The sequence below is a fragment of the Microbacterium hibisci genome (genome assembly GCF_015278255.1).
In the GTDB taxonomy this organism is placed as follows: Bacteria; Actinomycetota; Actinomycetes; order Actinomycetales; family Microbacteriaceae; genus Microbacterium; species Microbacterium hibisci.
In genome coordinates, this window is sequence record NZ_JADIJC010000002.1 from 540,907 (window position 1) to 595,536 (window position 54,630).

Sequence of the window (54,630 nt, forward strand, 5' to 3'; positions counted from 1 at the left end):
GTCATCGAGGGCGGCTTCGAGGACTTCGCCGCCCGCTGGAACCCGATCCTCGATGTCTTCGACGGTGAGGGCGTGCGCTTCGCGCACGAGGTGCACCCGGGCGAGATCGCCTACGACTACTGGTCGAGCGTGCGTGCGCTGGAGGCGATCGGGCACCGCGAGGCGTTCGGGTTCAACTGGGACCCGTCGCACATGATGTGGCAGAACATCGACCCGGTCGGCTTCATCTGGGACTTCCAGGACCGCATCTACCACGTCGACTGCAAAGACACGCGGCTCCGGCCGCGCAACGGACGCGCCGGGGTGCTCGGCTCGCACCTGCCGTGGGGCGACCCGCGGCGCGGGTGGGACTTCGTCTCCACCGGCCACGGCGACGTGCCCTGGGAGGACTCGTTCCGGGCGCTCGATGCCATCGGCTACACCGGCCCGATCTCGATCGAGTGGGAGGACGCCGGCATGGACCGCCTCCACGGCGCCGCCGAGGCGGTGAGCTTCGTCCGCTCGCTGCTGTGGCCGCCGCCGACGGCCTCGTTCGACGCCGCCTTCAGCAACCAGTGATGCGGAAGACTCGCAGCATGCCGATTCAGCACACCGTCGTCTTCCGTCTCTCGCACGCACCGGGTTCGCCGGAGGAGGCGGCGTTCCTGACCGATGCGCGCGCCGCCCTCACCTCGATCCCCGGCGTCGAGGACTTCCGGGTCAACCGGCAGGTGAGCCCGAAGAGCGACCTCGCGCACCAGTTCTCGATGGTGTTCGCCGACGATGCCGCTTACCAGGCCTACAACGACCACCCGACGCACGTGGCGTTCGTGGCGGAGCGGTGGGTTCCCGAGGTGGCGTCGTTCCAGGAGTACGACTTCGTCGAGGCCTGAGTCGCGAGGCTCGAGCTCTGGCCCCGTCCGCGGGGCGCCGGGCGGGCGCTCAGTCGGCCGGGCGCTCAGTCGGCCGGGCGCTCGCCGAGCGTGAGCGCGTGCAGCAGCCGGGTCAGGTTGAGGATGTCGTCGACCGGCCACTCCTCGAGCGCGTCGACGAGCAGGCTCTCCTGCGGCGCGCGCGCCTCGGCGAGTCGCTCGAGCCCGAACGGCGTGGGGGAGAGCAGGCTCGACCGGCCGTCGTCGGGGTCGGGCGTGCGCTGGATCAGGCCCAGCTGCTCGAGCTCGCGCACCGTGCGGCTGATCTGGCCCTTGTCGGACATGAGCGACTCGGCGAGGGCCGAGAGCGTGATGCCCTCGCGCCGCACGATGGTGGTGAACACCTTGTACGCCCCCGGCAGCATCCCCGGGCTCACGCGGTTGGCGTTCTCGGTGATGATCCGCCGGAAGCGGTTGATCAGCTCCCCGAACTCCGCCTCGAGGGCGCGCACCGCCTCGGTGCGCGCCGCTCGAGTGTCGTGGGAGGTCATCGTGTTCGACATTATCGCCGGGTGACGGATGCCTCGTCCGCCGCGTCGTCCGACGATGCGGCGGCACCGGGGGTCGAGCCGCGGGTCGTGGCATCCGTGTCCACCGTGGCGGTGGCCGTCAGCGTCTCCATGCCCTCGGCGACCGAGACCGTCGCCAGGTCGGCCTCGCTCGCCTGCACGCGCTCGCTCGTGGTCATGCGGGTGAGCGGCTTGTTGGGCAGGAAGATGATCGCGATGAGGCTGATCACGGCCAGCGGCACCGCGATGAGGAACGAGTGGGCGATGGCCTGGGCGTAGATGTCCTCGACGATCACGCGGATCGACTCGGGCAGCGCCGAGACCTGCGGGATGGTGCCCGACGCGAGCTGCTGGCCGATCGCGGCGCCCTTCTCGCCGAGCGCCATGAGGGCCGCGCCGATGTCGTCCTTGCGGTCGGCGAACAGGTCGGTCGCCGAGGTCGCGAGGGCCGCGCCCATCACCGAGACGCCGATCGTGCCGCCGAGGCTGCGGAAGAACGTGACGCCCGAGCTCGCGACGCCGATCTCGCTGGGCTTCGCGGTGTTCTGCACGATGAGCACGAGGTTCTGCATGGTCATGCCGACGCCCGCGCCGAGCAGGAACATGTAGAGCGAGACGAGCACGAAGTTCGTGTCGTAGTGGATGGTCGACAGCAGGTACGAACCCGCGATCAGCAGGACGCCGCCCACGATCAGGTACGGCTTCCAGTGGCCGTGGCGGGTGACGAGACCGCCGATCACGATCGACGAGAGCAGCAGGCCGGCGATCATCGGGATGGTCATGAGACCCGCCTCGGTCGGCGTCGCGCCGCGCGCCAGCTGCATGTACTGGCTGAGGAAGACCGAGGTGCCGAACATCGCGATGCCGATCGAGATCGACGCGACGACAGCGAGGGTGAAGGTGCGGTTGCGGAACATCGTGAGGGGCACGAGCGGCTCCTTCGAGCGCAGTTCGACGATCACGAACAGCACGGCCGCGAGGAGCGCGCCGCCGACCATGAGGATGGTCTCGGTGCTCCACCAGTCGTAGTCCTTGCCGGCGTTGGTCACCCAGATGAGCAGCAGCGACACGGCGGTCGACAGCAGAACGATGCCGAAGTAGTCGATGCGCGCCTTGGTCTTCGGGCGCGGCGGCAGGTGGAGCGTCCGCTGCATCATCACGAGCGCGGCGACCGCGAACGGCAGCGCGATGAAGAAGTTCCAGCGCCAGTCGATCGTGTCGGTGATGAAGCCGCCGAGGAGCGGACCGCCGACGGTCGCGACCGCCATCACGGCGCCGAAGAGGCCCATGTACCGGCCGCGCTCGCGCGGGCTGATGATGTCGGCCATGATCACCTGGCTGAGCGCGGCGAGACCGCCGGCGCCGATGCCCTGCACCGCGCGGAAGGCGATGAGCGTGCCGGGATCCTGCGAGAACCCGGCCGCCGCGGTGGCGAGCACGAAGATCACGATCGCGATCTGGATGAGCAGCTTGCGGTTGAACAGGTCGGCGAGCTTGCCCCAGATCGGGGTCGAGATCGCGGTGGTCAGCAGGGTCGCGGTCACGACCCACGTGAACGCCGCCTGGTCGCCGCCCAGGTCGTGGACGATCACGGGAAGCGAGGTGGAGACGACGGTCGACGCGAGCATCGACACGAACATGCCGAGCAGCAGGCCGGTGAGCGCCTGCAGCACCTGGCGGTGCCGGCGCTTGTCGGCGGCGGTGCCCTCGGCGGTGGCGACCGACCCGGTCGCGGGGGTGGACGTGGCCATAGAAGTCCTTTGAACGAGGAGTGGGAGGTGGGTTCGCGGCGACAGCGGCGCGGAAGAAGGTTGACATGAGTCAACAGTTGATTCAGGTCAACGATACGCCGATGGTTGATGTGTGTCAACTATCGGCGTATCGGGTGGTGGTGTCGCGATGAGGAGGCGGACGACGACGGCGTTGACGGATGCCGCGGCCTGCGGCATCCGTCACCCTCTCGCGAGAGCGCAAGATGGAGGGGTGTTCAGTGTCGAACTGCTTCCGGATCCCGAGCTCGACCGCGCGGTGCGCGAGGACTGGGACCGCCTGCTCGGAGCCGACCTGCCGAGCTCAGGGCGCAACCCTGCGCCGAGCAATCGGCCGCACCTCACCCTCGCGGTGCGAGACGGACTCGAGCCCTCCGCCTTCGCCGGCATCACCGACATGCTCCCCATCGCGGTCGAGCTCGGGGGAGTCGTGATCCTCGGCCACAGGAATCGCTACGTGCTCGCACGTCACGTCGTCGTGACCGCACCGCTCCTGGCGGTCCACCGCACGGTCGCCGAGCTGGCCGGCACCCCGCAGCCGCACTATTCGAACACCGGAATCGATCGCTGGACCCCGCACATGACGCTGGCGCGCGGGCTCACCGCCGAACGGCTGGCGAAGGCGATGCGACTGATCCGCGCTCCGAACCTCATCGGACAGGCGATCGGCGCACGAGTCTGGGATGCCGACGCCAGAACGGTCACGATGCTCGACTGAGCGGCCTCAGTCCGCGAGTGCGAGTGCGCGGAACGGCTCGCGCGGCAGAGCGGGCGGCTGCGGCATCCGTGTCGGCTGCTGCCGTGCTCTCATCGTTCGCAGATACAGCTCGTCGATGAGTGCGGTCGCCAGGCGCACGAGCTTGGCGATCTCGGCCTCGTCGCGGTCGACCCAGGCGCAGCGTGGTTCGTCGTCCACCGGCACGAAGCCGTCGTGCTGCTCCCACGCCACGAGCGTGCGCTCCGCGCCGAGGACGTGCTGCTGCCACCACACCTGCCGCAGATAGGACCGGGGGATGCTGCGCCACTCCTTGTTGGTGGTCTTGATCTCGGCGAGCGTGATGCGGCCCCCGGAGTCGACCGTGATGCCGTCGGGGGTGGCGAGATGCCGCTTCTCGACGACGGCATGGAACAGCGCCGAAGAGGGGAGGATGCCGTGCGTCGCCGCGACCCACGATGCGATCTCGGGCTCGCGCGCGCGGCCGTGGGCGGTATAGGCGTTTCCCGAGAACCCCGAGCCGAGGAGCTTGGCGTCGGCCGCGCGGGCGATCGCCTTCTCGGAGGTCAGGGTCGCGACGTCCGTCGCCGTGATGCCGCGCGATCGCGCGCGCACCCAGGCCACGCGGTCGCGCGAGTCCGCGACGATGCGGGCGGCGACCTCCGGTGCCTGCGCCGCAAGCCCGGAGGGGCGCGCGGCGGAGTGCTCGGGGTTCACTCCTCGAGGCTACGCCGCCGAGACGACATCCGCCGACTGCGACGCGCGCTCGGCGGTCGGCCCCGGCGGCGGTGCCCGCCGTTTCGCCGGGGCGTTCGCGGACGGGGTTGCGCTGAACCGGGGCGGTGGCATCCTCGGGTTCATGGACACCATCACCTCCCGCGAGTTCCGCGCGTTCCCCGGTGTCGAGGACTGGCGTCCCCGGGTCACCGGCGCGTTCGCGCTCTTCCGCACCGGCACCTTCGCCGCCGGCGCTCAGCTGTTCGCCGCGATCGCCGAACTGGCCGAGGCGGCCGATCACCACCCCGACGTCGACGTGCGCTACTCCACCGTGCGCGTGCGGCTGCTCACCCACTCCGCCGGCGGGCTGACGGCCAAGGATGCGGCGCTCGCTGCGCAGATCTCCGACGCTGCCCGGGAACTCGACATCCCGGCGGTCACCGATCGCATGCAGGAGCTCATGCTCGCCGTCGCCACGACCGACGCGAGCGCCGTCCTGCCGTTCTGGAAGGCGGCGACCGGGTTCAAGGAGCTCCGCGACGGCGTGCTCTACGACGCCGGCGGGCGGGGGCCCCTGATCTGGTTCCAGCCCCTCGACAAGCCGTTGCGCGGGAAGTCCCACCTCGACGTGAATGCGCCGCGCGACGTGATCGAGAAGCGCCTCCAGGCCGCGCTCGACGCCGGCGGAGTGCTGGTCGACGACTCCCACGCCCCGGCGTGGTGGACCCTCGCCGACGCCGACGGCCACAAGCTTGACCTCAGCCCCTGGCGCTGATCCGACCGCCTCTCTGGTGCACTCCCGCGGCGTCCCTCCCTCTGCTGTCGACATCGCGGTTTCTCGGCGAGCAACCACATCGTCGGCGCCGACGCCATGGTTACTCGCCGAGATCGAGCGATCTCGGCGGAGTCCGGAAACGGATGCGGCCGCCTGGGGGAACGGGATGCCGCGCCTCTCGCCATTCGGCGTGGCGATCCACTCCTCCCCAATCGACTTGTATTGCAGGGGTGCGCGATCGCCACCACAGAAGTGCGCAGGAAGAACCCAGGGGTCCTCGGGGCGTGCCATCGTGCACGGATGCCTCGCCACATCAGCTTCGAGGACGCGCGTCGTGCCGTCCTTACCCGAGAGCGGCTGGAACGCAATCGGTGGAGCGACAGGGACATACGACGTGCGTTGGCGGGTGGCAGCCTTTTGCGACTCCAGCGGAACCGGTACGTTCTCGACGCGGACTGGACGGACCTGTGGCCAGAGTCCCGGCATCGCCTCGAGGTGGCAGCAGCTTTCGGCGAGATGCGTGGCGGCGGCGCGGTCGCTTGCCACGAGTCCGCCGCGGTGCTGTGGGATATCCCGCTGCTTCGTCACGTCCCCGGCGCCGTCCATATGACCATCCCCGGCGAGAAGCATGTGTCCAGCCGCAGGGGTCTTCGCCGCCACCTGGACGGACTGCCCGAGGATGACGTGACGACGCGCCACGGCATCCGCACGACGACGCTCGACAGGACCCTGTTCGATCTCGCACGCACGCTCAGCTTCGAAGCGGCGGTCGCCGCGGTGGACGCCGGTATACGGCAGGTGGCGTTTCATGGCCGTGACTACCGCGAGGGCGTCGCAGAGGATTGGCGCGAGCGCATGTTGGTCCGCGTAGCGCGACACAAGGGAGTACGCGGAATCCGGCAGGCGCGGGCGGTGGTCGAGTTCGCCGATGGTCGCGCCCAGTCACCCGACGAGAGCCTCGCCCGAGTCCATCTGCGCACGCTCGGATTTCAGCGACTGAGGCTCCAAGTGCCGGTTCGTGGTCCAGAAGGCCAGACTTTCCGCGTCGACATCGAGATCGAAGACGTGCGGAGCTTCCTCGAGGTCGACGGCCTGGGCAAGTACGAAGATGTGGCGCTGAGATCGGGTCGGACGCTCGAGCAGGTGCTCCTCGACGAGAAGCGCCGCGAGGACTGGATCCGCGGCCGCACACAGCAGAGGTTCGTCCGGGCTGAGCACAGTCATCTGCGTTCCGCCGCGTCACTCGCTGCACGCCTCAGCGCGTTCGGCATCCGCACCCCGTAGCGGCCGCGTGTCCACGCGCCGCAGCGCCGCCGGCTCGTCGATTACGCGGTTCCTCGGCGAGCAACCACCCTCTGAGCGGCGATGACGTGGTTGCTCGCCGAGAGAGTGCGATGTCGGCGGGCGTAGTGGCGCGACATCGGGCACGCAGCACCGGGGCGGAGGCGATTTGGCGGAAGCGGGGGCTTCGCGTACCCTTGAGGGAGCCGAAGACCGCCGGTCATCGACGTGCGTGCGAACGCATGGAGATCGAAGCTCTGCAACGCAGGGGCCCGCGCAGGTGTCACGAACGATTCTCCTGGATTCAGGAATCCCGCTCCGTGCGCTTGCGCCGGAGCTTTTTTGTTGCCGTGAAGAGATGAGATGACCGGATGCCTCCGGCCGGCGCCCCGCCACCGCGGAGCGTCTCATTCACACAAGGAGTGGCCATGGCGCAGAAGGAAGCATCGGTCGCCGAGCTCACGAAGAACTTCGAGGACTCGACCGCCGTTCTGCTGACCGAGTACCGCGGTCTGACGGTTGCCCAGCTCAAGGAGCTGCGCAACAGCATCCGTCAGGACGCGGAATACGCCGTGGTGAAGAACACGCTGACCAAGATCGCCGCGAACAACGCGGGGATCACGTCGCTGGACGACGACCTCAAGGGTCCGTCTGCCATCGCGTTCGTGCACGGTGACCCGGTCTCCGTCGCGAAGGGTCTCCGTGCCTTCGCCAAGGCACACCCTCTTCTCGTGATCAAGGGCGGTTTCTTCGACGGAAACCCCCTGAGCGCTGACGAGGTCAACAAGCTCGCCGACCTCGAGAGCCGTGAAGTCCTGCTGGCGAAGCTCGCCGGCGCGATGAAGGCCTCGATGACCAAGGCGGCATACGTCTTCAATGCGCTTCCGTCGAAGGCCGTCCGCACGGTCGACGCGCTGCGCGAGAAGCAGGAGTCCGCGGCCTGACAAGGGCCCGGCTAGGCAAAACCACAATCAAGGAGAAACATCATGGCAAAGCTCAGCACTGAGGAGCTGCTCGACGCGTTCAAGGAGCTCACGCTCATCGAGCTCAGCGAGTTCGTCAAGGCGTTCGAGGAGACCTTCGACGTCACCGCCGCCGCCCCGGTCGCGGTTGCCGCTGCGGGTGCCCCCGCCGGTGCCGCTCCGGAAGAGGCCGAGGAGAAGGACTCGTTCGACGTCGTCCTCGAGGCCGCCGGCGACAAGAAGATCCAGGTCATCAAGGTCGTGCGCGAGCTCACCTCGCTCGGCCTCGGTGAGGCGAAGGCCGTCGTCGACGGTGCTCCGAAGGCCGTCCTCGAGGGCGCCAACAAGGAGACCGCCGACAAGGCGAAGGCCGCCCTCGAAGAGGCCGGCGCGACGGTTACCCTCAAGTAATCTCGTTCCTTCACGAAGGCCCCGGGTGCTCCGCATCCGGGGCCTTCGTCGTGCCCGGGGCCCGTTTCTCCGGGATTTCATCAGGTGAGACTGCGTATTCCGCGAAATCCCTTTCTCACGGTTTGATCTCGGTCGAGGCCTGATTTCACTGGGGACTTGCGCTCCGGCATCCGTTCTGGCAACAATGAGAATGCGCATTCCAGAAAGCGCATTCTCATCACTCGAAGACGAGACCGGAGGATACGGTGACGACGACGCACCGCCCCAGGACACGGCCGGACGGCCGTGGCAGCGGAGCAGCCGCATGAGCGCCATCAGCGAGCTCGGGAAGCTCAAGACCGCGAAGGCCGACGGCAAGAAGCAGAACAAGGCCGCCTACCTGTTCCTCGCGCCGTGGTTCGTCGGATTGGCGCTGATCACGATCGGCCCCATGGTCGCGTCGTTCGGTCTTTCGTTCACGCGCTACAACCTGCTGAGCCCGCCGAAGTGGATCGGCTTCCAGAACTACGTGCGGATGTGGGAGGACGAGCGGCTTCACACGGCACTGCAGGTCACCTTCACCTACGTCTTCGTCTCCCTGCCGCTGCAGCTGGCCGTGGCGCTGTTCCTCGCGATCGTGCTCGACCGCGGCATGCGTGGCCTCGCGTTCTACCGGTCGGCGTTCTACCTTCCGTCGCTGCTCGGTGCGAGCGTCGCCATCGCGATCCTGTGGCGCCAGATCTTCGGCATCGACGGCCTGGTCAACCAGGTGCTCGCCGTATTCGGCATCGAAGGCCAGGGCTGGATCTCGAACCCCGATACGGCGCTGGGCACGCTGATGATCCTCAACGTCTGGACGTTCGGTTCGCCGATGGTGATCTTCCTCGCGGGCCTGCGCCAGATCCCCTCCATGTACTACGAGGCGGCCGACGTCGACGGTGCCAGCAGGCGGCAGCAGCTGTTCCGGATCACGATCCCGCTGCTCACGCCGATCATCTTCTTCAATGCCGTGCTCCAGCTCATCGGCACGTTCCAGTCGTTCACCCAGGCGTACATCGTCTCGGGCGGCACGGGCGGTCCGGTCGACGCCACCCTCTTCTACACGCTGTACCTGTACCAGCAGGGCTTCACGAACTACAACATGGGCTACGCGTCGGCCATGGCGTGGCTGCTGCTGGTCATCATCGGCATTCTGACCGTCCTGATGTTCTGGACCTCGAGGTTTTGGGTTTTCTACGATGACCAAGATTGACGACGCCGCCATGACGGCCCCGCTCGCGACCGAGACCATCGTCACCGGTCACGCCCCGCGCACCCGCCGGCGCAGTCCGTTCCGCCGGCCGGTGACGAGCATCGTGCGCCACGCGCTCCTCATCGCTCTGGCCCTCGGCATGCTCTATCCGGTGATCTGGATGGTCGTCAGTTCGCTGCGGCCCAACGACGAGATCTTCCGGGATCCGTCGATCATCCCGGACAGCTTCGAGATCTCGAACTACACCGACGGATGGAACGCGCTGGCGTATCCCTTCAACGTCTACATGTGGAACTCGGCGCTGATCGTGCTGGGCTGCATCATCGGCAATCTGGTGTCGTGCTCGATGGCCGCGTACGCCTTCGCCCGCCTGCACTTCACGGCCAAGCGGTTCTGGTTTGCGGTGATGCTGCTGAGCATCATGCTCCCCATCCACGTGATCATCGTCCCGCAGTACGTGCTGTTCTCGCAGCTCGGCTGGGTGAACACGTTCCTGCCGCTGATCGTGCCGAGGCTGCTGGCCACCGACGCGTTCTTCATCTTCCTGATGGTGCAGTTCATCCGCGGCATCCCGAAGGAGCTCGATGAGGCGGCGCGCATCGACGGCGCCGGCCACCCGCGCATCTTCCTGCAGATCATCCTGCCGCTGATGGTGCCGGCTCTGGCGACCACCGCGATCTTCACCTTCATCTGGACGTGGAACGACTTCTTCTCCCAGCTCATCTTCCTCACCAAGCCCGAGCTGTACACGGTGCCCCTGGCGCTCCGTTCGTTCGAGGACGCGCAGAGCACGACCAACTACGCCCAGATGTTCGCGATGAGCGTCGTCTCGCTCATCCCGATCTTCCTGATCTTCCTGTTCGGCCAGAAGTTCCTCATCAAGGGGATCGCGACGACCGGGATCAAGTGACGCACGCGTCACGCACTCCTTCGCGGGCCGCGAGGCCCACCCTCATCACACGCACCAACACCACTCACCGACTTCGGTCGAAAGGATGCAAGACATGCGACGCACCACAACCGCATCGCGCTGGTTGCTGCTGACCTCCGTCGGCGCAGCGACGATGCTGACGCTGACGGCCTGCGGAGGCGCGGCGGAAGAGCCCGCCGCCACCGGCCCGACCCTGTCCGACGAGCCTGTGACGCTCAGCTTCACCTGGTGGGGCAACGACGTCCGCCACGGGATCACCGAGGAGCTCATCGCGGCCTTCGAGGCCGAGCACGAGAACATCACGATCGAGCCGCAGTACACCGACTGGGCGGGGTACTGGGACAAGCTCGCCACGACCGTCGCGGCCGGCGACGCGCCCGACATCATCCAGATGGACGAGAAGCAGCTGTCGACGTACGCCGCCAACGGGGTGCTGCTCGACCTCGGGACCCTCGGCGACCAGCTGCCGACCGGCGACTTCCCCGAGGCGGTCCTGGGGACCGGCGCGCTCGACGGCACGCAGTACGGCATCCCGGTCGGCATCAACACCTACACCTACATGGCGAACGTCGACCTGCTCGACAGCCTGGGGATCGAGCTGCCGGACGAAGAGACCTGGTCGTGGGAGGACCTCAACGAGATCGCCGAGGAGGTCACGACCGCCAGCGGCGGCGCGGTCATCGGCTCCCAGTCGTGGGGCTTCGAGGACGGCGGCCTCAACAACTGGCTGCGCCAGCACGGCGAGTCCCTCTACGCCGAGGACGGCTCACCCGAGGTGACGGCCAGCGCTGACACGCTCGCGGCGTGGTGGCAGAACCTGCTCGACGTCACCGAGGCGGGCGGCACGCCCGACCCGTCGGCGACGATCGAGCGCGAGTCGGCCGGCCTCGCCGAGTCGTTCACCGCGACCAACCAGTCCGCGTTCGGTCCGTGGTGGTCGAACCAGGTCGCGGCGCTGCGCGACGCCAGCGGCCAGAACCTGGTGCCGCTGATGGTGCCGACGCCCGACGAAGGCGAGAGCAGCGCGGCGTACTACAAGCCGTCGATGTTCTGGTCGGCTTCGGCCAAGACCGAGCACCCGGCCGAGGTGGCGCTGTTCCTCGACTTCCTCGCCAACAGCGAGGAGGCGGCCGACCTGCTCCTCGCCGAGCGCGGTGTGCCGGCGAACGACAAGATCCGCGAGTACATCACCCCGAAGCTCGACGAGGTCAACCAGGAGGTCGTGGACTTCCTCGACAAGATCGCCCCGCGTGTGGGCGACGCTCCGCCGGCGACCCCTCCGGGCGGTGGCGCGATCGAGACCATCATCGACCAGCACACCCAGCGCGTGCTGTTCGGCGAGGTCACTCCCGAGGATGCCGCCGAGAGCTTCATCGCGGAGCTGCAGCAGGCGCTCGACGACGCCGCCATCTAGCCGACGATCGGGCCGCGCCCGCCCGAGGCGCGGCCCGTCGTCCCCAGACCGCACGGGGCCGGACCGAAGTGATGAGGGGTCCGGCCCCGGGCGGGCCAACCACCGCACCGCGGCGGAGCAGCCCGCCGACGAGACCAGAACCCCGCGGCGCACGCCCCGGGCGAACCGCAGCTGGCCACCGCGGGCGAACCTGCGGCGGACTGCCGCGGGGGCGAACCCGGCGGACCCGCCGGGACCACCCCGGCGGATCGCACCGGGAACCGCACCCCGGCGACCACCGCCGCGGGTCGGACCGTGGACATCAGACTCGCGCGAATGCGCCGCACCGGGCCCGTTCGCGCCCAAGATTGAGAGAGGAGGGGGATCGCAGTGAGCGAGGTCACGTCGCGCCCGATCACGATGGCGCAGGTCGCACAGCACGCCGGGGTTTCGCAGGCGTCGGTGTCGCGCGTCCTCAACGGGGTCGCCACCGTCGACCCGGCCATCGTCGCGAAGGTGAATCGCGCCGTCGCCGCGCTGAACTACTCGCCCAGCGAGGCGGCACGCAGCCTGGTCCGGGGGAGCAGCCACACGATCGCGCTCCTCGTTCCCGACCTCGAGAACCCGATGTTCCAGGGCGTGCTGAAGGGGCTCACCGTCGCCGCCGCGCGCGACGGCTACCGGGTGCTCGTCGCCGACAGCGCGGAAGCAGTCGGCGTGGAGGCCGACATCGCGAGCGAGGCCCGCAGCAAGTGCGACGCGCTCGTGCTGGTGTCGCCGCGCATGCCCGACGCCGAGCTGCGGGACCTGATCCAGCGCACCACGCCGGTCGTGGTGGTGAACCGCCGCGTCGACGACACCGCCGCGGCCCAGCTGTCGGTCGACTACGCCACCGCGGTCAAGGAGCTGGGCGTGCACCTGCGCGGCTTCGGCCATCGCCGCATCGCGTACGTGGCCGGCCCGCCGCTCAGCTTCGCCAACGACCAGCGGGCACAAGGACTCGGCGAACTCGGCCGCGAGTACCCCGACCTCGAGTTCCTCACCATTCCGGCCGGATCGAGCATGGAGGCCGGCTACGACGCCGCAGACGCCGTGCTCGAGACCGGGGCCACGGCCGCGATCGCCTTCAACGACCTCGTCGCCCTCGGCCTGATGTCGCGCCTGCGCGAAGTCGGCGTCGAGGTGCCCGAACAACTCTCCATCGTCGGGATCGACGACATCCCGCAGTCTCGTTTCGCCGCCCCTCCGCTGACGACCATGTCGGTCCCGCGGATCGAGATCGGGCGGCAGGCTTGGAATCGCATGCGTCAAGCGCTGGACGGCGAGAGCGCCGACCACCCCCTCTTCTATCGTCCCGTCCTCGTCCCGCGCCGCAGCTCGGGACCGGCCTCGCACGCGAGTGGCTGGGTGGGTCCGGCCCGTCCCGTGCTCCGGCTGGGCTCGACCGTGGTGGCCCAGTACGAGGAGGGTGCGAACGTCGACTCGGTGCTGTCGCCACGGCCGTACCTCGACGCCGTGATCTCGCGGACCGGCACGCCGCTCACCGTCACCGAGCCGACCGACCACCCCCACCACCTCGGCGTCAGCCTCGCCATCGCCGACGTCAACGGCACCTCGTACTGGGGTGGTCGCACGTACGTGCGCGGCGAGGGCTCGATCATGGTCCCCAATCACGGCCGGCAGCGGCGGGATCGCCTCCACATCGACGGCCACTCCCTCGACGAGCGGCTCAGCTGGGTCGACGAACGCGGCACGACGCAGCTGGTCGAGGTGCGCGAACTGCGCTCCGCGGAGCTCGCGAACGGGTGGGCGCTGCGGTGGCGCAGCCACCTCAAGGCCACGCTCGACGCCATCACCTTCGGCTCGCCCGCGACCAACGGTCGCGAGGGCGCCGGCTACGGCGGCATCTTCTGGCGGTTCGCGCCCGAGATCGCGCGGGTGTTCAGCCCGGCGGGCGACACCGAGCGCGAGGTGCACGGCGCGGTGACGCCGTGGTTGGCGTTCACCTTCCCCGAGCGCGGCACGTCGGTCATCCTGACGCAGGGCGACGACGCGCTGCCGTGGTTCGTCCGCTTCGCGGAGTATCTCGGCGCGGGACCGTCGGTGGCGTGGGATGAACCGCGCACCATCCCGGAGGGCGGCGAGCTCGGTCTCGAGCTGACGGCCTTCGTCCTCGACGAAGAGCTTCCCGACGCCGCTGCCGTCGAAGCGGCGCTCCCGTCGCTGCGCGCCGAGGCGAGCCTGTGACCCACGGCTCCGCGTCGGCGTGGCCGGCGTCACGGCCGCAGCCATTCGATGCGTTGCTCCGGCGCGCCGCCGATCTCGAACTCGTCGCCGTCGCCGACCCCCCGGGGCGGCGGCGACGTTCCCTCCTCCACGCACGTCTTCGCCGACGCGGCCGCCATGTCGACGCGGGCGGTCCCGGCATCGTGGTGCTGAGCACGCCCATCCCGACCCACACCGGTCTCACGCGGCTCGCGCCGGCGCGGGGCGTCGAGCGCGTCGCCTGGGATGCCCGGACGGTCCGAGACCTCGGCGCGCTCTGACACGCAGCGTCAGGGCGAGCCCAGCCTGCCGACCCCGATGACCGCGGACGCGTCGTCGTCCACCGGCGCGGTGGAGTTGCGCACCACGAGCGGCGACGACTCGTAGAGCCGGTGCGTCGACGCGCCGGGATCGTCGAGCTGCCACATGAGCAGCTGCACCGCCGCGCGCCCCTGCTGGTGCGGGCGCTGCTGCAGCGTCGTCAGCGAGAACATGTCGGCATAGGAGTGGTCGTCGATGCCGACGACGCTCAGCCGTTCGGGCACGCGGATCCCGAGACGCCGCGCCGCGATGATGGCGCCGACCGCCACCTCGTCGCATACGCCGATGATCCCGGTGGGGCGGGTGCGGCGGTCGCCGAGAAGGTCCACGGCTGCGGCGTACCCTCCCGGCAGCGTCACCTCGGAGGGGAGATGCCGAGCGGATGCCTCGATCCCGGCCTCGCGCATCGCCGCGAGGTATCCGTCCAGCCGGCGACCGTCGCTGAAGCTCGTGTGGCGGCCGTCGGGATCGCCGCCCAGGAAGACGATCTCGCGATGCCCGAGTCCGATCAGGTGGTCGGTCGCGATCCGGGCGGCCGCTCCGTCGTCGATCGAGACGGCGTTGGTGCCGATGTCGTAGCCGCCCACCGCCACGACGGGCTTCCCGAACGCGACCAGTCGCTCCAGCTCGCGGGCGTTGGGTTCGATCCCCACCGCGATGAGCCCGTCGAATCTCTTCCGCGCGAGGAAGTGCTCGAACATCTCGCGACGAGCAGCGGACTCGGGGCGCGCGCCGTAGAGGGCCAGGTCGTAGCGGCGCTCGAGGAGGGCGTCCTGGATCCCCTCGAGCACCTGGGTGAAGAACCAGCGGTCGAGCGAAGGCATCACGACGCCGACGGTCTGAGTGCGGCCGGTCACCAGACTGACCGCGGACGTCGTCGGGACGTAGCCCAGCGAGGCGGCGGCATCCCTCACGCGCGTCCGCGTCGCCTCGGAGACGTACCCGGCTCCCGTGAGCGCCCGCGAAGCCGTCGATTTCGAGACGCCTGCCAGCCGGGCGACGTCGGCGATGCCCGCCATCGGGTCCTCCTCGTGCCCGGCGACCTCGCCGTCGCCCGGAAATCTGGAACCGGTTCCAGCGCTCATTGTGCCGTGAACGCGGTCCGCGCACCACCCCGCTTCGGGCGTTTACCGAGTTGTGACCCTCGGTCATTGTGCGGCCTGGCGGCATCCCCTACCGTGGGCATGGAATCGGTTCCCGAAGTTCGCACGCGGTCCGGGAACAGCAGTCGGTCCGCGGAGCTCAAAGAGGAGGACGCATGAAGACATCGACACGAGGCCGCGTCATCGCGGCTGTCGCCCTGGCCGGAACGACGGGCCTGGTGCTCGTCGGATGCACGGGCGGACCGGGCGTCGACGACGGCGGCGGCGGCGGCGAGGAGGGTGGCGAGAACGTCGTCACCGTCTACGGCACGATCGTCGCTCCCGAGCAGGAGCTGCTCGAGGAGTCCTGGGCCGACTGGGAGGAAGAGAACGACATCGACATCCAGTACGAGGGGTCGAAGGAGTTCGAGGCGCAGATCGCTGTTCGCGCGCAGGGCGGCACGCCGCCCGACCTCGCGATCTTCCCGCAGCCGGGTCTCATGGCCGACATGGCCAGCCGCGACCTGATCCTGCCTGCCCCGCAGGGCGTCGCCGACAACGTGGCGGAGTACTGGAGTGAGGACTGGGCCGGCTACGGCACCGTCGACGGCACGCTGTACGGCGCGCCGCTGATGGCCAGCGTGAAGGGGTGGGTCTGGTACTCGCCGTCGCAGTTCGCCGAACACGGCTGGGAGGTCCCGACCGACTGGCAGGGCGTGCTCGACCTGACCGCGCAGGCCCAGGCCGACCTCGGGACCGCACCGTGGTGCATCGGCTTCCAGTCCGATGCCGCGACGGGCTGGCCCGGCACCGACTGGGTCGAAGACATCGTGCTGCGCCAATCCGGCACCGAGGTCTACGACCAGTGGATCGCCAACGAGATCCCCTTCACCGACCCGCAGATCAAGTCGGCGTTCGAGGAGTTCGGCAAGATCGCCCTCAACGGCGAGTACGTCAACGCGGGCTTCGGCGGTATCGACACGATTCCGACGACCCCGTTCGGCACCGACCCGGCGGCTGCGATGGCCGACGGATCGTGCGCCCTGCACCACCAGGCGTCGTTCTTCGACGGCTTCCTGGTCGACGCCGGCGCTGAGGTCGGAGAGGACGGCGACATCTGGGCCTTCCTCCTCCCGCCGTACGAGGCCGGCGGCGAGTCCGCGGGCGACGTGGTGACCGGCGGCGGCGAGATCGTCGCGGCGTTCAGCGACGACGAGGCGACCGTGAAGGTGCAGGAGTTCCTCTCGAGCCCCGAGTGGGCGAACAACCGGGTCAGCCTCGGCGGCGTCATCAGCGCCAACAAGGGTCTCGACCCCGAGAGCGCGTCCAGCCCCATCCTGCAGGAGGCCATCGCGATCCTGCAGAGCGAAGACACCACGTTCCGCTTCGACGCATCCGACCTGATGCCGGGTGCGGTCGGCGCGGGCACGTTCTTCAAGGGGATGGTCGACTATGTGAACGGCACTCCGCTCGACACGGTGCTGGAGCAGATCGAGTCCGGCTGGCCGGCGGAGTAACGCCCGCCCGCTTCTGAACGGGGCCGCCGCCGCACGGCGGCGGCCCCTTCTCCCTCCCGCTGCACACGTCAGCGCCGACGTCGCACCCGAAAGGTACCCATGTCCGCCTTCCTGAGATGGGTGAGCACGCTCAACCCGTGGCTGGAGATCCTCGTCATCGTCGGGGTGTTCCTGCTCGTGGTCGCGCTCATCCTGTTCTTCGTCGAGATCGCCACTCGCCCCGGTCGCATGTACACGTACATCCGGCTGGCGGCGTGCGTGGCATTTCCCGCCCTCTTCCTCTGGTTCCTGCAGTCGTATCAGTGGGCCATCGCCGCCGCGGCGGTGCTGGGCCTGCTCTTCTTCTTCCTCGACAAGCGGGCCAGGGGCGGCGAGGGGTCGCTCTTCCAGCTGTTCGGCTTCCTGACGCCGGCGATCCTGCTGCTGCTGGTCGGCCTGATCGTGCCGACGATCCAGACGATGTTCCAGGCCTTCATGAACTCCCGCGGCACCGCGTTCGTCGGGTGGGACAACTTCGTCTGGATCTTCTCGCAGGAGCAGAACGTCCGGGTCATCGTGAACACGATCGTGTGGGTGCTGATCGCGCCGGCGGTGTCGACGATCGCCGGCCTCGCGTACGCGTACTTCATCGACAAGACCCGCGGCGAGCGGTACTACAAGATCCTCGTCTTCATGCCGATGGCGATCTCGTTCGTGGGCGCCTCGATCATCTGGCGCTTCATGTACACCGCGCGGCCCGCCGATCAGGAGCAGATCGGCTTCCTCAACCAGGTGATCGTGTGGTTCGGCGGCACGCCCGTGAACTTCCTCGCGGTCGAGCCCTGGAACACGCTGTTCCTGATCGTCGTCCTCATCTGGATCCAGACCGGTTTCGCGATGGTGATCCTGTCCGCCGCCATCAAGGGCGTGCCCACCGAGCAGATCGAGGCGGCGGAGCTCGACGGCACCAACGGCTGGCAGCGCTTCATCAACGTCATCGTCCCGGGCATCCGGCCCGCGCTCATCGTGGTCCTGACCACGATCTCGATCGCCTCGCTGAAGGTGTTCGACATCGTGCGCACGATGACCGGCGGCAACAACAACACCTCGGTCATCGCGAACGAGATGTACACCCAGTTCCGCAGCTTCGAAGCAGGGCGCTCGGCCGCCTTCGCGGTGATCCTGTTCGTGCTGGTGCTGCCGATCGTGATCTACAACGCGATCCAGCTCAAGAAGCAGAGGGAGGTGCGGTGATGAGCGCGGTGATGCCGGTCGATCTGCCGATCGACGAAGAGGGCAAGAAGGAGCTCGCACGCGGAGCCCGCAGAGCCGATCGCGACATGTTCGGCAAGACCAAGCGCCGGCTGACGTCGCGCTGGGCGACGCTCGCCGCGCTGATCATCGCGATCCTCTGGACGATCCCCACCTTCGGCCTGCTGATCAGCTCGTTCCGTCCGCGGGAGCTCATCCAGACCACGGGCTGGTGGACCGTCTTCGAGAACTGGGGCTGGACGCTCGAGAACTACGCGACGGCGCTCCAGGCGGGCAACAGCCAGCTCACGATGGCGCAGGCGTTCGTCAACTCGTTCGCGATCACGATCCCGGCCACGATCATCCCGATCTCGATCGCGCTGCTCGCGGCCTACGCGTTCGCGTGGATGGACTTCCGGGGCAAGAACATCCTGTTCATCCTGGTGTTCGCCCTGCAGATCGTCCCGATCCAGATGGCGCTGATCCCGCTGCTGCAGCTGTTCTCGCGCGGCACGATCTTCGGCATCCCGGTGATCCAGGCCATCGGCTCGGCCGGCTACGCGCAGGTGTGGATCGCCCACACGATCTTCGCGCTGCCGCTGGCGATCTTCCTGCTGCATAACTTCGTGTCGGAGATCCCGGGTGAGGTGATCGAGGCGGCGCGGGTCGACGGCGCGGGTCACGGGCAGATCTTCTTCCGGATCATCCTGCCGCTCACGATGCCGGCGATCGCGTCGGTGGCGATCTTCCAGTTCCTGTGGGTGTGGAACGACCTGCTGGTCGCCCTCATCTTCGCCGACGGCAATGTGGCGCCGATCACGAAACTCCTCGCCGAGATGACCGGAAACCGCGGTCAGGACTGGTTCCTGCTCACGGCGGGCGCGTTCATCGCCCTCGTGGTGCCGCTGGTCGTGTTCCTGTCGCTGCAGCGGTTCTTCGTCCGCGGACTCCTCGCGGGCAGCACGAAGGGCTGAAAGACCGAGTAGTGACGGATGCCGCGGGCGGGCGCTTCGGCGCCGGCCCGCGGCATCCGTCATCCCTGCGCGTGCCGAGGGGCGGCGCTGGCCCGCAGGCGTCCGCGGACGGGCGCGTCAGGCGGCGCAGCCGAGGCGGTCCTGGATGGAGCGCATCGCGTCAATCTCGGCCGTCTGCCCGTTCTTGATCGCCTCGGCGACCTCGAGGGCGCGCCCGTCGCTGCCGAGTTCGAGCAGCGCCTCGGCCATCGGGATGGCGCCCTCGTGGTGGCGGATCATGAGGGTGAGGAACCGGCAGTCGGCCTCCTGGCCCGTGGCGGCCTCGAGCGCTGCGATCTCGTCCGCCGAGGCCATGCCCATCGCGGCGTGCGCTTCTTCGTCGCTCATCGGCTCCGAGGAGGTGGCGCCGTGCGCGTGGCCGGCCTCGGAGGCCTCCATCCACTGCATCATGGGACCGCCGGCCTGGGGGAGTCCCCATTGCACGAGCCAGTCGTACATCTGACCGCGCTGGCCGGCCTGCCCGGTGGCGATGTCGTAGGCGAGGATCCGCAGCTCGCTGTCGTCGGTCTTGCGGTAGATCTCCATCGCCATCTCGATGGCCTGCGCGTGATGCACCTGCATGTCGCGCGAGAACCCGGCCTCGGGCGAGCTCGTCCCGGGAGTGGCCGCGCCGCCCTGTGTGCCGAACGTCGAGAAGCGTCCCACCGCGAAGGCGAGGCCGGCGATGAGGATGAGTGCGACGGTGACGACGAACCACCGCCGGGAGCCTCCCGCCGATGGCTCGTCCGTCATGTCGGGCCTACTTCTTGCCGGGAGCTTCGAACGCGCCGGTGCAGGCCGCGCCCGGCTCGGGGGCGTTGGTGCTGTTCCAGTACGCCTGGATGAACTCCGCGATCCGTTGGTCGTCGGCGGAGTCGACCTTCAGCTGGGCGTTCCACGCGCTGACGGCGATCGGGGTGTCCATGTCGGGGTACGGCGTGAGCAGCGTGTACGTGGACGGGAGCTCGTCTTCGAGGGCCGCGATGTCTTCGTCGGTCACCTGGGCCGGGTCGTACGTGATCCACACGGCGCCGTGCTCGAGGGAGTGCACCGCATTCTCGTTGGGCACCGGCTCGGTGTAGACGCCGCAGTTCAGCCAGGCAGCGTTGTGGTCGCCGCCGGCCGGGGGCGTCTGCGGGTAGTCCACCGCGGTGTCGACGTGGTTGGCGGTGTTGGTGAAGGTCTCGACGCCCTCGATACCGCTGCCGTCGCCGTCTCCGCGGGCGTAGCTCGGCGCGGGCGCCGGCGCGAAGACGATGGAGGCGACGATGGCCCCCACCACGAGCACCGCGGCGGTCGAGCCGACGATCCACCACACCAGCTTGCTGCGCCGGCGCTTGGCGAGCTGCTTCTGGTACTCGGCCAGCTTCTCCTGGCGCTTCTGCTCGCGCTGCTGCTTGACAGTGAGGTCGATCTTCGCCTGAGTCGCGGGGTTGCCGCTCTTGCGCTTGTCGTCGGAGGTCGGGGTCATGCTCGTGATCTCTGCCGTTCTTGAACAGGGGTCTGGGCGCCCGGCGCGTGCCGCGGAAAGCGGGTGGCGGGTTGCCCTCATCCTATGCGAGCGCATGTGTCCCGGCCCTGGGAAGGCGCCGACAGCGGCGGGCGCCTGCCAGCGGTGCCTGCTGGGAAGGCGCTTGCAGGGTGCGGCGCGGCATCCGTTATCATGGGTACTCGAATCGATTCGACCTTCCTTCAGGTCGGTCGTGCGGATGACGGCGTCGATCGGCAGCGCCGGATCGTCCGCGTCTCTCGGTCCGCCACCCCTCCCGTTCCGCGCACCACGACCGGCTTCCGGCCCCGTGCGGTTCCTCCTCGCCAGCGCTCCCCGTCGAAACTCTCGCCACGAAACGAAGTCCACTGTTGCTCGACACCGCCTCCGTCCCCGTCCAGAAGCCCGAAGACCGCCGCCCCGCTGAGCCCGCGCCGCATCCGACCTCGACGGGCGCCATCCGCACGCTGGGGAGCAACCCCGCGACGGCGCCCATCGTCCTGCACCCCGGGGACTCGATCCCGCACCGCCGCCGGGTGCTCTACATCATCCTGCTCGGCGCGCTCACGGCACTCGGCCCGTTCACGATCGACCTGTACCTGCCGGCCTTCCCGGTGCTCGAGGCCGACTTCGACACCACGGCGGCCGCGATCCAGCTGACGCTCACGGGCACGATGATCGGCTTCGCGCTCGGCCAGCTGATCGTCGGGCCGCTCAGCGACAAGGTCGGCCGGCGCGTGCCGCTGCTGTCGGTCACGGCGCTCCACGTGCTCGCGAGCACCGCCGCCGCGCTCGCCCCCACGCTCGAGCTGCTCTCGGTCGCGCGCGTGCTGCAGGGGGCGGGTGCCGCCGCCGGCGGAGTCGTCGCGGCCGCCATCGTGCGCGACCTGTTCGGCGGCCGTCGCCTGGTGGTCATGCTGTCGCGCCTCGCGCTCGTGTCGGGCGTCGCGCCGGTGCTCGCGCCGCTGGTCGGCTCGGCGCTCCTGGCGGTCATGCCCTGGCGCGGCATCTTCGTCGTGCTGGCCGTGTACGGCGCGGTCATGCTCGTCTCGGCGATCGTGCTCCTGCCCGAGACGCTGCCGCCGGCCCGCCGGCACGAGAAGGGCGCCACCACCGTGTGGCAGCGCTATCGCAGCGTCTTCAGCGACCGCGTCTTCATCGGCGTGCTCATCATCGGCGGCATGACCTTCTCGGGCCTGTTCTCGTACCTCTCGAGCTCGTCGTTCCTGTTCCAGCAGGAGTACGGCTTCAACGCGCAGCAGTACGGCCTGCTCTTCGCCGTGAACTCGCTCGGCGTCGTCCTGGGCGTGCAGACGGCGTCGCGGCTCGCCGCCCGCTTCGGCCCGCAGTGGGTGATGGCGTGGTCGACGGCGGTGCTCGTGGTCGCGGCATCCGCCATCATCGTCACCGACCAGCTGGGCTTCGGCATCTGGGGCACGATGGTGCCGCTGTTCTTCTTCATGACGGCGTGCGGGTTCACGTTCCCCTGCGTGCAGGTGCTCGCGCTCGACCGCCACGGCAAGGCCGCCGGCACCGCGCAGTCGATCGTCGGAGCGACGAACTTCGGCGTGGCCGGCCTGATCTCGCCGCTCGTCGGGTGGATCGCGAGGGATGCCGGCATCACGGCCACGACGATGGCCTCGGTCATGGTCGGCTGCGCCGTCGTCGGCGTGCTGTCGCTGTGGCTGATCGTGCGGCCCCGTACCGTGGAGCGCCTCGCTCCCTGAGCCTCGCGCCCTGAACCGCGTGGCGGTGCGAGGCGCCGCGAGCCGTCCCACTGTCCGCGTTGCGCGTCCCGTGCTCCGGGCTCAGCGCTCCGCGTCGCGCACCGGCTGGAGGCGGAACAGCCGCACCGTGCGCCCCGACTCGCGCTCGTAGTTGCGGTACCCCGGCCACTGCCGTTCGATCGTCGCCCACGCGGCGTCGCGCTCGTGGTCGGGGATCGGCGTCGCCCGCACGGGCATGCGGCGACCGCGGACGGTGATGGCCGCGTCGGGGTGGGCGAGCAGATTGGCGGTCCACGCCGGATGCCGCTGCCCGGCGAAGTTCGTGCCGGCGACGATCGCACGTCCGTGGCCGTCGGCCGTGTACATCAGCGGCACGTCGCGCGGCTCGCCCGACCTCGCGCCGGTCGTGTGCAGGACGAGGGAGGGCACCAGCAGCGCGCTCAGCTGCACGCGTCCGCGCGAGATCCGGGCGACGAGGCGCTCGACCGGCGGCAGGAAGACCGGGCCGATGATCCGGCGGAAGACCCGGGTGCGAGTGAGCGGCGCGATCACCGCGCGTACCGCGTCCACGACGATTCCCATTGCCACATCCTGCCCGACTCCGGCAAGTGGCGCCCGGAATCGGGCCGCGGCGGGCACAATGGGGCGATGACGACCTCGGCAGAGCGGCGGGTGAGGACGTCCGTCGTCTGGTATCTCGCAGCGGGTGGCGCCCTCGTGCTGTTCGCGTGCCTCCTCGGCTGGTGGATCTTCAGCAGGGGTGAGGAGCCGTTCGCCGTCGACCTCGGCTGGAACGCCCTGGTCGCGAACCTCTTCCACCCGGTGGTCACGGCGTTCTGCCAGTTCATGGACTGGGTGGGCGGCGGGTGGTTCGGTGTGCTGGCCGTGCCGATCGGCGGTGCCATCGCGCTCGTCCTGGTGCGCAGGCCATGGGCCGCGGCCTACTTCCTCGCCGCGGAGGCCGTCTCGGCCGCCGGCGTGCAGCTGCTCAAGCACCTGTTCGGCCGGGTGCGGCCCGAAGACATCCTCATCGTGGCCGACTTCGGCTCGTACCCGTCGGGTCACGTCGCGAATGCGGCGACGATCGCGGTGGCGGCGTTCGTGATCTTCCCGCGGGTCTGGGTCGCGATCGTGGGAGGCGTCTGGGTGGTGCTCATGGCATTCAGCCGCACCTACCTCCACGCGCACTGGCTGAGCGACACCGTCGGCGGCGCCCTGCTCGGGGCGGGTGCCGCGCTGCTGGTCGCGGCCGCGTTCGCGGTGCCGCTGACGCGGGAGCGGGCGGATGCCGTGGCCAAAAGCCGCTGACTAGGCTGAGCGCATGACCGCCGCCGCGCCCGATTCGCCCGCGCCCGACTCCACCGCGATCGATCCGGCCGTCGCCGCGGCCGAGGCGGAACTGGCGCGTCTCCGCGCCGAAGCCGAGGCCGCCGAGGCCCAGCTCAAGGCCGCGCAGGCGCGCGCCGCCCTGGCCGCCGCCGAGGCCGCCGCCGCAAAGGCCAGAGCCACCGGCACGCCCTCCACCCCGGCGGCCCCCGCCCAGCCCGCCCCGCAGGAACCGGCCTCACCCGCCGCTGAGCCCGACGCACCCGCACAGACCGACACCTCCGTCGCGGCCGCCCCCGGCGAGCCCCCGGTCGCCGCGACCCCAGGGCCCGCGGGAGCGCCGACGGTACCCCGGCCGACGCAGGAGCGAACCCCCCACCCAACCGCCTCCGCAACGCAACCCGCCCCGACAACCCACACCGGCCCGACAACCCACACCGGCCCCCTGAAACCTGAAGAGATCCAGAAGATCACCGCCGGCTACACGTTCGACGCCGCCACGCAGACCCTCGATCTCGGCGCCCTCCTCAACACCGACCCTGTGCCGTCGGCGCAGATCCGCATCCCGCTCGGCATGATGAACCGCCACGGCCTCGTCGCCGGCGCGACCGGCACCGGCAAGACGCGCACGCTGCAGGGGCTCGCCGAGCAGCTGGCGGCCAAGGGCGTGCCGGTGTTCGCGGCCGACATCAAGGGCGACCTCTCGGGAGTCGCGACCCCGGGTGAGCCGAGCGAGAAGCTGTTCGCGCGCACGCAGGCGATCGGGCAGGACTGGAAGCCCGAGGCGTCGGTGACCGAGTACTTCGCGCTGGGCGGCGTCGGCAAGGGCGTGCCCGTGCGCGCGACCGTCTCGGGCTTCGGGCCGCTGCTGCTGAGCAAGGTGCTGGGCCTCAACGCGACGCAGGAGTCGAGCCTCGGCCTGGTGTTCCACTACGCCGACGCCAACGGCCTCGCCCTCGTCGACCTGTCGGACCTCCGCGCCGTGCTCACTCACCTCACCAGCGACGAGGGCAAGGCCGAGCTCAAAGAGCTGGGCGGGCTGTCGGCGGCGACAGCGGGCGTGATCCTGCGCGAGCTGATCACCTTCGCGGATGCCGGGGCCGACGTCTTCTTCGGCGAGCCCGAGTTCGACGTCGCGGACTTCATCCGCACGGCGCCCGACGGTCGCGGCATCATCAGCCTGCTCGAGGTGCCAGGGGTCATCGACAAGCCCGAGCTGTTCTCGACCTTCCTGATGTACCTGCTGGCCGAGCTGTTCGAGATCCTCCCCGAGGTCGGCGATGCCGACAAGCCGAAGCTCGTCTTCTTCTTCGATGAGGCGCACCTGCTCTTCAAGGACGCGTCGAAGGACTTCCTGTCGGCGATCGTGCAGACGGTGCGGCTGATCCGCTCGAAGGGCGTCGGGGTGTTCTTCGTGACGCAGACCCCGAAGGACGTGCCGTCCGACGTGCTCGCGCAGCTCGGCTCGCGCGTGCAGCACGCGCTGCGGGCGTTCACACCCGACGACGCCAAGGCGCTGCGCGCCACCGTCGGCACCTATCCCAAGTCGGGCTACGACCTCGAGCGCGTGCTGCAGGAGCTCGGCACCGGCGAGGCGATCGTCACGGTGATGAGTGAGAAGGGCGCCCCCACACCGGTCGCCTGGACCCGGCTGCGCGCGCCGCAGGGCCTGATGTCGCCGACGCCCGACCCGGCGATCGAGGCCGCGGTGAAGGCGTCGCCGTTGCTGGCGAAGTACGGCACGGCGATCGACCGCGAGTCGGCCCGCGAGGTGCTCACCGCGAAGATGAAGGCCGCCGACGACGCCGCCGCAGCCGAGGAGGCGGCGCTCGCGAAGGCGAGGGCCGACGCCGAGTACGCCAAGCAGAAGGCCGCGATCGACAAGCAGCAGGCGGCCGCCGACAGGGCGAGCGCCGCGGCGGAGAAGAAGGCGCAGCAGGAGTACGAGCGGCTGCTGAAGAAGACGGCCGGCACGAGCCGCACCTCGCGGTCGGCGCAGAAGTCGCCGATCGAGCAGATTCTGAACTCCAAGTCGACGCAGACGATACTGGGGGGAGTGATCCGCGGGATCTTCGGCACCGGCAGGCGCTGAGGCCCCCGAGTCCCCGCGCCCGCCAGCTTCGGGCCGCGTGGCGTGCGCTGCGCGGGCGGGGAGGATCCGTCCTCACCCCGAAAGGTCTCCGTGCGCCGCAGAGCCGTCGCCATCGTCGCGCTGACGCTCGCTCTGGCGACCGCCGCGGCCGGCATCGGGCTGGCGCTCGCCTCGACGGCAGGACGGACGACGGATGCCGCGCCCGCCGCCTCGGCGTCGCCGTCGGCGTCCGCGCCGGTGACGGCCGACGACTACTGCTACGTCGAGGCGATGATCTACTACCGCGTTGAGGAGCAGGAACTCGCACAGACGCTGCTGCGCAAGGACGGACTGGATGCCGGGGCGAGCGGGTTCGCGCAGGGCATCGTGCAGCGGAACGAGGACGAACTCGAGGATCTGCGCGAGTGGTACGTCTCCTGGGCGGATGCGCGCCCCCTCGAGCCGCCCGACGAGGGCCCGTGCGCGGGTCACGGCGCCGACCACGCGCAGATGCCCGGCATGCCGGCATGGAGCGCGCTGCAGGGGCTGGTGGACGCGCAGCACCCCGCGGCCGAGCGGCGCTTCGCCGAGATCGTCCAGGCGCAGAACGCCGGGATGATCGCCTTGGTGACGCTGATCCTCGAGGGCGATCCGCACCCGGCGGTGGTGGAGTCGGCCGCGCAGGTGCTGCGGCAGGCCGAGGCCGATGCCGCGACCCTGCAGGGCATCCTCGACGAACTGCCCTGACGCCCTGGGCGGGCGAGGTGCGGCGGGCCGCGGCATCCGTCATCCCCTTCCGCAGGGGAACGGGGGTTATGCAGGACATTGCGGGTGTTTCGCTCCTCTGGAACGCCGGTTCTCCTGTGGCAGCCCCTGCGGCACAGCCCCGCAGCGGCGCCAGGAAGCCTCCCGAGGCTTAGCCTGGAGGCATGGCGACGAAGCCTCCGAAGAGCGACATCGACGAGACGCGCGTGCATGTGTCGCGGCCCAAGAAGGTCGCGGTCGGCGTTCCCGCGGTGCTGCATGCCCTGGAGTACGCGAATGAGCAGATGGGCGTCGCGCGATCCGTGCAGACCCTGCGCCGGGTCAACCAGAAGGACGGCTTCGACTGCCCCGGATGCGCCTGGCCCGAAGAAGACAAGCGCCACATCGCGGAGTTCTGTGAGAACGGTGCGAAGGCCGTCGCCGAGGAGGCGACGCTGCGCCGCGTCGGCCCGGAGTTCTTCGCCACCCACTCGCTCGACCAGCTCCGCGCGCACGACGACTGGTGGCTCGGCCAGCAGGGCCGCCTGACCCACCCGATGATCCTCGACGAGGGCGACACCCATTACCGCCCGATCTCGTGGGACGACGCGCTGGCGCTCGTGGCCGACGAGCTGCGCGCGCTGGACGACCCTGACGAAGCGGTCTTCTACACCTCGGGCCGCACCTCCAACGAGGCTGCCTTCCTGTACCAGCTGCTGGTGCGCGGCGTCGGCACGAACAACCTGCCGGACTGCTCGAACATGTGCCACGAGTCCAGCGGCTCGGCGCTGACGGAGACGATCGGCATCGGCAAGGGCACTGTCTCGATCGAAGACGTCCACGAGGCCGACCTGCTGATCGTCGCCGGTCAGAACCCCGGCACGAACCACCCGCGGATGCTGTCGGCGCTCGAGAAGGCCAAGCAGCGCGGCGCCACGATCATCGCGGTGAACCCGCTGCCCGAGGCGGGGCTCATCCGCTTCGAGAACCCGCAGACCGTCCGCGGCGTGGCCTTCGGCGGCACCAAGCTCGCCGACGCGTTCGTGCAGATCCGCCTCGGCGGTGACCAGGCGCTGTTCCAGGCGATCGGCAAGCACCTGCTCGAGGCCGAGGCCGCCGACGGCGGCGTCCTCGACGACGACTTCATCGCGGAGCACACGAGCGGCTTCGACGCCTACCGGCAGGCGATGACGGATGCCTCGTGGCCCGAGCTCGTGAAGGCCACCGGCATCCCCGAGAAGGGGCTGCGGCGCGTGGGCGAGGCGGTCCGGCGGTCGAGGGCGACGATCGTGTGCTGGGCGATGGGACTGACCCAGCACAAGCACTCGGTGCCCACCTTGCGCGAGATCGTGAACGTGCTGCTGCTGCAGGGAAACATCGGGCGCTCCGGAGCAGGCCTCTGCCCGGTCCGCGGTCACTCGAACGTGCAGGGCGACCGGACCGTGGGCATCTACGAGAAGCCGTCGACCGCCTTCCTCGACGCGCTGGACGCCGAGTTCGGGTTCGCGGCCCCGCGCGAGCACGGCTTCGACACCGTGCAGGCGATCCGCGCGATGCGCGACGGCCGCGTGCGGTTCTTCATGAGCATGGGCGGCAACTTCGTCTCGGCCACCCCCGACACCCGGGTGGTGGAGGCTGGCATGGCTCAGGTGGGGCTGACGGTGCACGTCTCGACGAAGCTCAACCGCTCGCACGTGGTCACCGGGCGCCGTGCGCTGATCCTGCCGACACTGGGCCGCACCGACCGCGACCGTCGCGGCGGCGCCGAGCAGCGGGTCACCGTCGAGGATTCGATGGGCGCCGTGCACGCCTCGCGCGGCCGGCTCGCCCCGCCGTCGGAGGAACTGCTCAGCGAGGTCGCGATCGTCGCCCGGCTGAGCGCGCTGGTGTTCGGCTCCGGCACCGCCTCGCCGACGCCCGCCTTCGCGACCGAGGCGGCCGCTGACCCCGCGCGACACGATCGCGGTTACCCGGAGCGCACGCCCACCGAAGAGGCGGCGCAGGCCCACCGAACGGATCCCGCCGAGGCGCACCCTCCGGTCGCTGAGCTTGTCGAAGCGGCCAACGTCCCGCACGCCGACTGGGCAGCGCTCGAGGCCGACTACGCGCTCATCCGCTCCCACATCGAGCGGGTCGTCCCGGGGTTCGAGGGCTACGAGGAGCGCATCGACAAGGGCCGCACGCTGCACCTGCCGAACGGCCCGCGCGATGCGCGCCGGTTCGCGACCGTCGACGGCAAGGCCCGGTTCACGGCCAACCCGCTCGAGTACCCGCGCATCCCGCGGGGTCGGCTGCTGCTGCAGACGCTGCGCTCGCACGACCAGTACAACACCACGATCTACGGCAAGGACGACCGGTACCGCGGCATCCACGACGGCCGCCGGGTGGTGCTGGTGAACGCGAAGGACATCCAGCAGCTCGGGTTCGCCGAGGACGACATCGTCGACCTGGTGTCGGAGTGGACCACCCCGGGCGGCAGTGTCGAGGAGCGTCGGGCCGAGGAGTTCCGGATCGTCGCCTACTCGACGCCCCGGGGCAACGCCGCGGCGTACTACCCCGAGACGAACGTGCTCGTGCCGCTGGACTCGGTCGCCGACGTCTCGGGAACCCCCACATCGAAGTCGGTGGTGGTGCGCCTGGAGCGCCGCGCATGACGTCATGCGCCTAGGCTGAAGCCATGATCCGAGCCGCCGTCGTCACCGTCTCGGACCGCTCGGCCACCGGCGCGCGGGCCGACGAGAGCGGGCCGATCGCGGTCGCCGCCCTCCGTGAGGCCGGGTTCGATTGCGACGACGCGGTCGTCGTGCCCGACGGCGCCGACAGCGTCGAGCGCGCGCTCACCGTCGAGATCGTCGCCGGAGTCAAGCTCATCATCACGACCGGCGGCACCGGCGTCTCACCGCGTGATCAGACGCCCGAGGGCACGTCGCGCGTCGTGACACGCGAGATCCCCGGCATCGCCGAGGAGCTGCGCCGGCGCGGCGCGTCCGAGAAGCCCGCCGGCATGCTGACGCGGGGTCTCGCCGGTGTCGTCGACCCGCACGGGGCGCTCGTCGTCAACCTGCCCGGCTCGCCGGCCGGCGTCGCGTCGGGGATGCCGGTGGTGCTGTCGGTCGCGCGTCACGTGCTCGACCAGCTCGGCGGGAGCGACCACTGATGACCGTCGCGACGAACGCGGTGCGGGTCGCGGCGATCAGCGCCGAGCCGCTGGACCTCGACGCGCACCTGCGCGCCGTCGACGACGCGCATATGGGCGCCGTCACGACGTTCGTCGGTCGCGTTCGCGATCATGATCCGGATGCCGCCACCGCCGTGGTCGCCCTCGAATACTCCGCCCACCCCGACGCCGAACAGACGCTGACCCGCCTCGCCGCCGCAGCGATCGGGGCCACCGGCGCACTGGTCGCCGTCTCGCACCGGGTCGGCACGCTCGGGGTCGGCGACGCGGCCGTCGTCATCGCGGTCGCCTCCGCGCACCGGGCCGAGGCGTTCGAGGTGTGCCGCACGCTCATCGAGACGATCAAGACCGACCTCCCCGTGTGGAAGAAGCAGGTCGAGTCCGACGGCACCGCCACCTGGCTCGGCCTCGGCGGCTGAGCGCTTCCGGCCCGTTGCTCGCCCCCGAGCACAGAATCGGAGGTCTTCGCCGACGCGCCGGTTCGCGGCATCCGTTGTCGGTGTGTCGTCGGATCGTTCCGATGTTGTGCTGGGATCAGCCGCCGGCGAAGGGCGGCAGCACGTCGACGAGGTCGTCGGCGGCGAGGGGCGTGTCGTCGGCGACGCGTGAGCCGCCGACGAGCACCGCGCAACGGGGGAGGATGCCGCCGAGGCCGGGGTAGGCCGCCGAGACCGCCTCGCGCAGAGCGCCCAGCGTCGGCTCGGACCGGCGCTCGGTGTCGAGCCCCGTCGCCTCGTGGGCCGCGGCGAAGTACCGGACGACGGCCATCAGCGCTCGTGCTCCCAGGTCGCGGCCATCTCGGTGATGGCCTTGACCGCTGCGGTGGTGTCTTCGGGCGATCCGCCCGCGCGGCCGGCGACGAGGCCTGCGGCGAACGCGCTGAACGGCGCCGCCGGGCGCGCGACCCCGATGGCGACATCGCGCGCGAGCTCGAGGATCAGCGCCACGGGCAGGTCTTCGGGGGCGAGGCCGAATCGCTCGCGCAGCGCCGCCGCCCACTCGTCGAGGGCCTCGGGCGGAAGGGTGCGGGACTGCTCGGTCATGGCGACTCCTCGAGGTGCGCGGCCCGCTGCCGGGCCTCTTCCAGATCTTCCCACGTGTCCACGTCGCGGGTCAGGTCGTCGGGCGCCGCGATGACCGCGATCGCCAGGTCGTCGAGCAGCGCACGCACCGGCGCGTCGCGTCCGCCATCGGGAAGAGCGGATGCCGCGGCCCGCAGCGCGCCGGTGCGATAGGCGCCGATCAGCCACTGCGGCCGGCTCGACCGGTCGGCGAGGCAGATCCCGTCGGTGTCGGCGGGCAGCAGCGGTAGGTCGGCGACGAGCCGCCGCACCGCGGCGCCGACCCCCGGCAGATCGCACGCCAGCAGCAGCGTCCAGTCCGGATCGTCGGCATCCGGCCACGAGGACAGCGCCGCCACGATCGCCGCCGCCGGGCCCGAGAACGGCGGGTCTTCGCGCACCCAGGTCACCGGCAGCGTCTCGTCGAGAACGGGGGCGACCACGGTGATCGGCCGGGCCGCGGCATCCGTCACCGCCGTCACGGCCGCGTGCAGCAGGGTCTGCCCACCCACCTCGAACAGCGGCTTGGCCGCGCCGCCGACGCGCGTGGCGCGTCCGCCCGCGAGGAGGATCGCCCCGAGGCGGTCGTCGCCTGTCATGCCTCGCCGGGGCGGTGCCAGTTGCCGCTCTTGCCGCCGGTCTTCGTCACGATGCGCACGCGCTCGATCGAGGTGCCCTTGTCGAGGCCCTTCACCATGTCGACGACGGCGAGCGCGGCGACCGAGACGGCGGTGAGCGCCTCCATCTCGACCCCGGTGCGATCGGCGGTGCGCACCGTCGCCTCGACGGCGACGCCGTCGTCTTCGATCGCGAGGTCGACGGTGGCGCCGTGCACGCCGATGACGTGCGCGAGCGGAAGGAGCTCGGGCGTGCGCTTGGCGGCCTGGATGCCTGAGACGCGGGCCACCGCGAGCACGTCGCCCTTCGGAACGGCGCCGTCGCGAAGCGCCGCGACGACCTCGGGCGAGCACCGGACGAATCCACGCGCCGTGGCAGAGCGCACCGTCGGCTGCTTGAGGGTCACGTCGACCATGCGGGCGTTGCCCGCCGCGTCGAGGTGGGTGAACGTCGGCTGGTCGGTGCTCATGAGATCAGCATGACATCGACGACGTCGCCGGCGGCGACGGCCTCGACCTCGGCGGGAACGACCGCGTACGCCTCGGCGCGGCCGAGGCCTCCGGCCAGGTGGGAACCTCCCGACGTCGCCGGGCCGACGCGCCACCCACGCGGATCGGAACGGTCGATGACGACGGGAAGATACTGGCGGCGGTCGGGAGGCGTGCGCCACGCGGATGCCGCGGGCAGAGCCATGACGGGCCTCTCCAGGGTGCGACGGCCCTGCAGCTGCAGCAGCGCGGGGCGCACGAAGACCTCGAACGACACGGCGGCGCTGACCGGATTGCCCGGCAGGCCGAACAGCAGCGCCCCGTTGTCGTGGAGGCGGCCGAAGCCCTGCGGCTTGCCGGGCTGCATGGCCACCTTCGAGAACACCATGGTGCGCGCCAGCGTCGTCTTGACCACTTCGTACGCACCGGCGCTCACGCCGCCCGAGAAGACGACGACGTCGGCGGCCCGGGGCGAGCCGGCGTCGGTCACCTCGGCGAGCAGCGCGTCGAGTTCGCCGGGCTCGTCGGGCACGCTGGCGCGCCGCACGACCTCGGCGCCCGCATCCGTCGCGAGCGCCGCGAGCAGCACGCTGTTCGACTCGGGGATCTGGCCTCTGCGCAGGGGCGACCCCGGCTCGACGAGCTCCGAACCGGTCGAGATGACGGCGACCCGCGGGCGACGCGCCACCACGACCTCCGCCGCGCCGGCCGCGGCGGCGGCTGCGACCTGCAGCGCGCCGAGGAGCGCGCCGGCCGGCAGGATCTCGTCGCCGACGCGGGCATCCTCCCCGGCGCGGCGGATGTGCGCGCCCTGCGCGCGCGGCGCGCGCAGCACCGAGATCGAGCCGAGGGAGTCGGCCAGGCCGCCGGCGGTGTCTTCGAACGGCACGATGGCATCGGCGTCCGACGGGACCGGCGAGCCCGTCATGATCCGGGCGGCCTCTCCCCGGTCGAGGGCGGGGTCGGCGGCGGTGCCGGCCGGCAGGTCGGCGACCACACGGAGGCTGGCGGGGGCGCCGGGGGCGGCATCCGTCACATCCGCGAAGCGCACGGCGAAGCCGTCCATGGCGGAGTTGTCGAAGACCGGGATGTCGACGGCGGCACGCACCGGTTCGACGAGCGTGCGGCCGTGGGCGTCGGCGAGTTGCACCCGCTCGCCGGGCAGCGGTGCGGCGGCTGCGAGCACGTCGGCGAGGTGCTCTTCGACAGTGCGCAAGCCGCTCACGCGTCGACCGCCGCGATGTCGCGGTTCCACGCGTCGATGCCGCCGTCGAGGACGGATGCCTCGACCCCGGCGGCGCGCAGCGCCGCGGCCGCGCGCTGCGCACGCATCCCCACCTGGCACACCACGACGACCGTCGGCGCCTCGACCTGCGACGGGTCGGCGAGCACGTCGCCGAGCGGCAGCAGGGTGGAGCCGGGGATGACGCCGCGCTCGGTCTCGAAGGGCTCACGCACGTCGAGCAGCACGGCGCCGGCGCGCTGCGCGGCCAGCGTCTCGGCGGGGGAGAGGTGCGGGATCGCGGAGGCCGGCTGCACGGCGGGTGCCGATGCCCGCTGCTGCATCGCGGCTGCGGGCGCGGCATCCGTCGTCGCCTCCGCCGGTCGCAACGGCACCTCGTCGGTGCGGCCACGGAGGGCATCGATCACGAGCACGCGACCGAGGAGCGGCTCGCCGACCCCGGTGAGGAGCTTCACGGCCTCTGTCGACATCAGGGCCCCGACCTGCAGGCACAGCGCGCCGAGCACGCCCACCTGCGCGCACGAGGGTGCCTCGCGCCCGGCATCCGGCGGGTAGAGATCGGCCAGTCGCACCGGCGTCCGGCCCGCGGGCGGCGCGGACCAGAACACCGTCACCTGCGCGTGGAACTCCTGCACGACGCCCCACACCAGCGGCACCCCGAGCTCTTCGCACGCGGCCGCAACGGCCTCGCGGGTCTGGAAGGTGTCGGTGCCGTCGATCACGACGTGCGCGCCCGCCAGCAGCGCGGTCGCATTGTCGGGGGTCACCCGTTCCTGCACCGGGACGACGCGGGTGGTCGGCGACAGGTCGGCCGCGATGCGCACGGCCGAATCGACCTTCGCCGCGCCCACGTCGCTCACGCGGTGCATCACCTGGCGCTGGAGATTGGATGCCTCGACACGGTCGTCGTCGACCACGGTGATCGTTCCGACGCCCGCGGCCGCGAGTGCCAGCACGACGGGGGAGCCGAGCCCACCGGCCCCGACGACGGCGACGTGCGCGGCCGCGAGGCGGCGCTGGGCGAGCTCGCCGAAGCCCGCCAGCACACGATGGCGTGCGGTGCGGGTGCGTTCGGCATCGGTGAGCTCGGCGACCGGATCGACGAGCGGGGGAATGGCCATGCCCTCAGGCTAACCGCGGGGCGGGGAAGTGGGACTCGGCGGGTCCGAAGAGGACATCGGTACTGCCGCGGGCGGATTGGGGGTGGAGGCGTCATCCCGTCTCGGCGTCGGGCCCGACGTCGGGCTCGGTGTCCGCGTGGGGGGTGACCTCGCGCGCGGAGTCGGCGGGCGCGTTCTGCGCACGGCTCAGCAGGACGAAGGGCACCGCGACCGCGGAGATGACACCGCTCCAGATCAGCGACGCGCCGTAGCCGCCGACATCCGCCGCCCGTCCGAGCACCGGCTGGAAGACGACCCCGCCCGCCGAGCCCATCAGCGAGTCGAACGAGAGCACCGTGGCGCGCTGCTTCGACGGGATCATGTCGTTGAGGTAGGCCCGATGCACCGGGTCGTCGATCGCCGAGGCGATGCCCCACAGCGCCACCAGCACGACGGCGAACCAGAAGTTGCGCACCAGGCCGAGCCCGAGCAGAACCAGCGCGCTCGACACGGTCGCCAGCAGGATCGCCGAGGTGCGGCGCCGGAAGAGCTTGCGCACCCAGGGCGCCAGGGTGCCGCCGAGGATCGCGGCGCCCGACAGCAGCGCGGCGGCGAGGCCGGCGATGGAGTAGGCGTCCTCGTCGCCCCAGAGCTCGAGCAGATACGGCTGAAGGGCGTAGAACACGTAGATGCCGACCCCGGCGGTGAAGGGGCTCGTGAGCATGAGCCAGCGCACGGGTGGGTCGCCGAGTCCATATCGGACGGATGCCCGCAGAACGCTCCGCGTCGCCTGCAGCGGCTTCTCGCTGCGGTCGGGCGTGAAGCCGAGGTCGTGCATCAGCAGGGCCGCGACCACCAGCATGAGCAGCAGAATGGCGCCACGGATGACGAACGGGACGCCGAGATCGGTCATCTGCGCGACCACGCCGCCCAGCACCGAGCCCGCCAGCATCGCGATGCCGCCGACGATCTGCGCGCGCCCGAATACGGTCTCGAGACTGCCCTCGTAGCCGGTCGCCTTCAAGGCGTCGACCAGCCACGCGTCGACCGCGCCGGAGAAGAAGGTGAAGCCCAGCCCGAGCAGCACCGACACGATCGCCCATGCCCAGAACGGCGATTCCCAGACCCACAGCAGCCAGTAGAGGATCGTGGTCACGGCGAGGGTGACAGTGCCGAGAAGGTACGACGCCCGGCGACCCACGGTGTCGGCGACGACGCCCGTCGGGATCTCGAAGAGGAGCATCCCGGCCGTGAAGAACGCGTTGGCCGAGAAGGCTTCGAGGTTCGACAGGCCGGCGTCGAGCAGGAACAGGGTGTTGACGCCCCAGATGAACGACGCGGCCAGGGTGTTGCCGAGCATCAGCGTGTAGTACGTGCCCTGCACCCGCCTCGGCGTGGGCAGCGCGCGTACGGCACTCGACCTGGACATGGCGCACCGCCTCGGTCACGGCATCATGACGACACAGCGACGGTAGTCCTGTGCCGGCACGGCGTCCAGAGGGGTGGGACAGAGCGCCGGGCGCGGCAGCATCGGCGGCGGGCGTCTGCTTCCGGTCACGACCGCGATGCGGAGACGATCCGGGCCAACCAGAGCGGTTTCCCCGGTCGGCATCCCTCGTTCTCGGCGCCGCAGACGGTCGGCGGTGGGCGGTCGGCGGTCAGCTGTCGACAGCGTCGCGGAGGCGCCGCTATGGTGCGGGTGTGGGTGAGCAGACGATGACGCGCGACCGGCTGACGGCGCTGGCGGCCTGGGCGGTCGGCTTGGCGGCGGGGGCAGCCTGCGCGCTGTGGTGGTACAACTCGCTGTGGGTGCAGAGCGCCGGGAATCCGATGGCTCTCGATGCGAACGAGAACCTGGCGGCGCTGGCCTGGGTGGTGGGCTGGCTGCTGATCGCCTGCGCCGCGTGCCTGTCGGCCGTCGTCCTCGTTCGCGCGATCCGGCGGAGCGCCTCACGACGCCCCATCCTCGACAGCGTGGCCCTCGGGGTGACCCTGCTCCTGCTCGTGGGCGCGGTGATGTCGGCGCCGCTGTGGGGATCCGCGTCCGGCTGACGCCCTTCGGCCACGCGGCGCCCGCTCCGTCCCACGGCGCAGGGGCGGCGTAGGGTGCGGGCATGCGAGAGTTCGGGCCGCTCGCCGACATCGCCGACGACACCTGGGAGCTCGGCGGCGGGGATCCCGCTGCCGTCACCCTCAGTGCGGCCGTGCCCTTCGCCCCGCGCGACGCGACGAAGCAGCTCGACCGGCGCATCGATCACATCCTCGTGAGCAGGGGATCCGGCGTCTCCGCCCGCAGTGCGTTCACTGTGGACGCACCCGTGGGCGGCGTGTATCCGTCGGACCACTTCCCGGTGGTGGCGGATGTCGAGTGGGGGTAGCCCGCCCGTCAGGAATTCGCGAGCGACTTCGCCATGTGGAAGTTTGTCATCTGCACGCCCCCGGTGACGGGGTGCTGCTCGGCGACGACCTGAAACCCGGCTCGCTCGAAGAACGGTCGCGCCGTGATGCTCACGTCAGCGGTGAGCCGGCTGGCGCCGGCGTCTCGCGCTCGTTGTTCCAGAGTGGTCAGGAGCGTTCGAGCCACGCCTCGACGTGCGTGCGTCGGTGAGACGAACATCATGTCGATGTAGCCGGTCTCAGCGACGTCAGAGAAGCCGACGACCTCGCCGCCGATCACAGCGACGTAGGTGTTGCGGCTCTTCCGCGCCGCATCCCATTCGGTGAGGTTCCGGCGATCGGGCCGCGCCCACGCCTGCACCTGTTCTGGCGAATAGTCGGCTGCGGCGGTCTCGGTGATCGCCGCGAGGAAGATCGTCAGGGTTGCCCGCGCGTCCTCGGCTCGGTAGCTGCGGACGCGCGGGCGCGCGGGCTCGAAGTCGTCGCTCATGTCTCCACTGTGTCAGCAACCGCCGGGCGGGCACCCCGGGCTGCGGTTGCCGCCGCGCCCCCGCGCGTCGGTACGCATCGGACCTCACTTCGCTCGGTCTCCGTCGCCACCAGTTCCTCCACATCCGTCCGGTCCGAATCGGCCGCCGGCTCCTGTCGCCGTCGCAGGCTCCTGCGGTCGCTGTCCCAATCGATCGGCGAGCGGACGTAGGGTGTGCGTGTGTCGGTCATGACGACGGTCAGAAGCGCGCTGGGCGCCGCGTTGCTGGTCAACGCCGTGCCGCACGGCGTCAGCGGCGTGCAGGGCAGGCCGTTTCCCAGCCCGTTCGCCGATCCTCCAGGCGTCGGCATGTCGTCGCCGCGCGTGAACGTCGCCTGGAGCGCGGCGAACGCGATCGCCGGCGCACTGCTTCTGCGGCGCGGCATCCGTTCGCGAAGCGAGGCCGTGGCTGCGGCCGCCGGTGCCGTCGCGATGGCCGTTGTGATCTCGTACCACTTCGGCGACGTGATGTCAGGGGGCAGAGGTCTGAGCGGTCTCAGCGCCCCGCGTTCAGGACCCCCGCGCGCGCTGGTGAAGGCGACCGAGCCCATCGCGATGGCGCTCGCCGGACGCCCAGGGGTCCCGCTGTGGGCGCTCATCCACCATCGCGGACGCAAGAGCGGTGCCGACTACGCGACGCCGGTCGCGGTCGTGCCCACCGTCGACCCCGCCGTCGTGCTGATCGGGCTGCCGTGGGGGCCGAAGACCAACTGGGCCCGCAACGTCGTCGCGGCGGGCACGGCCGATCTCACATCGAAGGGCGCCGAGCTGCGCGTCGTCGAACCTCGGATCGTCGAGCCGGGCGAAGCGGCGGCAGTGGCGAAGCCCTTCTTCCGTTTCGTCGTGAAGCGGATGCCGGCGGCCATCGTCCTGCGACGGACCACGGGGTAGCGGTGGTCAGCGGCTCGGGGCCAGGCGAAGCGTCGATGCGGCGGCTTCCGCCGTGACCATGCTGCGGGCGGCGAGCTCCCCGTACTTCGCGCGGTACGCGGCGTCGACGGTCGCCGCCTGCTCATCGCCGACCGCCGTGACAGTCACCTCGAGCGGAGAGTCCTCGACCCGGATGCGCGCGATCCCGGACCTGACCGCGCCGCCGTACCAGCCGGTCTCGCGCCGGTGCCACGTGCGAACGAAGACCTCCGCCCGCGCGACGACGACCCAGATCGGCGTCCAGTGCGTGAGACCACCGTCGCGGCGGGGTGCCGACACCTCGATCTCGATCGCGGTGGCGAGAACCCGCAGCTGCTCCGGCGTCCACACCGAGCCCTCCGGCATCGGTCAGCGCCTCAGCTCGCCGAGCGCGGCGAAACGCGATGCGTTCGAGGTCATGTGCGCCATTCTCGACCGCAGCCCGCGTCATCGCCACACCCGGTCGCAACCCGCATCGGCGGCCTCACTCGCGGCGGCGCGAGCCCCTCCTGCGTGAGTGGCGGGCGCTCACGCGCATCAGTCAGATCGGGGGAGAGGGATCCGTGACGAAGGGGCTCGGTGCGACCATTTCAACCGTCCGGCGCAGCGGCGCCGGCTTGTCCGCCCGCGGCGCGCAGGCTCCTCGCCCTCGACCGCCTCGACGATGCGTTTGACCACCTCACGGCGGACAGGCGTCAGGCGGCTCCGCGCTCGAGGCGCTCGCGCAACCAGTCGCGGGCGGTGGCGAGGAGGTCGCGCGCCATCGGGCTGTCGGACGCCCACGCCTCGAATCCGTGCGGCGCGGCGTTGACCACCTCGACGGTGACGTCGGTGCCCGCCGCACTCAGCCGGTTCGCGTACTCGATGTCTTCGTCGTGGAACAGCTCGATGTCGGACGTGTAGATCCAGGTCGGCGGCATGCCCGCGAGCTCCTCGCGGCGTGCGGCAGCCGCGTACGGCGGGAGCGACTCGGCACCGACGGCCGTGCCGAGATACGACCGCCAGCCGACGAGGTTCGAGCGGTTGCTCCAGATGAAGTGGTTCACGGCGTCGTGATCGCGCTCGGCCGCAGTGCGGTCGTCGAGCATGGGGCAGAACAGCCATTGCGCCGCGACCGCGTCGCCGGCGTCGATCGCGCGCTGCACGAGGCTCGCCGCGAGCCCGCCACCCGCGCTCTGCCCGCCGATCGCCAGCCTCTCGCCGTCGAGACCGAGCACTTCGGCGTGCGCACGGAGCCACTGCCATCCGATGAAGCAGTCGTCGATCGCGGCGGGGAACGGATGCCGCGGCGCAAGCCGATAATCGACAGAGACGATCGTCGTCCCGGTGTCGCGTGCCGTCTCGCCGCAGTGCACGTCGTCCATCGCCGCGGCGCCCAGCACGAGTCCGCCGCCGTGGATCCACAGCAGGCCCGCGCCCGAGGGTCGTGCAGGGATGTAGACGCGCAGCTTCACGCCGTCGTGGCGCAAGGTGCGGCGTTCCACCCCGGCGACGCGCTTGCCGGGGATGAGCGGCGACGCGGCCCCTGCCAGCCACCGCACCACGCTGTTCTCGAGGTTCACCGCGGGGGCCTTCTCGGTCGCGGTCCGCAGTGTCGGGTTCACTGCCGAAATGTCCATGCCTGCTCCGTTCCAGGACGGTCGTCGTCGAGCCGCCGATTCATCGTAGAGCGTCACCGGACACGCGTGTCCTGTACGAGCGGTCTGCCGACTGCACGCCGGACTGGTCTTGCTCCTTGCGCTAGATGATCGACACCGCGCGGAAGACCTCCGGTTCGGCCCGAGCGGGTCGTCTCCGAAAGCGAGTTCCGCTAGCGATTTGTCGTAGTCTCTGCCGCCGTGCCGTCGGCCTCTGTGGCGTTCACCGGCGTTCCGCCTGCGCCACCGTCCTTGGCGCTCGTAGGAACGCTGTCCAGTACGGTTTGAGCCTGGAGGTCGATGAGGCGGGTGAACGCTTCCTGCGAGACACCGAAGACGAGCGCCCACGCCAGAATCGCCTGCTGAGAAGTGAGGGTGAAGCTGTCGACCACGCTGAGCAGCAACAACCCGAGGAACGCTGTCAGCGCTCCGATCGGCAGCTTGATGAGCACCGACCACAGGGGCACGCCGTACGGCGTGCTCGTTCCGCGAAGCCGGCGGATCGCGATCGCGCCCGTGACAGCCGCGCCGAGCAGCCCGAGGAGGGAGACCAGAGCGACGTCGCCTCCCGTCGGCGACGAGAAGCCCGATGGGCAGATGGTATCGGCCGCGTCGCCGCCGTCGGCTCCATCCGGCACAGTCCAGCAGAGGTTCAAAGACGTCGGCCACAGCCAGCCGACGGCCGAGAGCAGCACGGCGCCGACGAAGAGGACGACGGTGGCCGCGATGAGCACGTTCCGGAAGTCGCGCACCTGCCGATGCTTCGCAGCGTTGGCGGAGTATGCGGCGCGGAGGGCGACAGCGGCCTTGACCATCGTTCCCGCGCGCAGCTTCTCCGACTCGGGAGCCGGGAGCGGGTCCTGCAGGCCGACGAGCGAGGTGAGCCGGGAGTCCTTCGGTTTCAGCAGCTGAGCCGCCCGTTCTTGTGCCTCGATGACGAGGCCGGCGTCTTTGGTCGCGTCCGGTGTGAGTTGGACGATCGCCGCTCGCACTTCATGCAGCGCGAGGTTCGCGCTGTCGATGTCGCTGCCGCGCCACATGGTGCGGAACCTCTGTCCACGTGGCGGTGGAGTGCTCGCGACGTCGAAGGCGTACCTGAGTCGCTCGTAGGCATGTTTGAGCTGCTGTCTCGCGGACGCCGTTGATCGTTCACCCAGGCGGATATTCAGGCAATCGAGTTCGGCCTTGAGCTCCCAATAGGTCGCGAGAGCCCGATTTCGCCACGATGCCAAGCGTTTGCGAGGGTTTTCCTGAAGCTGGGCTGTCTCCGGGACATCTATTGCCGGCGTCTTCGACTCCGGCTCCGGCTCCGGCTCCTGGTGTGGTTCCGATTGTGGTTGTGACGATGACTGCGATCGCGGATCTGGCTGTGACGGTGACCGTGAAGCGGACTGTGACTCCCGCGGGGACACAGTAGAGCGGAAGCTCGCGGTTGTCTTGACGACCGACTCGGCTGCTTTGATCGCCGCCTCGACGGAGGCTCCCGCGGCGACGGCGTCAGCAACCAACTTGCCGAAGATATCCACCCAGGATGGCTGGTCGACCGAGGCGTCATCCTTGCTCGCAGTCTCCGCTGCTTCGTTGTCGGCAGCAGCTGCTTCGTCTGGTGAGGTCTGTCCGGTTCCGCCGCCTGTCCCGCCTCCGGCCTCTCGGTTGGCAGAGTTCATGATGCCCCCAGGATCCTCGCTGATGCCGTGCAAAGGGTCACTACTACGCTCCGGGGCAATAATGCTCCGGCCGACGGCGGACCGCCAGTGGCGACGCCGAGCGGCAGAGCGGGTCCGAATGATCGTTCGTCGGGTCCCGCACCGCGCCGTTACGAAGACTGAGAGCGATAGTCCGGTGGCTGATACGACCTGGCTGCGCCTCTCGCCGAGACGGCAGGAATCTCCCCCTACTCCGTCGCGCTCACTTTCCGATCGCCTCGATCGAAGCGTGGAACGTGAGCACGATGTCGTTCGCGATCATCGTGACGGCGGCCACTTTCGGTTTCGGCCGGGTCGTGCACGCCGGCGCCGAGGGTGCGCACCGCGGGCTGTCCTGCCAAGGTTCGGATCTTTCCGGCCACTCCGCGCCCAGGCACGGCGATCGTCGTCGCGCGGGCACTCGCACGGGTGAGACTTCTGTGAGGCCCGGCCGCAAAGGAAGCTCCATGATCACCGTTCACCTTCGCTACGAGATCGATCCCGACAAGCTCGACGACTTCACCGAGTACGGCCGTGCGTGGATCCGACTCGTCGACAAACTCGGCGGCACGCACCACGGCTACTTCATGCCGAGCGAAGGCGACAGCGACGAGGCGTTCGCCCTGTTCAGCTTTCCCTCGCTGGCCGAATATGAGGTGTACCGCAACGCCTCGAAGACGGACCCCGAGTGTCAGGAGGCGTTCGAGCTCGCGCGCACGACGGGTTGCATCCGCCGCTACGAGCGCCGTTTCCTCTCACCCGTGTTCTCGTAGGGCGCTCGCGGGCGGTCGACGCGAGCGCTCTCGCAGCGCAGGTGCGAATGTGCTTCTACAACGCCCGGGCCGACCGGTGCGTCGAAGACCCTCGACGAGACGGCTCAGTCGCGCGAAGTCGCGTTCACGCTTCCGGAGCGCTCCTGTCCGCTCAGGCGAGCGATGGCGGCCATCATGCGCTCGGTGATCTCGCGGCGGGCCTTGCCGTCCGGCACGCCGTCGAGGTCGGCGAGGTCGAGCGGCTCGCCGAAGCGAACCTCCAAGCGCGGCCTTCCCGGCAGCAGGTGGCTCAGCGGCTTGACGGTGCCGGTCCCGATCAGTCCGACGGGCACGACCGCGGCGCCCGTGTCACGGGCCATCCAGGCTGCGCCACCGTGGCCCTCGTGCAGCTTCCCGTCGCGTGAGCGGGATCCCTCAGGGAATACCGCGAACACGCTCCCGGCCCGCAGGATGCTGCTGCCCGCATCGAGGGCGTCGCGGGCGTCGCGACCGGTCGCGCGGTACACCGGCACACCGCCGATCGACGTGAAGAACCAGCGCTTGACGCGTCCCAGCACCCCGGAGCCCGTGAAGTATGACGACTTGATGAGGAACTGCACGGGGCGGGATGCGGATGTCGGGATGATCACCGTGTCGAGCGAAGCGAGGTGGTTGCTCGCCAGCAGCACCGGGCCGCGCTCCGGCACGTTGCCCCGACCGACGATTCGTGGGCGGTACATCACCCAGAACAACGGGCGCAGAACCACCCGCCCGAGGAAGTAGACGGCACCCGGCCGCGGCGCAGGAGCAGGAGTCGGCCGAGCAGGTGCTGTCACCTCGCCACCCTACCCGTCGCGACCGAGTGCGATCCCCACCCGCGGAACGGACGAACGGGGCGGCCGCTCAACGACCGCTCGGGCGCCAAGACCGGACTGGCATCACTGACCTCCGGCGTCACGGTGCTGCTGACGCTCCTGTTCCTGGCGCGACGACATGTCCGCACCGTCGACGACCCGAGCCTGTCGTTCGATCACCCGCTCGAGCGGGCGCTTCGACTACTCGTCGTTCGCGTATTCCTCGATCCATTCGACGGCGTCCTCCGCGAGGTACCGGGCGCCCGGTTCGTCGTCGGCGTCTTCGTCGTCGTCGAGCTCGCCGGCCGCGTCGGCGACCGACTCCGAGTCCGCCGCCCACACGTCGTCGGCGTTCGCGGCGTCGGCCACGTCATCGATCTCGGAGGCGATGTCCGCAGGGACGGCGTCGCCGTTGTTGGCGATCAGCCAGTCGCGGGTCTCCCCGGTCAGCTGCATCCAGATGTCATCGATGCCCATGGGGGCAGTGTCCCACTCGGTGCCGTGGCCGTCGACAGGCTGGCCGGTGACCCCAACCCGGCCATCGGGTGAACGGGCGGCGATCGGCTGCTGCGGCTCCGTCCCGCGCGTCGAGCGCGCAACGCGGCGTACCGGTCGGTCACCTCCGCCCGGGATAATGCGTGCATGGTGGCACCGGAGGTGTCGCGGAGGGAGCTGAGGGGATGGATGGCGTACCGGTGGAGGGCCTGCGGGAGTACATCGAGCACCTGCGTCAGCAGGGCTACTCGGTGCGCGACGGGCATACGGCCGACCCCGACCTGATCGACCCGCACGGCAACCCCGTCTACACGTGGCAGGAGGGCTACCCGTATGCGGAGTTGATGGACCGCGACGAGTACGAGTTCCAGAAGTACCGACTGCAGATCGAGCTGCTGAAGTTCCAATACTGGCTGGAAGACAACGGCCGGCGGGCCATCATCCTGTTCGAGGGGCGGGATGCCGCGGGCAAGGGTGGCACCATCAAGCGATTCACCGAGCACCTCAACCCGCGCACGGCGCGAGTGGTGGCGCTGAGCAAGCCGACGGAGCGGGAACTCGGGCAGTGGTACTTCCAGCGCTACGTCGAGCACCTGCCGACGGCGGGGGAGATCGTGATGTTCGACCGGTCCTGGTACAACCGGGCCGGCGTCGAGCGCGTGATGGGCTTCTGCACCGACGAGGAGTACGAGCAGTTCATGGTGCAGGCCCCGCATTTCGAACGGATGCTGGTGGATTCGGGCATCCACGTCACCAAGTTCTGGTTCTCGGTGTCCCGCACCGAGCAGCGCACCCGGTTCGCGATCCGGCAACTCGACCCGGTCCGGCGGTGGAAGCTGTCGCCGATGGACCTGGCGTCTCTGGACCGGTGGGAGGACTACACCCGCGCGAAGGAGGAGATGTTCCGTCGCACCGACAAGAAGCACGGCCCCTGGATCATCGTGCGTTCCAACGACAAGAAGCGCGCGCGCCTCAACGCGATGCGGTTCTTCCTGCGGCAGTTCGACTACGACGGACGCGACGACCGCGTCATCGGCACCCCCGACCCGCGGCTGGTCATGCGCGGCATCCGCGAAACCGCCGACGAATAGCCGCACCCGTCCGAGCGGCCGCCCGCAGCCGGCCCGCTGTGCCGGAGTCGCCCGGCTCGCGGGCGCGTTCGAGGTCGTCAGCGAACGGCGGCGGCAGTCGCCGGACGCGTCTTCCCGTCCGCGAACCGGGCATGGGCGCGCTCGTGGTTCCGGCCCACGGGAACGAGTTCGGTCGCCTTCGGCAGTCCCATCGGCTTCGTCGAGACGAAGACGCTCTCTGCGCGCTCGACGAGATACGTCTCGTGCCAGATCCCGACAGCTCCGGGCACACGCCGGGCCGCCCTGTTGAACGCGGCCCACGCGGGGCGGTGCTCCTGCGCCGGGTTCGACGCGTACGCGTACAGTTTCTCGACCGACGACCAGTACTGCACGACGTACGGCCCGCCCGAGCCGAACAGCAGCTGGTAGCCGAGCAGTCCCGAATCTGCGTCGAGGCTCAGCTCCTTGAGCATGCGCGGCATCGCGGCGAACGCCGGCCACCACAGGTCGGGACGCCACCATCGGTTGATCTGCATGCCGATGTGGAACACCACGAGTTCACCGTCGTATCGATGGGTCATGCGCCCCGCCATGATCTTGGTCATCGTTCGTCTCCCGTTGGATAGTAGTAGTATCTATTTTGGATAGCAGTACTATCGACGTCAAGAGGTGACCATGCGAATCTCCGAGCTGTCGACCGCCACCGGCGTCCCCATCGCGACGATCAAGTACTACCTGCGAGAGGGACTGCTTCCCGAGGGCGAGCGCACAGCCGCCACGCAGGCGACCTATTCCGAGCGGCACGCCCGGCGCCTCCGCGTCATCCGCGCGCTGATCGACGCCGGCGTGAGCCTCGCTGAGGTCCGCCGAGTGCTCGATGCCCTCGACGATCCACCGGAGAGCCCGCACGAACTGCTCGGCGCCGCCCACGCTGCGGTCACGCCCAGTGCGGCGGGTGACCTCGACACCGCTGCGGCGGAGCAGTTGATCCGAAGGATCGGCTGGCAGCCCGGAACGTGCGACGACGATGTGGTCGCCGCCGTCGCGCGCGCGCTCGAGGGGATCGCGCGGGCGGGGTTCGAGATTCCGGATGCCGTCATGTCGGCCTATCTCGAATCGGTGCGTCGCATCGCGCGTGCCGAGATCGCAGGCGTCCCGACGGAGTCGCCGGAAGCGGCCGTGCGGTACGTCGTTCTCGGCTCGGTTCTGATCGAGCCGCTCCTCCTCGCTCTTCGCCGGGTGGCGGAGCAGGTCGCGTCAGCGGAGCGGTTCGGTGGTCGTCCGCCGATCGCGGGCCGCCACTGATCTCGATGGAGAGACGGATGGCGGATGCCGCAACCCGCCGAGGATCGCGAGAGCTTCCCCTCAAGCTCTGAGCCCCGACCACCAGCGTGCCTCGGGACTCCGCTCAGGCACGCTCCCAGGGCGCCGACCGACGCACTTCAGCCAGCAGGGCGGGCGGGCGGGTTCCTCTGTTCACTCGCTCGAATCGCTTCGGCCGTCGTGCGTCCCGCCGAGGCCCAGCTGCCGAGGAGCAGCAGCGCCTCATGGTCGGGTGAGCCGGGCTCGGCCGTCAGCACCGTCAGCTGGGTACCGGCGTGCCCCACGAGGTCGAGGCCGTTGAAGTGAAGGGCGAGGTCGCCGACCGCGTGGTGATGGAATCGCTTCACGCCGGATTGGTGCTCCCACACGTCATGCCGGCCCCACAGCGTTCGGAAGTGGTCGCTGCGGGTGGAGAGCTCCCCGACGAGGTCGTGCAGTGGCTTGCTGTGCGGGTCGCGCCCGGCCTCCGTGCGCAACTGGGCCACGTTGATCCCGGCGATCTGCTCCCAGTCGGGGTAGAACCGGCGGGCCACCGGCTCCAGGAAGATGAACCGCGCGAAGTTCGGGGGAGTGGTCGTCGCGGTGGTGAGCATCTCGTCCATCAGCGCGGCGGCGAGCGGGTTCCACGCGAGCAGATCCGTGCGGCCGTTGCCGATCATGGCGACGGCGGACGGCATCGCGTCGAGGAACCACTGGATGCTCGGCGACGGCCGCCAGGGCTGAGCCGGCTGCCCGGCTCGGCGGCTCGGGGCAGCGGCGCCGGCGGCTTGATGCGCGAGGCGGTACAGGTACTCGCGCTCGGCGTCGTCCATCTGCAGGGCCCTGGCCACCCCGTCCAGCACCGCCTCAGAGGCGCCGGCGATCGCCCCTCGCTCGAGGCGGGCGTAGTACTCGACGCTGACACCGGCCAGCGCGGCAGCCTCGCCGCGACGCAGACCGGGCACACGGCGGTCCGCGCCGCGTGCGAAACCCACGTCCTCCGGCTCCACCCGTGCACGTCGCGACATCAGGAAGTCGCGGACCTCGGAACGGTTGTCCATGCACACAGGCTAGGTCGGCCCGCCACCGCGCTGGGATCCCCTGCCAGGGCACGTCAAGGCCGGGACTCCCACGCGAATGCGAGAAGTCGTTGGCTGATGACATGCCACAGCTCTCGCTCCACCGGCTGGCGCCGCAAGCGCTGCTCAACAACATCGTTGCCGCGCTACTGCTCCTGACGGCACCCGCGCTCGCCCACGGCAGCCCGGCGCCTCCATCGCGGGCCGGTGTCGCCGTCGACAGCTCGCCAAACGCCGCGCACTTCGGCGCGCGACTGCCGCTCACCCTGACATTCCACGACCGGATGGGCACCGCCGTCTTCGCGGACCTGTCGAGGCCCATCGACACCACGCGTGCCCCGTCGATGGACGAGTACCGGGCCGGCGACGTGGCCTACGTCGCGGCAGAGCAGCGCATCGTCGTCTTCCTCACGAACGGCTCAGCCGTCCCGGATCACGGCCTCACCCTGCTCGGCCGCCTCGAACGGGGCCTGGACGAGCTCATCGGCTGCCGAGAGGACTGCCTCGTCGAACTCAGCGTCGCCTCGACCAGCTCAGACACCAGAGGATGAGAGCGGCACGACTCGGTGGGATTGATAGCCGATCAGTGCGCGACTCTGGAGTCTCCCTTCGCCGGCACCGTGATGGATGCCACTTCCTCCAGCCGCGGATGCAGCTCGTCTCCGTCCTCCACGATGCCGGTGTGCCATGTCATCGTGAGCCCGTCTGCACCCTCCTGGAGCAGTGCGAGGTTGTTGTCGAACCAGGGGCCCTTCACTGTCTTCCAGCGGAAGGGCGGGTCGGGAACCTTTGCCGAGTGCGCCGCAGCGGCCCCGAGCGGCGTCGCTGCGCCGTAGGACATCACGACCGAGAACCAGCGCAGGAGTCTGGGCAGCGGGTTGCGCATGGGTGAGCAGACCGCCTGCACGATGCGGCCGCCGTTTTGGCGCTCGACCTCGGCCAGGTACGAGAAGTGCACATCACCCGACAGGAAGGTCACCGTCGACGGCGACGGGCCGCGCTCGCCGTCTGCCAGCTCCGTCGCGATCCTGGCAACCGCGTGGAAGCTGTTCTGGAACGCGCCCCAATGCTCCAGATCGAAGGCCCTCCGCAGTCGTTCTCCGACCCACGCGGCCGGTCGACCCCAGGCGCCTTCGGCGATTGCCTCATCCCACGCCTCGACATGGTGCAGGCCCAAGGGCAAGAGGAACGGGAGCGAGGTGGCGATCAGCACGTGGCGGAATCCGCCTCGCATGTGGTCGTCGAACCATGTGAGCTCTCGCCTGTTCAGCAGTGCCCGCGCAGACGGGTCGAGTTCTCTCGCGACGCGCGAATCCAGGACGATCAGGCGGGTTCCGTCGAAGTCTCGGGAGTAGCTCCAGCGGTAGCTGCCCGGGTCCTGGTCGCAGTGGTCGGCGAACTCGTCCAGGGCGGCGGTGACGTCGCGCGACACGTCGTCCCGCCCACTGATCTGCTGCCACATCTCGTCAGAGGCGCGTTCGCGAGGGGAGAGGTTGCCGAGGTGCTGGTACACCCAGTACGACGCCAAGCCCGCGACGATGCGCTCGTGCCACCAGGTGGTGGCCTGCATCTTCCGCTTCCAATCGAGCGAGGCGTTCCAGTCGTCGCGGATGTCGTGGTCATCGAAGATCATCGCGCTCGGCACGCATGAGAGCAGCCACCGATTCGCATCATCCGACCACGCCAGTCGGTAGAGGTGGGCGTATTCCTCGAAGTCCTTCAGCTCCTTGCCCGGCTCCTCGTGGATGTCGCGGCGACTGCGGATGAATTCCTGCATCTCCTTCGTGGTGGAATCGGCGTACACCTGGTCGCCCAGGAAGAGCAGCAGGTCCGGTCGGTCCTGCCGGCCGTCGGCCACCGCGAGCGCGAAGGCGCGCAACGAGTCGACGCCATGGGTCCGGTTGCCCGACCGGTCGTGAGGGACGCTGGTGCGGCACGATCCGTAGGCGATCCGCGACTTTTGCCCGCGCGCGCGTGTGGCGATCACGGATGCCGGGTACTCGGATCGGGGGTCCGGCCATACGGTGACCCCGTCGATCTCGACCTCGTACGGCGAGACGCTGCCGGGCTCGAGCTGGTCGACTTCGACGAGGGCGAAATGGTGGCCGTGCACGACGAAGCTGCGAGCCTGCCATGATCGGCCCCCGACGCGAACATTCACCAGACAATCGGTTCGCGTCTCCACCCAGATGCTGGCCGACGTCTCATCGACGTAACGAAGCATCGGCCCCAACAGCAGCGGGGATCCCATGAACCCGTTCTACCGCGACCAACGCCACAGCGGCCAGGGGTTGTTGCGGTCATCGCCCGATGTGGTGGCCGCCGGAGGATCGCGATGACCGGCCAGCCCGCGATCGCTCGGTGCTCGTCAGGCTCTCAGCCGACCAGGCCGGCCAGGGTATCGACGGCCTCCGCGGTGGAGGGCAGCTGCGCGATCGCTGCCGCGACCCGATGAGCGGAATCGGCGTATGTCCGATCTGTCAGCAGCCGCGGCACCTCTGCGGCGGCGATCTCCACCGAGGCCGGCCCCCGCCCGACAATGAGCCCGGCGCCCACCGCCGCGACATGCTCGCCGTTGACCACTTGATCGGACGTGAAGAGCGGAACGACCACCTGCGGGACGCCCGCGGCCAGGGCGCCCATGGTCGTTCCGAATCCGCCGTGCCCGAGCATCGCCGCGGCCTGTCGGAGCACGGCGTCCTGCGGCCGCCACTGCTCCACATGGGCGTTGGACGGCAGGGGGCCGAGCGCATCAGGGGCGACTTCGCGCCCGACGGTCATCAGCACGCGCGCCTCGACCTCGGCCAAGGCATCCAGCGCCTGCCGGAAGACACCGGCGAACGGCGGCAGTGAGCCGGTGACTGAACCGAAGGTGACGTAGACCAACGGAGCCGCCGGATCGCCCCAGTCGGGGAGGCGCGGACCGCTGGAGGCCGCGAGAGGCTCGCGGAACCGCAGAAGATCATCGCTTCCTGTCGGCGCCGGTCCACAAGCGTGGTCGAGCAGTTCGGGCACGAGGCTGAGGATGGGCTCGGTGGCCAGCGCAGAGGTGAGCCGGCCCTCGACCAGGCCGGCCAGGCGCCCGAGTTCGTCCAGTGGATCGCCGATGGCCTCAGCGAATCGAGTCAGGATCTCGTGCATGCCGATGCTGACGTGCACGTGGCGAACTCCGGCCCGCTCGGCAGCGGCGAGAGAGGCGAGCTCAGCGCTCTCGCGGAGCACGAGGTCGGGATGCCAGCGCTCGACCGTCTCCAGGAGCGAGGGCAGCGCGGCCTGCGCATCGAGCCTGCCGAACACCTCACGGATGACGACGTCGTCGGCCTCCTCGAACGCCAAGGTCGGCAACCTGCCCATGACGGCGCCTATCAGCTCGCGCGGGCCGTCGGCGAACGGTTCGTGTGTGAAGCCCGCCTTCGCCACCGTTCCTGCGTACGACGCAGGGGCAGCTACCCGGACCTCGTGTCGCGCTGCTGCCAAGGCTCGCGCGAACGGCAACAGCGGTCCGAAATGGCCGTCGTTGGCAGTCGTCGCACACAGCACGCGCACATGCGTAGGCTCCCACCGGACTTCGCTCCCGGCAAGACCGCCCCCGCCCGCGCACCGACCGCCGTCAGCGGATGGTCCACCCGCCGTCGACGACCAGCGTCTGGCCGGTGATGAGCGACGCTGCGGGAGAGCACAGGAACACCACAGCTCCGGCCACTTCGGTGGGCTTGCCGATCCGGTGCAGCGCTGCGATCCGGTCGATGACATCGGCGCGGAACGCAGGGTCGGACAGCGCCTCCGCCGTGCCGTCGGTCTCGATGAACGTGGGAGCGACGGCGTTGACGCGGATTCCCCGGTCGCCCCACTCGACGGCATGGCAGCGAGTCATGTGCAGCATCGCTGCCTTCGCGATGCAGTACGACGACTCGCCGGGCAGCGCCACGATCCCTGCTTGCGACGCGACATTCACGATCGCGCCACCGGGTGCCATCGAGCGCGCGACGTGCTGCGAGAGGAACAACGCCGAGCGGACGTTCAGCGACCACACCGCATCGAAGTCCGTCTCCGTGACGTCGAGCGCCGGCGCGTTGATCCCACCGCCGGCGTTGTTCACCAGGATGTCGAACGCGCCATCGCCGGATGCCGCGTCGATCGCGGCTCTGGCCTCATCCAGCTGCGTGACATCGAGGATGATCGAGGACGCGGAACCGCCCTCAGCCCGAATCGCACGGAGTGGCAGCTCCGCGCTCTCAGGATCGCGGACGCCGAGGACCACGTGGGCGCCGGCGGCTGCGAGCGCGTGCGCGATCGCGAGCCCGAGACCGCGGTTGCCTCCAGTGACCAGCGCCCGCCGGCCGGTCAGATCGAAGAACTCCATGTCACTCCTCTGTCGTCTCCGGAGGGCGCCGAGTCACGCCTGGACTCGGTTCGCAGAATGGTGGGCGGGGTCAGTGCGGAGGCTCGACCGGCGCATTCCGCTTCACGATCCTCATCACCGCGATCACTATTCCGGCGATGATCAGGCCCAATGCGAGACCGAACACGGCGGACAACGCCGTGTCGACCAGCCACACCATCACCGGTCCCAGCGACTCGACCGTGTGGGTGACGGCGTGAAGCAGGTCGTACGGGCCATGCCAGAACGTCTCGGCCAGGTTGGCGATCACCAGATGACCTCCGACCCAGAGCATCGCCACCGTGCCGACGACGCTGATGATGCGGAACACCGTCGGCATCGACCGCACGATCCGCTCCCCGGTGACACGGATCTGACGCACCGAGCTCTCGGCCATGCCCAACCCGATGTCGTCGATCTTCACCAGAAGCGCAACCGCACCGTACACGAGCAGCGTCATGCCGAGCGCGATGACGCACAGCGCCCCCAGAGTCAGCCAGATCCCGAAGTCCTTGTCGAGACTGGCCAGCGAGATCAGCATGATCTCGGTGCTCAGGATGAGGTCGGTGCGGACCGCCCCGAAGACGAGGCGACGCTCGTCCCGCGGCTCGTCCTGACCGGGGCCGTGGTGGGCGCCGAACCACTCCATCACCTTCTCGGCGCCCTCGAAGCACAAGTACGAACCGCCGAGAATCAGCAGCCACGGGAGCAACCATGGGGCGAAAGCGGTCAGCAGTAACGCGAGGGGGATGATGATGACGAACTTGTTCAGCAGGCTGCCGATCGCGATCTTCGCGATGACCGGCAACTCGCGTGCCGGGGTCAGTCCTTGCACGTACTGCGGGGTTACGGCCGCGTCATCGACGACCACGCCCGCCGTTTTCGCGCTGGCTTTCAGTGCGGCGGACAGTATGTCGTCAACGACCGCGAGCAACCCAACAGACATCTGCTCGTCCCTCTGTTCTGCATCTCAGCGCACGGGCCGTCGCTGATCCGCTACCTACGCTAGTCGGCTCTCACGCCGGACGTTCCAGCCGCCCGCGAGCGCCCGCGCTGATCGCCTCGACCACCCGTGGGCACCCGCTGCCCGTTGTCAAGCGCCATGGGAGAACCCTGCCGACGGACGTATCGTCCTCGCACACGAAGGACGGAGCATCCCATGAACCGCGACCGAAACGACCACGACGCCTCCGACACCACGGGGGAGGGGGTCATCCCGCGTCTCGCGCCCGAAGACACCAACCCCGCCAGCGACCTCAAGACCGACGTCATCAAGGACGTCGAACGCGAGCACACGATCACCGGCGACTTCGTCGGACCGCGCAGCGACGACATCGACGACGAGGACTCGGACCTCGGCGAGCCGTCCTGACCGGTCCGCCGGTCGGCACAGGGGGCGCCCGAGGAATCCGCCCGCAGCAGCGGAAATATTACCGGAATGAACCCGCATCTGCGGTGATACCGTGGCCGTGTGGCCAGCTACAAGATCTCCGAGGCGGCGCGGCTTCTCGGCGTGAGCGATGACACCGTACGCCGATGGGTCGATGCCGGCGTGCTGCCGACGACCGGCGCTTCGCCGGCCGAGATCCCCGGCGATGCGCTCGCCGCCCACGCCGTCGAGCTCGCCGCCGCGCCGGCCGACGCCGGCGACGTGCTCTCGAGCGCCCGCAACCGGTTCGTCGGACTGGTCACGCGCGTGCAGCTCGACGGCGTCATGGCGCAGGTCGACATCCAGTCCGGACCCCACCGCGTGGTGTCCCTCATGTCGTCCGAGGCGGTTCGCGAGCTCGGGCTCGAGCCGGGCTCGCTCGCCGTCGCGGTCATCAAGGCGACGACCGTCATCGTCGAGGCCCCGAAGGGCTGACGTGCGCCGTTCCATCCTCTTCCGCTCGTCCCTCGTCGTCGCGTCGCTGGCATTCCTGCTCGCCGGCTGTGCGACGAACCCCGACCAGAGTCCCGGCGCCCCCGGCCCGGCAGCCTCCGCTGAGCCGGAGCTCGTGGGCGACCTCACCGTCTACGCGGCGGCTTCGCTCGCGGTGGCGTTCGACGAACTGGCGACGAGGTTCGAGGCGCGGCATCCGTCCGTGCATGTCCTCCCCGTCACGTACGACGGCTCGTCGACGCTCGCCACGCAGATCCTCGAGGGCGCGCCCGCCGACGTGTTCGCGTCGGCCGACGAGAGGAACATGCAGAAGGTCGTCGACGGCGGCCTGGCGTCGAACCCGCAGATCTTCGCGACGAACACGCTCGTGCTCGTCGTGCCCGCCGGCAATCCCGGCGGGGTCACGGGGCTCGGCGACCTCGCCGACCCCGAGCGGACCGTCGTGCTGTGCGCCGCCGAAGTGCCGTGCGGCGCGGCCTCGGCGACCCTGCTGTCGAAGGCAGGCGTGACGCCGAGCGTCGACAGCTACGAGCAGAACGTGACGGCCGTGCTCACGAAGGTGGCGGCGGGCGAGGCTGATGCGGGGCTGGTCTATGTGACGGATGCCGCGACCACCGGCGACATCGAGACCGTCGAGACCGACGGTGCCGATGCGGTCGTCAACAGCTATCCGATCGCCGCGCTCGCGGACGCGGCGAACCCTGAGATCGCCGAGGCGTTCGTGGCTCTCGTGGTCGGGCAAGACGGTCGCGAGGTGCTCGAGGCTCACGGCTTCGGGTCGCCGTGACCGTCGCTGCCCCGGCCGTGCGATCCGGCCCCGGGCGCCGGCGCACCGCCGCGGAGCGGGCCGGGTTCGTGCCCCGGGTTCTCGCGGTGCCGGCGATCATCGGGCTCGCCCTCCTCGTGCTGCCTCTCGGCGCTCTCGTGCTGCGCGTCGAGTGGACCACGCTGTGGACCGACGTCACGTCGTCCCAAGCCCTCTCGGCACTCGGACTGTCGCTCGCGACCGGAGCCGTCGCCACGGCGGTGTGCGTCGCCCTCGGAGTGCCGCTGGCGCTGCTCATCGCGCGCAGCACCGTCCGCACGGCGGCGGTGCTCCGCGCCCTCGTGACCGTCCCGCTCGTGCTCCCGCCCATGGTCGGGGGCGTTGCGATGCTGTTCCTGTTCGGCCGCACCAGCTGGCTCGGTGGCATCCTCGCGGACTGGGGCATCCGCCTCCCGTTCACGACCACCGCCGTCGTGCTGGCGCAGACCTTCGTGGCGCTGCCCTTCCTGGTTCTCGCGCTGGAGGGTTCGCTGCGCTCGACGGGCGTCGGCTACGAGCAGGCGGCGGCCGGACTCGGCGCGAGTCGCTGGACGATCTTGACCCGCGTCACGCTGCCGCTCGCCGCGCCGGGCCTGGTCGCGGGGATCGTGCTGTGCTTCGCGCGTGCGATCGGGGAGTTCGGCGCCACCGCGCTTTTCGCCGGCAACGCGCCGGGGGTCACGCAGACGATGCCGCTCGCGATCTACACCGCCTTCAACGGCGCCGGCGTCTCGCAGGGCACCGCCGTCGCGCTGTCGCTGCTGCTGCTCGTCAC

59 protein-coding genes (2 of these 59 cut by a window edge) are annotated in these 54,630 nt (G+C 70.0%); 33 read left to right on the plus strand and 26 right to left on the minus strand.

Annotated elements, in window-relative coordinates; genetic code table 11:
• A protein-coding gene (locus IM770_RS06540) for a sugar phosphate isomerase/epimerase family protein (RefSeq protein ID WP_203580315.1) crosses the window boundary here: on the plus strand, positions 1–558 show its 3' portion. Its footprint begins 450 nt before the window's first position; only the last 558 of its 1,008 coding nucleotides appear in the window; its start codon lies beyond the left edge, outside the window; its stop codon occupies positions 556–558.
• 17 nt (positions 559–575) lie between these two features.
• Positions 576–872 (plus strand): Dabb family protein, encoded by a 297-nt coding sequence (locus IM770_RS06545; protein ID WP_203580316.1) that lies wholly within the window; start codon positions 576–578, stop codon positions 870–872.
• Positions 873–937: 65 nt separating this feature from the next.
• On the opposite strand, the gene IM770_RS06550 is transcribed toward IM770_RS06545, so the two are convergent.
• Both IM770_RS06550 and IM770_RS06555 read right to left on the minus strand, forming a co-directional pair.
• Positions 938–1,402, minus strand: a complete 465-nt coding sequence (locus tag IM770_RS06550; RefSeq protein ID WP_203580317.1) for a MarR family winged helix-turn-helix transcriptional regulator — start codon at positions 1,400–1,402, stop codon at positions 938–940.
• Between the two features lie 11 nt (positions 1,403–1,413).
• Positions 1,414–3,171, minus strand: coding sequence for an MDR family MFS transporter (locus IM770_RS06555; protein ID WP_203580318.1), 1,758 nt, complete (start codon positions 3,169–3,171; stop codon positions 1,414–1,416).
• Between the two features lie 232 nt (positions 3,172–3,403).
• On the opposite strand from IM770_RS06555, the gene IM770_RS06560 reads away from it, so the two are divergent.
• Positions 3,404–3,907: a 2'-5' RNA ligase family protein gene (locus IM770_RS06560; protein ID WP_203580319.1), complete on the plus strand. Its 504-nt coding sequence runs from the start codon at positions 3,404–3,406 to the stop codon at positions 3,905–3,907.
• A 6-nt stretch (positions 3,908–3,913) separates the two neighbouring features.
• On the opposite strand, the gene IM770_RS06565 is transcribed toward IM770_RS06560, so the two are convergent.
• Positions 3,914–4,621 carry a YqaJ viral recombinase family protein gene (locus IM770_RS06565; protein ID WP_203580320.1) on the minus strand — a complete coding sequence of 236 codons (708 nt, stop codon included), beginning with the start codon at positions 4,619–4,621 and terminating at the stop codon, positions 3,914–3,916.
• Positions 4,622–4,763: 142 nt separating this feature from the next.
• Between IM770_RS06565 and IM770_RS06570 the strand changes: the two genes are divergently transcribed.
• The 9 genes from IM770_RS06570 to IM770_RS06610 all read left to right on the plus strand — a co-directional run bounded on the left by IM770_RS06570 (position 4,764) and on the right by IM770_RS06610 (position 14,151).
• Entirely contained in the window at positions 4,764–5,396 is a 633-nt protein-coding gene (locus tag IM770_RS06570; protein ID WP_203580321.1) for a 4a-hydroxytetrahydrobiopterin dehydratase, read from the plus strand.
• Positions 5,397–5,696: 300 nt separating this feature from the next.
• Complete coding sequence (locus tag IM770_RS06575; RefSeq protein ID WP_203580322.1) at positions 5,697–6,680, plus strand: type IV toxin-antitoxin system AbiEi family antitoxin; 984 nt, start codon at positions 5,697–5,699, stop codon at positions 6,678–6,680.
• A 425-nt stretch (positions 6,681–7,105) separates the two neighbouring features.
• Positions 7,106–7,621: a 50S ribosomal protein L10 gene (gene rplJ, locus IM770_RS06580; RefSeq protein WP_109211493.1), complete on the plus strand. Its 516-nt coding sequence runs from the start codon at positions 7,106–7,108 to the stop codon at positions 7,619–7,621.
• A 42-nt stretch (positions 7,622–7,663) separates the two neighbouring features.
• Entirely contained in the window at positions 7,664–8,050 is a 387-nt protein-coding gene (gene rplL, locus IM770_RS06585) for a 50S ribosomal protein L7/L12 (RefSeq protein ID WP_203580323.1), read from the plus strand.
• A 304-nt stretch (positions 8,051–8,354) separates the two neighbouring features.
• A complete protein-coding gene (locus tag IM770_RS06590; protein ID WP_203580324.1) occupies positions 8,355–9,281 on the plus strand; it encodes a carbohydrate ABC transporter permease in 927 nt (308 codons plus the stop codon).
• Entirely contained in the window at positions 9,268–10,191 is a 924-nt protein-coding gene (locus IM770_RS06595) for a carbohydrate ABC transporter permease (protein ID WP_372430655.1), read from the plus strand. Before IM770_RS06590 ends, IM770_RS06595 begins: the two co-directional genes overlap by 14 nt.
• Before the next feature lie 94 nt (positions 10,192–10,285).
• Positions 10,286–11,626 (plus strand): ABC transporter substrate-binding protein, encoded by a 1,341-nt coding sequence (locus tag IM770_RS06600; protein WP_203580325.1) that lies wholly within the window; start codon positions 10,286–10,288, stop codon positions 11,624–11,626.
• A 369-nt stretch (positions 11,627–11,995) separates the two neighbouring features.
• Positions 11,996–13,852 (plus strand): DUF6807 family protein, encoded by a 1,857-nt coding sequence (locus IM770_RS06605; RefSeq protein WP_203580326.1) that lies wholly within the window; start codon positions 11,996–11,998, stop codon positions 13,850–13,852.
• Complete coding sequence (locus tag IM770_RS06610) at positions 13,849–14,151, plus strand: hypothetical protein (RefSeq protein ID WP_203580327.1); 303 nt, start codon at positions 13,849–13,851, stop codon at positions 14,149–14,151. Before IM770_RS06605 ends, IM770_RS06610 begins: the two co-directional genes overlap by 4 nt.
• Positions 14,152–14,160: 9 nt before the next feature.
• Here IM770_RS06610 and IM770_RS06615 read toward each other — a convergent pair whose 3' ends face one another.
• The gene (locus IM770_RS06615) at positions 14,161–15,210 is read right to left on the minus strand and encodes a LacI family DNA-binding transcriptional regulator (protein WP_203580328.1); all 1,050 of its coding nucleotides are present in this window, start codon (positions 15,208–15,210) and stop codon (positions 14,161–14,163) included.
• Between the two features lie 239 nt (positions 15,211–15,449).
• Between IM770_RS06615 and IM770_RS06620 the strand changes: the two genes are divergently transcribed.
• The 3 genes from IM770_RS06620 (at position 15,450) to IM770_RS06630 (ending at position 18,994) form a co-directional block, all read left to right on the plus strand.
• Positions 15,450–16,790 carry an ABC transporter substrate-binding protein gene (locus tag IM770_RS06620; RefSeq protein ID WP_203580329.1) on the plus strand — a complete coding sequence of 447 codons (1,341 nt, stop codon included), beginning with the start codon at positions 15,450–15,452 and terminating at the stop codon, positions 16,788–16,790.
• 99 nt (positions 16,791–16,889) lie between these two features.
• Positions 16,890–18,023, plus strand: coding sequence for a carbohydrate ABC transporter permease (locus IM770_RS06625; protein ID WP_203580330.1), 1,134 nt, complete (start codon positions 16,890–16,892; stop codon positions 18,021–18,023).
• Positions 18,023–18,994 carry a carbohydrate ABC transporter permease gene (locus tag IM770_RS06630; protein ID WP_203580331.1) on the plus strand — a complete coding sequence of 324 codons (972 nt, stop codon included), beginning with the start codon at positions 18,023–18,025 and terminating at the stop codon, positions 18,992–18,994. The genes IM770_RS06625 and IM770_RS06630 overlap by 1 nt, the downstream gene beginning before the upstream one ends.
• A gap of 117 nt (positions 18,995–19,111) precedes the next feature.
• Here IM770_RS06630 and IM770_RS06635 read toward each other — a convergent pair whose 3' ends face one another.
• Positions 19,112–19,786: a DUF305 domain-containing protein gene (locus IM770_RS06635; protein WP_203580332.1), complete on the minus strand. Its 675-nt coding sequence runs from the start codon at positions 19,784–19,786 to the stop codon at positions 19,112–19,114.
• A 7-nt stretch (positions 19,787–19,793) separates the two neighbouring features.
• The gene (locus tag IM770_RS06640) at positions 19,794–20,504 is read right to left on the minus strand and encodes a thioredoxin-like domain-containing protein (protein WP_203580333.1); all 711 of its coding nucleotides are present in this window, start codon (positions 20,502–20,504) and stop codon (positions 19,794–19,796) included.
• 389 nt (positions 20,505–20,893) lie between these two features.
• Here IM770_RS06640 and IM770_RS06645 point away from each other — a divergent pair, with 389 nt between their 5' ends.
• Positions 20,894–22,249 (plus strand): multidrug effflux MFS transporter, encoded by a 1,356-nt coding sequence (locus tag IM770_RS06645; RefSeq protein ID WP_203580334.1) that lies wholly within the window; start codon positions 20,894–20,896, stop codon positions 22,247–22,249.
• An 81-nt stretch (positions 22,250–22,330) separates the two neighbouring features.
• Here IM770_RS06645 and IM770_RS06650 read toward each other — a convergent pair whose 3' ends face one another.
• Positions 22,331–22,831: a nitroreductase family deazaflavin-dependent oxidoreductase gene (locus IM770_RS06650; RefSeq protein WP_203580335.1), complete on the minus strand. Its 501-nt coding sequence runs from the start codon at positions 22,829–22,831 to the stop codon at positions 22,331–22,333.
• 66 nt (positions 22,832–22,897) lie between these two features.
• Between IM770_RS06650 and IM770_RS06655 the strand changes: the two genes are divergently transcribed.
• From IM770_RS06655 to IM770_RS06680, 6 genes are all read left to right on the plus strand, one after another.
• Positions 22,898–23,557, plus strand: a complete 660-nt coding sequence (locus IM770_RS06655) for a phosphatase PAP2 family protein (protein WP_203580336.1) — start codon at positions 22,898–22,900, stop codon at positions 23,555–23,557.
• A gap of 13 nt (positions 23,558–23,570) precedes the next feature.
• Entirely contained in the window at positions 23,571–25,667 is a 2,097-nt protein-coding gene (locus tag IM770_RS06660) for a helicase HerA-like domain-containing protein (protein WP_203580337.1), read from the plus strand.
• A gap of 90 nt (positions 25,668–25,757) precedes the next feature.
• Positions 25,758–26,393, plus strand: coding sequence for a DUF305 domain-containing protein (locus tag IM770_RS06665; protein ID WP_203580338.1), 636 nt, complete (start codon positions 25,758–25,760; stop codon positions 26,391–26,393).
• A gap of 182 nt (positions 26,394–26,575) precedes the next feature.
• Entirely contained in the window at positions 26,576–29,044 is a 2,469-nt protein-coding gene (locus tag IM770_RS06670) for an FdhF/YdeP family oxidoreductase (RefSeq protein WP_203580339.1), read from the plus strand.
• Positions 29,045–29,067: 23 nt separating this feature from the next.
• Positions 29,068–29,547 carry a MogA/MoaB family molybdenum cofactor biosynthesis protein gene (locus tag IM770_RS06675; protein WP_203580340.1) on the plus strand — a complete coding sequence of 160 codons (480 nt, stop codon included), beginning with the start codon at positions 29,068–29,070 and terminating at the stop codon, positions 29,545–29,547.
• Complete coding sequence (locus IM770_RS06680) at positions 29,547–29,987, plus strand: molybdenum cofactor biosynthesis protein MoaE (RefSeq protein ID WP_203580341.1); 441 nt, start codon at positions 29,547–29,549, stop codon at positions 29,985–29,987. Before IM770_RS06675 ends, IM770_RS06680 begins: the two co-directional genes overlap by 1 nt.
• A 115-nt stretch (positions 29,988–30,102) precedes the next feature.
• Here the strand turns inward: IM770_RS06680 and IM770_RS06685 are convergent, their stop codons facing one another.
• The 7 genes from IM770_RS06685 to IM770_RS06715 all read right to left on the minus strand — a co-directional run bounded on the left by IM770_RS06685 (position 30,103) and on the right by IM770_RS06715 (position 35,507).
• Positions 30,103–30,336 (minus strand): MoaD/ThiS family protein, encoded by a 234-nt coding sequence (locus IM770_RS06685; RefSeq protein ID WP_203580342.1) that lies wholly within the window; start codon positions 30,334–30,336, stop codon positions 30,103–30,105.
• Complete coding sequence (locus tag IM770_RS06690; protein ID WP_203580343.1) at positions 30,336–30,611, minus strand: DUF6457 domain-containing protein; 276 nt, start codon at positions 30,609–30,611, stop codon at positions 30,336–30,338. The genes IM770_RS06685 and IM770_RS06690 overlap by 1 nt, the downstream gene beginning before the upstream one ends.
• Complete coding sequence (gene mobA / locus IM770_RS06695) at positions 30,608–31,228, minus strand: molybdenum cofactor guanylyltransferase (protein WP_203580344.1); 621 nt, start codon at positions 31,226–31,228, stop codon at positions 30,608–30,610. Before mobA ends, IM770_RS06690 begins: the two co-directional genes overlap by 4 nt.
• Positions 31,225–31,716 (minus strand): cyclic pyranopterin monophosphate synthase MoaC, encoded by a 492-nt coding sequence (gene moaC / locus IM770_RS06700; RefSeq protein WP_203580345.1) that lies wholly within the window; start codon positions 31,714–31,716, stop codon positions 31,225–31,227. The genes mobA and moaC overlap by 4 nt, the downstream gene beginning before the upstream one ends.
• Positions 31,713–32,960, minus strand: coding sequence for a molybdopterin molybdotransferase MoeA (locus IM770_RS06705; protein WP_203580346.1), 1,248 nt, complete (start codon positions 32,958–32,960; stop codon positions 31,713–31,715). The genes moaC and IM770_RS06705 overlap by 4 nt, the downstream gene beginning before the upstream one ends.
• Complete coding sequence (locus tag IM770_RS06710; RefSeq protein WP_203580347.1) at positions 32,957–34,099, minus strand: ThiF family adenylyltransferase; 1,143 nt, start codon at positions 34,097–34,099, stop codon at positions 32,957–32,959. Before IM770_RS06710 ends, IM770_RS06705 begins: the two co-directional genes overlap by 4 nt.
• Before the next feature lie 91 nt (positions 34,100–34,190).
• Complete coding sequence (locus IM770_RS06715; RefSeq protein ID WP_203580348.1) at positions 34,191–35,507, minus strand: MFS transporter; 1,317 nt, start codon at positions 35,505–35,507, stop codon at positions 34,191–34,193.
• 272 nt (positions 35,508–35,779) lie between these two features.
• Here IM770_RS06715 and IM770_RS06720 point away from each other — a divergent pair, with 272 nt between their 5' ends.
• Positions 35,780–36,130 carry a hypothetical protein gene (locus IM770_RS06720; RefSeq protein WP_203580349.1) on the plus strand — a complete coding sequence of 117 codons (351 nt, stop codon included), beginning with the start codon at positions 35,780–35,782 and terminating at the stop codon, positions 36,128–36,130.
• Positions 36,131–36,192: 62 nt separating this feature from the next.
• Positions 36,193–36,456 carry a hypothetical protein gene (locus IM770_RS06725; protein WP_203580350.1) on the plus strand — a complete coding sequence of 88 codons (264 nt, stop codon included), beginning with the start codon at positions 36,193–36,195 and terminating at the stop codon, positions 36,454–36,456.
• 8 nt (positions 36,457–36,464) lie between these two features.
• Here the strand turns inward: IM770_RS06725 and IM770_RS06730 are convergent, their stop codons facing one another.
• Positions 36,465–36,965 (minus strand): GNAT family N-acetyltransferase, encoded by a 501-nt coding sequence (locus tag IM770_RS06730; RefSeq protein WP_203580351.1) that lies wholly within the window; start codon positions 36,963–36,965, stop codon positions 36,465–36,467.
• Positions 36,966–37,193: 228 nt separating this feature from the next.
• On the opposite strand from IM770_RS06730, the gene IM770_RS06735 reads away from it, so the two are divergent.
• The gene (locus tag IM770_RS06735) at positions 37,194–37,895 is read left to right on the plus strand and encodes a nitroreductase family deazaflavin-dependent oxidoreductase (RefSeq protein ID WP_203580352.1); all 702 of its coding nucleotides are present in this window, start codon (positions 37,194–37,196) and stop codon (positions 37,893–37,895) included.
• Positions 37,896–37,901: 6 nt separating this feature from the next.
• Here the strand turns inward: IM770_RS06735 and IM770_RS06740 are convergent, their stop codons facing one another.
• The 3 genes from IM770_RS06740 to IM770_RS06750 all read right to left on the minus strand — a co-directional run bounded on the left by IM770_RS06740 (position 37,902) and on the right by IM770_RS06750 (position 41,217).
• Entirely contained in the window at positions 37,902–38,279 is a 378-nt protein-coding gene (locus tag IM770_RS06740; protein WP_203580353.1) for a DUF2255 family protein, read from the minus strand.
• A 329-nt stretch (positions 38,280–38,608) separates the two neighbouring features.
• Positions 38,609–39,532: an alpha/beta hydrolase gene (locus IM770_RS06745; RefSeq protein ID WP_203580354.1), complete on the minus strand. Its 924-nt coding sequence runs from the start codon at positions 39,530–39,532 to the stop codon at positions 38,609–38,611.
• Positions 39,533–39,723: 191 nt separating this feature from the next.
• Positions 39,724–41,217 carry a hypothetical protein gene (locus tag IM770_RS06750; RefSeq protein WP_203580355.1) on the minus strand — a complete coding sequence of 498 codons (1,494 nt, stop codon included), beginning with the start codon at positions 41,215–41,217 and terminating at the stop codon, positions 39,724–39,726.
• Between the two features lie 284 nt (positions 41,218–41,501).
• On the opposite strand from IM770_RS06750, the gene IM770_RS18265 reads away from it, so the two are divergent.
• Entirely contained in the window at positions 41,502–42,008 is a 507-nt protein-coding gene (locus tag IM770_RS18265; RefSeq protein ID WP_239065806.1) for an NIPSNAP family protein, read from the plus strand.
• 104 nt (positions 42,009–42,112) lie between these two features.
• Here IM770_RS18265 and IM770_RS06760 read toward each other — a convergent pair whose 3' ends face one another.
• On the minus strand, positions 42,113–42,823 hold the full coding sequence (locus tag IM770_RS06760; RefSeq protein WP_307785387.1) for a lysophospholipid acyltransferase family protein: 711 nt from the start codon (positions 42,821–42,823) through the stop codon (positions 42,113–42,115).
• A gap of 219 nt (positions 42,824–43,042) precedes the next feature.
• Entirely contained in the window at positions 43,043–43,318 is a 276-nt protein-coding gene (locus IM770_RS06765; protein ID WP_203580356.1) for a hypothetical protein, read from the minus strand.
• A gap of 203 nt (positions 43,319–43,521) precedes the next feature.
• Here IM770_RS06765 and ppk2 point away from each other — a divergent pair, with 203 nt between their 5' ends.
• Positions 43,522–44,427, plus strand: coding sequence for a polyphosphate kinase 2 (ppk2, locus tag IM770_RS06770; protein ID WP_203580357.1), 906 nt, complete (start codon positions 43,522–43,524; stop codon positions 44,425–44,427).
• Positions 44,428–44,504: 77 nt separating this feature from the next.
• Here ppk2 and IM770_RS06775 read toward each other — a convergent pair whose 3' ends face one another.
• Positions 44,505–45,011, minus strand: a complete 507-nt coding sequence (locus IM770_RS06775) for a DUF4188 domain-containing protein (RefSeq protein ID WP_203580358.1) — start codon at positions 45,009–45,011, stop codon at positions 44,505–44,507.
• A gap of 70 nt (positions 45,012–45,081) precedes the next feature.
• Here IM770_RS06775 and IM770_RS06780 point away from each other — a divergent pair, with 70 nt between their 5' ends.
• Complete coding sequence (locus IM770_RS06780) at positions 45,082–45,711, plus strand: MerR family transcriptional regulator (RefSeq protein WP_203580359.1); 630 nt, start codon at positions 45,082–45,084, stop codon at positions 45,709–45,711.
• A 137-nt stretch (positions 45,712–45,848) separates the two neighbouring features.
• Here the strand turns inward: IM770_RS06780 and IM770_RS06785 are convergent, their stop codons facing one another.
• Positions 45,849–46,769 (minus strand): helix-turn-helix transcriptional regulator, encoded by a 921-nt coding sequence (locus tag IM770_RS06785; RefSeq protein ID WP_203580360.1) that lies wholly within the window; start codon positions 46,767–46,769, stop codon positions 45,849–45,851.
• Between the two features lie 101 nt (positions 46,770–46,870).
• On the opposite strand from IM770_RS06785, the gene IM770_RS06790 reads away from it, so the two are divergent.
• Positions 46,871–47,338 (plus strand): cyclophilin-like fold protein, encoded by a 468-nt coding sequence (locus IM770_RS06790; RefSeq protein ID WP_203580361.1) that lies wholly within the window; start codon positions 46,871–46,873, stop codon positions 47,336–47,338.
• A gap of 32 nt (positions 47,339–47,370) precedes the next feature.
• On the opposite strand, the gene IM770_RS06795 is transcribed toward IM770_RS06790, so the two are convergent.
• The 4 genes from IM770_RS06795 to IM770_RS06810 all read right to left on the minus strand — a co-directional run bounded on the left by IM770_RS06795 (position 47,371) and on the right by IM770_RS06810 (position 52,114).
• Positions 47,371–49,038: an alkaline phosphatase D family protein gene (locus IM770_RS06795; protein ID WP_203580362.1), complete on the minus strand. Its 1,668-nt coding sequence runs from the start codon at positions 49,036–49,038 to the stop codon at positions 47,371–47,373.
• A 125-nt stretch (positions 49,039–49,163) separates the two neighbouring features.
• Positions 49,164–50,333: a glycosyltransferase gene (locus tag IM770_RS06800; protein WP_372430657.1), complete on the minus strand. Its 1,170-nt coding sequence runs from the start codon at positions 50,331–50,333 to the stop codon at positions 49,164–49,166.
• Between the two features lie 64 nt (positions 50,334–50,397).
• Positions 50,398–51,150 (minus strand): SDR family NAD(P)-dependent oxidoreductase, encoded by a 753-nt coding sequence (locus IM770_RS06805; RefSeq protein ID WP_203580364.1) that lies wholly within the window; start codon positions 51,148–51,150, stop codon positions 50,398–50,400.
• A 70-nt stretch (positions 51,151–51,220) separates the two neighbouring features.
• Positions 51,221–52,114, minus strand: a complete 894-nt coding sequence (locus IM770_RS06810; RefSeq protein WP_203580365.1) for a DUF808 domain-containing protein — start codon at positions 52,112–52,114, stop codon at positions 51,221–51,223.
• Positions 52,115–52,327: 213 nt separating this feature from the next.
• On the opposite strand from IM770_RS06810, the gene IM770_RS06815 reads away from it, so the two are divergent.
• The 4 genes from IM770_RS06815 to IM770_RS06830 form a co-directional block, all read left to right on the plus strand.
• Positions 52,328–52,540: a hypothetical protein gene (locus IM770_RS06815; protein ID WP_203580366.1), complete on the plus strand. Its 213-nt coding sequence runs from the start codon at positions 52,328–52,330 to the stop codon at positions 52,538–52,540.
• Positions 52,541–52,639: 99 nt separating this feature from the next.
• Complete coding sequence (locus IM770_RS06820) at positions 52,640–53,032, plus strand: TOBE domain-containing protein (RefSeq protein ID WP_203580367.1); 393 nt, start codon at positions 52,640–52,642, stop codon at positions 53,030–53,032.
• A 1-nt stretch (position 53,033) separates the two neighbouring features.
• On the plus strand, positions 53,034–53,837 hold the full coding sequence (modA, locus tag IM770_RS06825; RefSeq protein WP_203580368.1) for a molybdate ABC transporter substrate-binding protein: 804 nt from the start codon (positions 53,034–53,036) through the stop codon (positions 53,835–53,837).
• Positions 53,834–54,630, plus strand: the 5' portion of a protein-coding gene (locus IM770_RS06830; protein ID WP_372430658.1) for an ABC transporter permease. Its footprint extends 55 nt past the window's final position; the window shows 797 of its 852 coding nt (coding positions 1–797); it begins with the start codon at positions 53,834–53,836; the stop codon falls past the right edge of the window. Before modA ends, IM770_RS06830 begins: the two co-directional genes overlap by 4 nt.

What these genes read in the sequence shown, in the direction of transcription:
- IM770_RS06545 (WP_203580316.1), top strand. Translation starts at nt 576, where the DNA reads ATGCCGATTCAGCACACCGTCGTCTTCCGTCTCTCGCACGCACCGGGT.
- IM770_RS06550 (WP_203580317.1), bottom strand. Translation starts at nt 1,402, where the DNA reads ATGACCTCCCACGACACTCGAGCGGCGCGCACCGAGGCGGTGCGCGCC.
- IM770_RS06555 (WP_203580318.1), bottom strand. Translation starts at nt 3,171, where the DNA reads ATGGCCACGTCCACCCCCGCGACCGGGTCGGTCGCCACCGCCGAGGGC.
- IM770_RS06570 (WP_203580321.1), top strand. Translation starts at nt 4,764, where the DNA reads ATGGACACCATCACCTCCCGCGAGTTCCGCGCGTTCCCCGGTGTCGAG.
- IM770_RS06575 (WP_203580322.1), top strand. Translation starts at nt 5,697, where the DNA reads ATGCCTCGCCACATCAGCTTCGAGGACGCGCGTCGTGCCGTCCTTACC.
- rplJ (WP_109211493.1), top strand. Translation starts at nt 7,106, where the DNA reads ATGGCGCAGAAGGAAGCATCGGTCGCCGAGCTCACGAAGAACTTCGAG.
- rplL (WP_203580323.1), top strand. Translation starts at nt 7,664, where the DNA reads ATGGCAAAGCTCAGCACTGAGGAGCTGCTCGACGCGTTCAAGGAGCTC.
- IM770_RS06590 (WP_203580324.1), top strand. Translation starts at nt 8,355, where the DNA reads ATGAGCGCCATCAGCGAGCTCGGGAAGCTCAAGACCGCGAAGGCCGAC.
- IM770_RS06595 (WP_372430655.1), top strand. Translation starts at nt 9,268, where the DNA reads ATGACCAAGATTGACGACGCCGCCATGACGGCCCCGCTCGCGACCGAG.
- IM770_RS06600 (WP_203580325.1), top strand. Translation starts at nt 10,286, where the DNA reads ATGCGACGCACCACAACCGCATCGCGCTGGTTGCTGCTGACCTCCGTC.
- IM770_RS06615 (WP_203580328.1), bottom strand. Translation starts at nt 15,210, where the DNA reads ATGGCGGGCATCGCCGACGTCGCCCGGCTGGCAGGCGTCTCGAAATCG.
- IM770_RS06620 (WP_203580329.1), top strand. Translation starts at nt 15,450, where the DNA reads ATGAAGACATCGACACGAGGCCGCGTCATCGCGGCTGTCGCCCTGGCC.
- IM770_RS06625 (WP_203580330.1), top strand. Translation starts at nt 16,890, where the DNA reads ATGTCCGCCTTCCTGAGATGGGTGAGCACGCTCAACCCGTGGCTGGAG.
- IM770_RS06630 (WP_203580331.1), top strand. Translation starts at nt 18,023, where the DNA reads ATGAGCGCGGTGATGCCGGTCGATCTGCCGATCGACGAAGAGGGCAAG.
- IM770_RS06635 (WP_203580332.1), bottom strand. Translation starts at nt 19,786, where the DNA reads ATGACGGACGAGCCATCGGCGGGAGGCTCCCGGCGGTGGTTCGTCGTC.
- IM770_RS06640 (WP_203580333.1), bottom strand. Translation starts at nt 20,504, where the DNA reads ATGACCCCGACCTCCGACGACAAGCGCAAGAGCGGCAACCCCGCGACT.
- IM770_RS06650 (WP_203580335.1), bottom strand. Translation starts at nt 22,831, where the DNA reads ATGGGAATCGTCGTGGACGCGGTACGCGCGGTGATCGCGCCGCTCACT.
- IM770_RS06655 (WP_203580336.1), top strand. Translation starts at nt 22,898, where the DNA reads ATGACGACCTCGGCAGAGCGGCGGGTGAGGACGTCCGTCGTCTGGTAT.
- IM770_RS06660 (WP_203580337.1), top strand. Translation starts at nt 23,571, where the DNA reads ATGACCGCCGCCGCGCCCGATTCGCCCGCGCCCGACTCCACCGCGATC.
- IM770_RS06670 (WP_203580339.1), top strand. Translation starts at nt 26,576, where the DNA reads ATGGCGACGAAGCCTCCGAAGAGCGACATCGACGAGACGCGCGTGCAT.
- IM770_RS06675 (WP_203580340.1), top strand. Translation starts at nt 29,068, where the DNA reads ATGATCCGAGCCGCCGTCGTCACCGTCTCGGACCGCTCGGCCACCGGC.
- IM770_RS06680 (WP_203580341.1), top strand. Translation starts at nt 29,547, where the DNA reads ATGACCGTCGCGACGAACGCGGTGCGGGTCGCGGCGATCAGCGCCGAG.
- IM770_RS06685 (WP_203580342.1), bottom strand. Translation starts at nt 30,336, where the DNA reads ATGGCCGTCGTCCGGTACTTCGCCGCGGCCCACGAGGCGACGGGGCTC.
- IM770_RS06690 (WP_203580343.1), bottom strand. Translation starts at nt 30,611, where the DNA reads ATGACCGAGCAGTCCCGCACCCTTCCGCCCGAGGCCCTCGACGAGTGG.
- mobA (WP_203580344.1), bottom strand. Translation starts at nt 31,228, where the DNA reads ATGACAGGCGACGACCGCCTCGGGGCGATCCTCCTCGCGGGCGGACGC.
- moaC (WP_203580345.1), bottom strand. Translation starts at nt 31,716, where the DNA reads ATGAGCACCGACCAGCCGACGTTCACCCACCTCGACGCGGCGGGCAAC.
- IM770_RS06710 (WP_203580347.1), bottom strand. Translation starts at nt 34,099, where the DNA reads ATGGCCATTCCCCCGCTCGTCGATCCGGTCGCCGAGCTCACCGATGCC.
- IM770_RS06715 (WP_203580348.1), bottom strand. Translation starts at nt 35,507, where the DNA reads ATGTCCAGGTCGAGTGCCGTACGCGCGCTGCCCACGCCGAGGCGGGTG.
- IM770_RS06725 (WP_203580350.1), top strand. Translation starts at nt 36,193, where the DNA reads ATGCGAGAGTTCGGGCCGCTCGCCGACATCGCCGACGACACCTGGGAG.
- IM770_RS06730 (WP_203580351.1), bottom strand. Translation starts at nt 36,965, where the DNA reads ATGAGCGACGACTTCGAGCCCGCGCGCCCGCGCGTCCGCAGCTACCGA.
- IM770_RS06735 (WP_203580352.1), top strand. Translation starts at nt 37,194, where the DNA reads ATGACGACGGTCAGAAGCGCGCTGGGCGCCGCGTTGCTGGTCAACGCC.
- IM770_RS06740 (WP_203580353.1), bottom strand. Translation starts at nt 38,279, where the DNA reads ATGCCGGAGGGCTCGGTGTGGACGCCGGAGCAGCTGCGGGTTCTCGCC.
- IM770_RS06745 (WP_203580354.1), bottom strand. Translation starts at nt 39,532, where the DNA reads ATGGACATTTCGGCAGTGAACCCGACACTGCGGACCGCGACCGAGAAG.
- IM770_RS06750 (WP_203580355.1), bottom strand. Translation starts at nt 41,217, where the DNA reads ATGAACTCTGCCAACCGAGAGGCCGGAGGCGGGACAGGCGGCGGAACC.
- IM770_RS18265 (WP_239065806.1), top strand. Translation starts at nt 41,502, where the DNA reads ATGTCGTTCGCGATCATCGTGACGGCGGCCACTTTCGGTTTCGGCCGG.
- IM770_RS06765 (WP_203580356.1), bottom strand. Translation starts at nt 43,318, where the DNA reads ATGGGCATCGATGACATCTGGATGCAGCTGACCGGGGAGACCCGCGAC.
- ppk2 (WP_203580357.1), top strand. Translation starts at nt 43,522, where the DNA reads ATGGATGGCGTACCGGTGGAGGGCCTGCGGGAGTACATCGAGCACCTG.
- IM770_RS06775 (WP_203580358.1), bottom strand. Translation starts at nt 45,011, where the DNA reads ATGACCAAGATCATGGCGGGGCGCATGACCCATCGATACGACGGTGAA.
- IM770_RS06780 (WP_203580359.1), top strand. Translation starts at nt 45,082, where the DNA reads ATGCGAATCTCCGAGCTGTCGACCGCCACCGGCGTCCCCATCGCGACG.
- IM770_RS06785 (WP_203580360.1), bottom strand. Translation starts at nt 46,769, where the DNA reads ATGGACAACCGTTCCGAGGTCCGCGACTTCCTGATGTCGCGACGTGCA.
- IM770_RS06790 (WP_203580361.1), top strand. Translation starts at nt 46,871, where the DNA reads ATGCCACAGCTCTCGCTCCACCGGCTGGCGCCGCAAGCGCTGCTCAAC.
- IM770_RS06795 (WP_203580362.1), bottom strand. Translation starts at nt 49,038, where the DNA reads ATGGGATCCCCGCTGCTGTTGGGGCCGATGCTTCGTTACGTCGATGAG.
- IM770_RS06805 (WP_203580364.1), bottom strand. Translation starts at nt 51,150, where the DNA reads ATGGAGTTCTTCGATCTGACCGGCCGGCGGGCGCTGGTCACTGGAGGC.
- IM770_RS06810 (WP_203580365.1), bottom strand. Translation starts at nt 52,114, where the DNA reads ATGTCTGTTGGGTTGCTCGCGGTCGTTGACGACATACTGTCCGCCGCA.
- IM770_RS06815 (WP_203580366.1), top strand. Translation starts at nt 52,328, where the DNA reads ATGAACCGCGACCGAAACGACCACGACGCCTCCGACACCACGGGGGAG.